Origin of the sequence: Streptomyces sp. NPDC002701, from assembly GCF_042889045.1 — a bacterium.
Lineage (GTDB): Bacteria > Actinomycetota > Actinomycetes > Streptomycetales > Streptomycetaceae > Streptomyces.
In genome coordinates this window covers 1-56,193 of record NZ_JBIAQL010000020.1, presented here as the reverse complement: position 1 = coordinate 56,193, position 56,193 = coordinate 1, and the positions used below count along the sequence as shown (strand labels likewise).

Genomic DNA, 56,193 nt, shown 5'->3' with positions numbered 1-56,193 from the left:
GTGCTCATCGCCTCCGACGAACTCGACGACCTGCGCATGTGCGACCGGATCCTGGTGATGTTCCAGGGCCAGGTCACGACAGAGATGGCCCGCGGCTGGCACGACCACGACCTCGTGGCCGCGATGGAAGGAGTGGACCTCAATGCCTGAAACCGTCCTCGCGGACACAGCCGCCGAGGCCGCGGAACCGAAGCAGAGGCGTACCGCGCTGCTCGGCGGCCGGATCCCCCTGGCCCGGCTGCGCGACCTCGCCCTCGTCCCCGCAATCGTCGTCATCGCGATCGTCGGCCAGATCGTCAACCCGGTCTTCCTGCAGACGGACAACCTCATCAACGTCCTGCAGACGATGTCCGAGATGGCCCTGCTGGTCCTCGCCCAGACGATGATCCTGATCGTCAAGAAGATGGACCTGTCGCTGGAGTCCACCATGGGCCTCGCGCCCGGTGTCGCGGCCTGGCTGGTCGTGCCGGCCGGCGCCGGACACGGACTCGGCCTGCTCTCCGGCGCCTGGGCGATCCCCGTCACCCTGGCCGTGGGCGTGCTGGTCGGCCTGATCAACTCACTGCTGATCATTCGTTTCGGCCTCAACGGCTTCATCGTCACCCTCGGCATGCTGATCGTGCTGCGCGGCATCCTCACCGGTATCTCCGGCGGCCAGACGTTCTTCCAGCTGCCGCAGTCGATGCTCTACCCCGGCACCACGCAGTGGCTCGGAATGCCCGCCTCCATCTGGATCTGCCTGGCCTTGTTCGCCGTCGCCATCGTGGTCCTCGGCTGGACCAGCTTCGGCCGCTCGCTGTACGCCATCGGCGGCAACGTCGACGCGGCGAAGGCGGCCGGCATCCGCACCGACCGGGTGCTGTGGATCGTCATCGTCACCGGCAGCGTGCTCGCCGCACTCGCCGGACTGCTGCTCTCCGGACGGCTGGCCTCCGTCGCCTCCGCGCAGGGCAACGGATACATCTTCACCGTGTTCGCCGCCGCCGTCATCGGCGGGATCAGCCTCAACGGCGGCAAGGGCACCATGTTCGGCGCGTTCTGCGGCATCCTGCTGCTCTTCATGATCCAGAACGTGCTCACGCTCGGCGGCGTCCCCGCCCAGTGGATCGGCGCCCTCAACGGCCTGATCATCCTGGTCGCCCTCGCCATCTCCCGGATCACCGGCGGCAAGGTCCAGGACTGACACGGGCGGCAGTCGCCGGCCGCCCGTCCCACGCCGCGTTCACCGCTCGTCGCAAGGGTCCCGATTCCCCCTTGTCCCCACAGGAGTTGCCGCCATGTCCTCCACCCTGCCCGCATCCGCCCGCATCACCGCCCTGGACGTCCTGGACGTGCGGTTCCCCACCTCCGAACACCTCGACGGCTCGGACGCCATGAACCCCGAGCCCGACTACTCCGCCGCCTACGTCGTCCTGCGCACCGACGCCGGCGACGCGCTGGAGGGCCATGCCCTCGCCTTCACCACCGGCCGCGGCAACGATGTCCAGGCCGCCGCCATCGCGGCCCTCGCCCCGCACGTGGTCGGGCTCTCGGTCGAGGAGGTGTGCGCCGACCTCGGGGCCTTCTCCCGCTCCCTCGTGCACGATCCCCAACTGCGCTGGCTGGGTCCGGAGAAGGGCGTCATCCACATGGCCACCGGCGCGGTCGTCAACGCCGCCTGGGACCTCGCCGCCAAGCGCGCGGGCAAGCCCGTGTGGCGCTTCCTCGGTGAGATGTCGCCCGAGGACCTGGTCGCGCAGGTCGACTTCCGCTGGCTGTCCGACGCCCTCACCCCCGAGGAGGCGCTTCGGATCCTGCGCCGTGCCGAGCCCGGCCGCCAGGAGCGCGTCGCCCGTCTGCTGGAGCGCGGCTACCCCGCGTACACCACCACCCCCGGCTGGCTCGGCTACTCCGACGAGAAGCTGGCCCGCCTCGCCCGCGAGGCCGTCGCCGACGGCTTCACCCAGATCAAGCTGAAGGTCGGCGCGGACCTGGAGGACGACGTACGGCGCATGCGCACCGCCCGTGAGACGGTCGGGCCGGACATCCGCATCGCCGTCGACGCCAACCAGAGATGGGACGTCGCCCCCGCCATCGGCTGGATGCGCGCCCTCGCCCCCTACGACCCGTACTGGATCGAGGAGCCCACCTCCCCGGACGACATCCTCGGCCACGCCGCCGTCCGCAAGGCGCTCACTCCGATCAAAGTCGCCACCGGTGAGCACATCGCCAACCGGGTCGTCTTCAAGCAGCTCCTGCAGGCCGACGCGGTGGACATCGTGCAGATCGACTCGGCCCGGGTCGGCGGCGTCAACGAGAACATCGCGATCCTGCTGCTCGCCGCGAAGTTCGGCGTGCCGGTCTGCCCGCACGCCGGGGGAGTGGGCCTGTGCGAGATGGTGCAGCACCTGTCGATGTTCGACTACGTCGCCGTCTCCGGCACCACCGAGGACCGCGTCATCGAGTACGTCGACCACCTGCACGAGCACTTCGTCGACCCGGTCCGCATCGCCGACGGCCACTACCTGGCGCCGACGCTCCCCGGGCTGAGCGCGCAGATGCACCCCGAGTCCCTCAAGGAGTACACCTACCCCGACGGCCCCGTCTGGACGGCCCGTGTCTGACGCCCAGGGCGTCGTCGACGCCCACCACCACGTGTGGGACCTGGACATCCGGCCGCAGTCCTGGCTCGACGAACCCGGCCACGAGCCCCTGCGCCGCAGCTTCGGCACCGACGACCTCCGCACGGCCGCGACCAGGCCGATCGCGGGTCGGCGGCTGGAGTGCACGGTGCTCGTCCAGTGCGTGGCGTCCGTCGGGGAGACCCGCGAGTTCCTCGCTCTTGCCGACAGCGACCCGCTGATCGGCGCGGTCGTCGGCTGGGCGGACCTCACCTCCCCCGCGATCGGCGACGTACTCGACGCAATGCGCGCCGGGCCCGGCGGTACGTACCTGCGGGCCGTACGTCACCTCGTCCAGGGCGAATCCGACCCCGCCTGGCTGCAACGGCCTTCGGTGGAGCGGGGACTGCGAGCCCTGGGCGAACGGGGCCTCGGGTACGACCTGCTCATCCGCGACCACCAGTTCCCCCAGGCGATCCGCCTGGCCGAACGCCTCCCCAGCCTTCCCCTGGTCCTCAACCATGCCGGCAAACCGCCCATCGCCCGACGTGACCTGGGCGACTGGGAGCGGGGCGTGCGACGGCTCGCCGCGCATCCCCAGGTGCGGTGCAAGGTGTCGGGACTGATCACCGAGGCCGACCACGAGAAGTGGACCGTCGACGACATCCGACCGGTGTGGGAGGTCCTGCTGACCTCGTTCGGCCCGGACCGGCTGATGTTCGGCTCGGACTGGCCGGTTTCCGTCCTGGCCGGCGGCTGGAACCGCTGGGCCGCCACCGTCGGGGAACTCCTGGACGGCTGCTCCGCCGCCGAGACCGAGGCGGTCCTCGCCGGAACCGCCACCACGTTCTACGGCCTCGACCCCGATCGAAGGAAGGGGCGCACCGCATGCTGATGACCGAACTCCTGCATCCGGGCATCCTCGAAGCCCTGGCGGGCGCCGGGCACGGCGCCCGGGTCCTGCTCGCCGACGGCCACTATCCGGCGAGCACCGCCACCGACCCGCGCGCCAGGACCGTCCATCTCAACCTGGCGCCGGGTCTGTTGGACGTCACCACCGTGCTCGACGTCCTGCTGCGGGCCCTGCCCCTCGAGTCGGCGCACGTGATGGTGCCGCCCGAGGGCGAGCCGGAGCCGCCCGTAATCGTCGAGTACCGCTCGATGCTGGCGCCCGTCCCCGTCGAGACGCTCGGCCGCTTCGCGTTCTACGACGCCGCCCGCTCGCCCGACCTGGCCCTCGTCGTGGTCACCGCCGACATCCGCACCTACGCCAACCTGCTGCTCACGATCGGCGTCCGCGCCGAAGGGACCCTGAGGACACCATGACACGCGCAGTGCGCTACCTCGCCGCCCGCACACTGGACACCGCGCCCGCCGAGAACCCGCCCCCCGGCCCCGGCCAGGTGGAGATCGCCCCCGCCTACGTCGGTATCTGCGGCACCGATCTGCACATCTTCCACGGCGACATGGATGCCCGGGTCGCCGCGCCCGCCGTCCTCGGCCACGAGATGTCCGGCCGTGTCATACGTGTGGGTCAGGGTGTGGAGGACTGGTCGCCCGGTGACGCGGTCACCGTGATGCCGCTGCGCTGGGACGACACCTGCCCGGCCTGCCGTGCCGGCCACCAGCACATCTGCCAGCACCTCGACTTCATCGGCATCGACTCCCCCGGTGCGATGCAACAGCGCTGGACCGTGCCCGCCACGACCCTCGTACGGCTGCCCGGCTCCCTTCCGCTCAACCACGCGGCCCTCATGGAGCCCACCGCGGTCGCGGTGCACGACGTCGGCCGGGCCCAGGTCCGCGCGGGCGAGAAGGCCGTCGTGGTCGGCGGCGGTCCCGTCGGCATCCTCATCGCCCTGGTCGCCCGTGCCGCCGGAGCCGAGGTCCGGGTCGTGGAGCTGAGCCCTCACCGGCGGCGGCTCGCCGAGAAGTTGGGGCTGACGACCTGGGACCCGGCCGCCGACGACCTGCCCGAGCTGGTGGGCGAGTGGACCGGTGACGCCGGTGCGGACGTGGCCTTCGAGGTCTCCGGCGCGCAAGGCGGGGTGGACACGGCGGTCGACGTGCTGGGTGTGCGCGGGCGGCTGTGCCTCGTGGCCATCCACCCCCGGCCCCGCGAGGTGAACCTGCACCGCTTCTTCTGGCGCGAACTCACGCTCGTGGGCGCCCGGTTGTACGACCGCACCGACTTCGAGCGGGCGGTGACCCTGGTGGCCGACGGCACCGTTCCGGCCGAGCAGCTGATCAGCAAGGTCGTCCCCATGGCGCAGGCGCCCGACGCGTTCGAGGCCCTGGAGGGCGGCGGCGACGTGATGAAGATCCTCGTGGACTGCACCGACGACTCCCAGGGAGCCGACCGGTGAACGCCTTCGACCTGACCGGCAGGCTCGCCGTCGTCACCGGGGCCCGGCGCGGCATCGGCCGCGCCATGGCCCGCGCCCTCGCCGAGGCAGGCGCGGACGTCATCGGCGTCAGCGCCCAGCTGGAGGAGACCGGCAGCGACGTGGAGAAGGACGTCCTGGCCGCGGGCCGCACCTTCGAGGCGATCCGCGCCGACTTCGCCGACCCCGAAGCCGTCCGCGCCCTGGGCGCCGACCTGGCGGGACGGGCGCGCCCGGTGGACATCCTGGTCAACAACGCGGGCACCATCCGTCGCGCCCCGGCCGCCGAACACACCGACGAGGACTGGGAGTCGGTGCTCCAGGTCAACCTCAACGCGCAGTTCGCCCTGTCCCGCGCGGTGGGCGCGTCGATGGTGGCCCGCGGCCACGGAAAGATCGTCTTCACGGCGTCGCTGCTCAGCTTCCAGGGCGGTATCACCGTCCCTGGTTACACCGCCGCCAAGCACGGCATCGCCGGACTGACCAAGGCCCTGGCCAACGAGTGGGCCCCGCACGGCGTCAACGTCAACGCCATCGCCCCCGGCTACATCGCCACCGACAACACCCAGGCACTCCAGGACGACCCGGTACGCAGCAAGGCCATCCTGGACCGCATCCCGGCCGCACGCTGGGGCAGCGCCGACGACCTCGCGGGCGCCACCGTGTTCCTCGCCTCGGACGCCGCCGCCTACGTCCACGGCACGATCCTGCCCGTCGACGGCGGATGGCTCGGCCGATGACCGGCACCGACCTGGCCGCCGTGCTGGACGGCGCCCGCGTGCTGCCGGTGCTGACCGTGCCCGACGCCGCGACGGCCGGACCGCTGGCCGACGCGCTCGCGGCGGGCGGCGCCCGGTGCGCCGAGGTCACCTTCCGCACCCCCGACGCCGAGCAGGTGCTCAAGACGATGGCCGCCCACGGAGGGCTGACCGTCGGCGCCGGCACGGTCCTCACGCCCGAACAGGTGGACCGTGCCATGGCGGCGGGAGCCCGTTTCGTGGTCTCGCCCGGCTTCGACGAGGACGTCGTCGCCAAGTGTCGTCAGCTGGGCGTGCCCGTGGTGCCCGGCATCGCCTCCGCGACCGAGCTGATGCGCGCCCTGCAGTCCGGCCTCGACACCGTCAAGCTCTTCCCCGCCCAACCCCTCGGCGGCATCCCGATGCTGCGCGCCCTCGCAGCCCCCTTCCCCCATGCACGGTTCGTGCCCACGGGCGGCGTCGACGCTCCGCGCCTGCCCGCCTACCTCGCCGTCCCGGCGGTCCTCGCCGTCGGCGGCAGCTGGATGGCCACCCCCGCCCATCTGGAGCGCGGCGAATACGACGAGATCCGCCGACTGACCGCCGGGGCCGTGCACGGGAGCGCGACGTGAGCGACGTGGTGGCCCTCGGCGAGGTGATGCTCCGCTTCGACCCGGGCGAGGGCAGGATCCGCACCGCCCGCACCTTCCAGATCTGGGAAGGCGGCGGTGAGTACAACGTCGCCCGCGGACTGCGGCGCTGCTTCGGCCTGCGCACGGCCGTCGTGACCGCCCTCGCAGACAACCAGGTGGGGCGACTCGTCGAGGACCTGATCCTCCAGGGTGGCGTCGACACCTCCCTCATCCGCTGGGTGCCCGACGACGGCATCGGCCGCACCGCCCGCAACGGCCTCAACTTCGTCGAGCGCGGCTACGGCATCCGGGGCGCGGTGGGCGTCAGCGACCGCGCAAACACCGCCGTCTCGCAGCTGCGCAAGGGGGACGTCGACTGGGACGCAGTCTTCTCCCCGGGTCCGCGCTGGTTCCACACCGGCGGCGTCTTCGCCGGTCTGTCGGACACCACCGTGGACGTCGCGGACGAGGCCATGGCGGCCGCTCGACGGCACGGTGTCACGGTCTCCTACGACCCCAACTACCGCCCCAGTCTCTGGGCCGGCAGGGGCGGCGCCGACGCCGCCCGCGAGGTCGACCTGCGGCTCGCCCGCCACGCCGACGTCGTGGTGGGCGCCCTGGGGCTGGCAGGGCCGTACCCGGGCGCGGTACGCGTCGCGGCGGACGAGGTGCCCGACGCCCTCGTCGAAGTGGCCGCGGTGCTGCCCCAGGCCGAGGTGCTCGCGACCACCCTGCGGGACGTGCCCTCGGCCGGCGTCAACGACTGGTCCTCGGCCGCCTGGTCGCCCCGTACCGGCTTCGTCCGCGGCCTGCAACTGCCCGGCCTGCACGTCCTGGACCGCATCGGCTCGGGCGACGGCTTCGCGGCCGGTCTGATCTACGCACTGCTGACCCTCGGCGGTGACGAGGCCGGACCGGCCCGCCGTGCCGCGCCCGTGGCGGACCTCGACACCGCCGGACTGAGCCGTGCCCTGGCCTACGGCACCGCGCACGGCGCCCTCACCATGACCACCCCGGGCGACGTGTCCATGGCCTCGCTCGCCGAGGTCGAGGCACTCATGGCAGGCGGCTCGGCCGCCGTCAGAAGGTGACAGACCCATGGGCGCTCACGCCGTCGCCGCTTCCCAAGGAGCACAGTTGACACCGCACAACATCAGGCGCCGGAAGGTCGCGAGCACCCCTGTCGAGCTCACCGGACTCGGCTTCGGGGCCTCCGTCATCGGCAACCTCTACAGAGTCACCCCGGCCCACGACGCGCAGGCCGCACTCGAGGCGGCCTGGGAAGAGGGCATCCGGTACTTCGACACCGCACCGCACTACGGGCTCGGTCTCTCCGAGCGCCGCCTGGGGGCGGCGCTGGCGCGCAGGCCACGTGACACGTACGTCGTCTCCTCCAAGGTCGGCCGCCTGCTCGTGCCCAACGAGCACCCGCGCGGCACCGACACCGAGGGCTTCGTGGTGCGCGACGACCTGCGCCGGCAGTGGGACTTCAGCCGGGACGGGGTGCTCCGCTCCATCGAGGACACGCTGGAGCGCACCGGCCTGGACCGCCTGGACGTCGTCTACCTGCACGATCCCGACGACCACTGGAGGCAGGCGGCAAAGGAGGCAATGCCGGCCCTGGCCGAGCTCCGGGACCAGGGAGTGATCGGCGCGATCGGCGCCGGAATGAACCAGTCGGCCATGCTCGCCCGCTTCCTGCGCGAGACCGCGGCCGACGTGGTGATGCTGGCCGGCCGGTACACCCTCCTCGACCAGTCGGCACTGGACGACGTCCTGCCCGCCGCCGAGGAACTCGGCAAGAGCGTGGTGGCCGTCGGCGTGTTCAACTCAGGGCTGCTCTCCCGCGACCACCCCACCGAGGGCATGAAGTACGACTACCAGGAGGCCCCGCCGGAGCTGCTCGACCGCGCTCGGGCGATCGCCGACGTCTGCGCGGCGCACGGCACCACCCTGCCCGCCGCCGCCATCGCCTTCCCCTACACTCACTGCAGTATCATCAACGTCACCCTCGGTATGCGAAATCCGCAGCAGGTCGTACGGAACGTAGAACTCCACCGCCGGTACGTCCCTGACGGGCTCTGGGACGATCTCCGCGCCCGGGAACTCATCAGGTCGGACGTGCCCGCGGCGCACGGGCCCGGAAGGAGCGCGCGGTGTCTCTGACGGACAAGGCCATAGTGCAGATCCGGGAGCTGATCCGCAGCGGAGCGCTGCCGCCGGGCTCGAAGCTCCCGCCGGAACCGGAGCTGGCCGCTCAGCTGGGCCTCTCCCGCAACCTCGCCCGGGAGGCCGTGAAGGCGTTGGCCGTCGCCCGGATCCTGGAGGTCCGGCGGGGCGACGGCACCTACGTGACCAGCCTGCAGCCGAGCCTGCTCCTGGAGGGGCTCGGCGGTGCGGTGGAACTGCTGCAGGGCGATTCCGCCGCGCTGCAGGACCTCATCGAGGTACGACGGCTCCTGGAACCGGTCGCCACCGCACTGGCCGCCACCCGGATCTCCGACGAGCAGCTGGCCGAGGTCGAGCAGCACCTGAACGCCATGCGCGAAGCCCAGGACGACGTGGAACGGCTCAACGCTCACGACGCCGCGTTCCACCGCGCCGTCATCTCGGCCACCGGCAACGAAACGCTCCTCACGCTCCTGGAGGGCATCTCCGGGCGCACCCTGCGCGCCCGCATCTGGCGCGGCCTGGTCGACACCCAGGCATCCGGCCGGACCCTCGCCGAACACGAGGCGATCTTCCGGGCCCTGTCCGTCCGCGACGCCTCCCTCAGCCAGGCCGCCGCACTGCTGCACGTCAGCAACACCGAGCGGTGGCTCAAGGACCACCTGCGTTCGGGAGAGGCCCTTCCGTGGGGCGTGACCACAGGGTTCTGACCCGCCCTTCCCTAGACGCTCTTCCGTCTGGCAGAGCCGCCTTGCGGAGCCACTGACGGCGTCAGGAACCTGTTCCCCCATCACGGCACGCGGAGCGACGACGCCCCGCCGACAGGGACGGGAACCCCATGCCTCACACCACCGCCTTGTCGCCGATGTTCAGCAACGTGCGGGCTACTGCAGCTGACGTACGAGTCGAGCCGGGCGGGGAGTTCTGGGGTTGGGCCGGGTACACCCTGGGTGCACCCGGCCCGCACCGCCATCGGGCAACAGGCGTGGCTGCGGCTCGTGTCCTCACCGGAGACAAGGCATCGGGGAAGTTGTGGGACGGAGCCCTCGACGCGCAGCACGCCTTCGGGAACCTCGACGGGCGCCGGCCCCCTCCCGGCTGTCCACGACGCCGTCGACGACGGCACCGCCTACCGGGCGGACCTGTCGGCCAGAGTCGACCAGCCGGTCCTGTCCGACGACCCGGACCTCCAGCTACCGGACTCCTGGTGGCAGGACCTCGCCGGGACGCTGGAGAAGGTGGCGGCCGTTGACACCGACCGCGTCGCCGTACGGCAGCAGTACATGGACCGGGCGATAGCCGAGTTCGTGGGCATCCCGGCCCCGGCCGTGACCTGTTGGACCGTCGCTCACTCCGACCTGCACTGGGCCACCGTCACCGCGCCGCTGAGGCTTCTCGACTGGGAGGGCGCCCAGGTCGGCGCCCGCGCCGAGCGGGCCCGCGAGCGCGGCGCCGGCTACTTGGACGGCGGAACGACGGCTGTCCCTCCGATGATCGGCGTCCCGGAAGCCGACGGCTACGTCTTCTACAGCGGCTCGCGGGAGCTGTTCGAACGACACCAGGAGACACTGGGCGTCCCGGTTGGCACCACCTACGTCGGCGAAGACGCGGGCTTCGCGGCCCTGCACGACGTGGTCCTACTCAGCGCCATGTACGGGATGTTCGCCGGTGCCGCGCACGCAGCTGGCGCTCTCGCCACCGTGTGGTGACCGTCCGCCCACCACACGGTGGCGTGATCCCGTCAGACAGTGCCGTCCGTGGCATCATCGGCCGCGACCCGAACAAGAACCTTCCCGCGGTTGTCGCCCCGGAAGATGCGCGCGAGCGCCTCCGGCGCGTGCTCCAGTCCCTCCAGAACCACGCGCTCATGCCGCAGTCGGCCGTCCTCGAGCCGCACTGCCAGTTCCCCGGCGATCTCGTCGAAACGGTTGGCGTGGTCTGCGACCAAGAAGCCGTATGCCGTGGCACGCTGCTCGACCAGTTCGACCAGGTTGCGGATGCCGTGGCGTTGGGCGGGGTCGGCGCTGTAGTCGGCGATCATCCCGCACATCGCGATACGCGCTCCGGTGGTGATCCTGCTCAGCACATGGTCCAGTATCTCCCCGCCGACGTTCTCGATGTCCGCGTCGATGCCGTCGGGGGTGGCCTCGTCAAGCCGGTCGCGCCAGTGCGGGTCTCGTCGGTCGACGCAGGCGTCGAATCCCAACTCCTCGACGACGTACTGGCACTTGTCCGGCCCTCCGGCCACTCCGATCACCCGCGCACCACGCTCCTTCGCAAGCTGGCCGGCGATCGACCCCACTGCTCCGGCGGCCGCGGAGACTACGACCGTCCGGCCCGGCTGCGGGTCGGCGATCTCCACCGCGAGCCACGCGGTGATGCCGGTGAGGCCCAGCACACCCAGCAGGTCCTCCAGCGGTGCGGGCAGAGGTTCGGGCAGTACGGTGAACGGCGTCTCCAGCTCGGTGTCATCGGCCACCTGGTAGTCCTGCCAGCCGGTCGACCCCAGTACACGCGCACCGACCGGAAGGTCCGCCCGCCGGGAGGCAACCACTCGGCCGATGCCCACTCCCCGCATGACCGAGCCCTCCTGCACCGGAGGCAGGTCGCTGCGGATGTCACTCATGAAGATCCGGCTCGACGGGTCCACGGAGAGCACCAACGTCCTGACCAGGGCCTGCCCGTCCTCCAGAACGGGTATCTCTGTCGTGACCAGCTCCAGGCCGGGTTCCTCAGCGAGTCCTCTGGGGCGCTTGCTCAGCCGGAACGCTCGGTTCTCCTTGACGGTCGACATCCGCATCTCCTTGTTTGCTGTCGGGTCCGGCAGCGGCGAAGCAGCCCGGACCGGCATCCGCGGCTCACACAGTCGGCCGCGGCGTCCCCAACTAGAGGTTGTCCCGTAACCGGTGGGGTGGTTGGTGCGTTGGTCGGGTATGGGTGGGGTGATCTCAGCAGATGATCCGAAGTGGATCGAGCCGTTTACGGGTCTGACCGAGGTGCAGTTCGCGAGGCTGGTGGCACTGGTGCGGCGTCGTGGTGGCGATGTTCAGCGGGGCCGGCCATGGCGGCTGCCCCTGGAGGATCGGGTGTTGCTGGTGGCGACGTACTGGCGCACGAATCTCACGTTGCGGCAGGTGGCGCCCTTGTTCGGGGTGTCGAAGTCCGCGGCCGACCGAATCCTGGATCACCTGGCACCGCTGCTGGCGATCTCGCCCGCGCGCCGACCGCGCAAGGACACCGTCTATATTGTCGACGGCACCCTGGTGCCCACCCGCGACCGCAGCGTCGCCGCTTCCAGCAAGAACTATCGGTACTCGATCAACTTGCAGGTCGTCATCGATGCCAACAGCCGCCTGGTGGTGGCGATTGGGCTCCCGCTGCCCGGTAGCCGCAACGACTGCCGGGCCTTCACGGAGTCCGGCATCGACCGGGCCTGCCGGGGCGTCCCGACCATCGCCGACGGCGGCTACCAAGGCACTGGTCTCCTCATCCCGCACCGCAAACGACCAGGCCAGAGCCACCTCAGCCCACAGCAGGAGGCAGAGAACGCCGTCCACCGCCGGGCACGGGCGCGGGTGGAGCATGCCCTGTCGCGGTTGAAGAACTGGAAGATTCTGCGGGACTGCCGGCTCAAGGGCGACGGAGTTCACCAGGCCATGCTCGGCATCGCCCGTCTGCACAACCTGGCCCTCACTGGATAACTCTCACCCCATACGGGACAACCTCTAGGGGGCGTCGTCGCCAACTTATGCAGGCCCTGCCGACAGCACCGTGTACGTGGAAGCCGCGAGGCAGTACGAGGCGGCCGTCCCACTTGCCTGAGCCATTCATCTGTCCGTCGTGTCCGTGGGTTGCTCGACCGGCGGTGTCGCACGAGTGCGCGCGGCACGGCGCCGGTATTCCTGCGGGGACACCCCGTACACGGCACGGAACCGCCGGTTCAGATGACTGCTGTCGACAAAGCCCCACCGCTGCGCCAGCGACACGACCGTGGCATCTCCGACCCGCAGTTCCTCGCGCACCCGGGCGATCCGTTTGGCGCGCAGCACCCCCGTGAACGTGTCTCCGGCCGCGCTGAACAGTCGCGTGAGAGTGCGCACCGAAATGCTGTGCGCCGCCGCCACCTCTTCGGGGGACAGGTCCCTGCTACCCAGATGGCTCTCCACATAGCGCTCGACGGCTGCCCGTCGCGCAGACAGCACAGCCAACGGATCCCGCGGCGACGCCGACTGGAGCGCACCCCAGCCCAGCTCCAGCAGCGCGTTGCGAGCCGCGACGGCGGCCGCGTCCGATAGCCGTGGAAGCGATGTGCTGAGGGCGTCGACATAGCTTCGCAGTAGTTGCACCTCAGGCAGCGGACCGCGCGCGGGACCGTCCATGCGCAGCTGGCACCCCATGTCCTCCTGGACACGCCGTCGCACCACGAAACTACGCGTGGCCACGGGCTCGCGCGCCACCATCTGCGCCGGACTACGGCTCTCCCACAGGAAGATGTCACCTTGACCCAGCTGCCAGTCGTGACCGTTCTGGCCAAAGACCGCGCTGCCGGCACCCATCACGGAAAGGATCAGGTAGTCGTCGTCCGTTCCTGCGATCTGACGGGCACCGCGTACCGCGCTGAACGGACCGGATTCCCAGTCCAGCACGGCGATGTCGTCGGCCCAACTCCGCCGGACCACGGCATGGTCCGCGTCCAGGCTCGGCGGCGACGAGAACCGCAGCAACCACGGCAGGCCGGTCTCCGCAGCCAAGAAACGCTCCCAATCGGCCCTATCGAATGGCCCGGCGACACCGGCGGCGTCTCCCGTTCGGACTTCCATGTTCTTAAGCACCTCCGCAGTTTAGGGCTCGCAGAGAATGAAGGTGTTGCTTCCTGTGATGTAGCTCGTTGCTGCGGTATGAGCGTCTCCGACGTGGTTTGCGGCCAACTCGCTGTAAGGTTCCAGGTGTTATTCCCACACCTCGATGAAAGGCAGCGGCGGCTGATGATTCGACCACGCGGCGGCCATCAATCCATTGAAGTGCTCCGGAGGGCGAGCTCTCGAACGACCCACCAGAGAAACTCGACTGCACATAGTTGCGATAGCCTATTTTTCGGTTGCCAATTTTTCCATCTTGCCAGCGTAGTTCAACATGGCTGTCACGGTTCCGGTGGCCAAGGGGATATTTGCGTTTGATTCTGGAAATGAGTACGCCTCGACATATGCATGACCGCGCGCCCCACGAACTGGACCGACGCCGGCAACGCGCCCGGCTCTGGGGGATGTGGGGTGTCATCGCGGCAGGCGCGGTCCTCTTATTGGTCGGGATGCCCTGGCTCCCGCCGCTCGGCTTCCGTGACCTTGTCCACGACCTGCTTCACAAGCTGCCGAACTCTTCCGGACCAGGTGTGCTCCGTTGTCAGACTGTGGTGGTCTTGGTGTCAGTGGTGCCGTCTAGGTTGTGTGCATGGCCACGTTTAAGGACTTCAACTTCAAGCTCGTCGTCGTCGAGCAGCTGATGTACATCGATGAGACGCTCACGCCTCAGTTCCGCCTCGCTGACCTCCTGAAGGAGAAGGGGCTCAGCGACGCGCCCTGGGAGTACGCGCAGCAGCGCGGCCTGGCGTACCAGGTTGTGCCCGAGGCGCGCAGCTTCTTCGCATCACTGGAGATCAGCGAGGAACTCCTGGCCGACGTCGAGGAGCTGTGCATGGACGGTGGTAACCAGGTGTACCAAGAGTGCGCCCCGGTCTGGGACGGCGAGGACGACTTGTTCGACGTCGCTTCCCTCGACGACCTCGTGCTGCTTCCCAACCTCCGGCGCGTCCTTGGCTCCGAGTTCCTGGGCCCGGAGTTGCGGAACGTCCTCAGCGCCCGCGGCATAGTCGCCGACTAGCGTCGGCGAACGAGCGGCCTCGACCACAGGCGTGAGACCGAGCAGCAGCCAAGAAGGTGACGGGAGAGAGTGCGGCATGGACATACCCGAGGACATTGCACGGGCCGTCGAGGAGGGCCTCAAAGCCAGTCAGAGAGGGGAGTCGTATCTGACGTGCCAGTACCCGCGGCCGTCCGCGCTGCGCACCGCGTGGATCAGCGGCTATTACGGCACTGCCCCAGGTGCTGCGCGCCAGTCGTCCGGCAGGGGCGAGGAACCCAGGGATCCACAGTAGGTGGCAGAGCGAGCCGCATGAGCGCACGCCACGACTGGTCCACTTCCATCTGATCTTACCCAGAGCAGGAATGACGCAAGACTGACCGCTGCCTCGTAGGGGGTGGCGGTCTTGTCGTATCTGGTGGCGATACCGCGGAAGCCCTTGAGTCGGTTGAAGCCGGGCTCGATGGCGTTGCGCAGGTCGATGAAGCAGCGCAGCCGGGCTCGCCGGGTTTCCTCGTGGTCCGGTCGGCGGGGGCGATGGCGTGGTGCGTGGCGAGGAGGTTTTGGACGGCGGAGGCGGTGGCGTCGTCGGCGGCCGCGACGTCCACCACGGCCAGGCCGGGCAGGGCGACGTGTGTGTCATGGATGGGTCTCATGCCTGGCACGACGTGCCGGCGGCCCCGGAGGTTCGGGTGCCGGGACGGTTTCACCCGGGCCGGGTTCGGCTGCCGGAGCCCGCAACCTTTCGGTGCCCGCCACCTGGAACAGGCGACGGGCACCATTTGGTCGTCCTGGTCGTCATGGAAGTGCACGCGGACGGCACCAAGGAGCTGATCGCGCTAGGCGTGATCTGGCGGTTCAAGACCGGCGGGCAATGGCGGGAGATGCCCCCAGGAGTTCGGCGCCTGGTCAACCGTCCACAACCGCTTCCGGCAGTGGCGTGACGCCAGCGTCTTCGAGGCCCTGCGGGCGAGATGGACCTGTCCCTGGTCAGCATCGACTCCACCACCGCGCCCATCGCGAATCGGCCGGTCCTGCGGGTGATGCATCCGAAGCCCTTACCAGGGGCGGCACGGAAGGCGGATGCGCGCCGTTTCGCGGCGCGGCGCGCTCAAAGGTCCTGGTCCCGCACCGGCAGACCGAGCAGGAACGCCCCCGCTGCCTTGTACATGCCCGGCTTCAGCTGGACGTGGGCCGTCATCGTGTGCGCGTCCCGGAACCGGCGCTGCAGGGGCGAGGTCTCGTAGACGGCCGCTCCTCCGCCGAGTTCGTACATTGCGTCGGTCACCTCCGTTGCGACGCGTGCCGCGTGCGTTCCCGCCAGGCGCAGTCCCGCCCGCAGTTCCTGCGGCACAGGCCCGCCGGACTTCACGACTCGCCAGGCATCCTCGACTGCCTGGTAGTACAGCAGGCGTGCGGCCCGCAGGGATGCCTCCGCCTGTGCAACGGCGATCTGTGTCAGCGACCGTTCAGCCAGGGTACGGCTTGAGCCGAGGGGCTTCTTGGCGCTCGCCAGCGCCAGTAGGTCGTCGACGGCTCCGCGGGCGTTGCCCAGCGCGGCGGCGGCGACTGACAGAGCGAAGAAGGCGATGGCGGGGAACCGGTGGAGTGGTTCGGCGCCGGCCGGCGGCCCATCCACGAGGGAGAGCACGCGGTGGTCGGGCACGAAGACCTGGTCGGCGACGGCGTCGTGGCTGCCAGTTCCGCGCAGGCCACCGGTGTGCCATGTGTCGGGGATCTCCAGTTGCTCCTTGGGAAGGGCTACTACCCGTGGCAAGGTCGGCTGCGATTGCTCGTGCCCAGAGCTCAGCAGGCATCCGGCGAACAGCCAGTCAGCGTGAGAGATGCCGCTACAGAACGACCAATGGCCCGACACGATGACGCCACCGTCCACGGTTCGGGCCGTGGCCGTGGGGGCCCAAACGCCAGAGGCCGTGGACCGCGGGAGGCCGAATACCTCTTCGGCGCCCTTCGGGGGCAGGTAGGCGCCCAGGAGGCTCGATGTCATCGCGATGGAGACGCACCAGCCAGCAGAGGCATCACCCCGTGCGATCGCCTCGGCGGAGCGAAACATCACCGAAGGCGGTGCCATCGGCCCGTCCACCGAGCGTGGCACTCCGGTACGCAGCAGCCCGTCGTTGACAAGCTTGTCGACCAGTTCGCCGGCCAGGGACCTCTGCCCTTCGGTCACCGGGGCCAGGGAGCGGGCCATTTCGGCGCTCTCCAGCGCGGCCCGGCGTAACTCCTCATGGCCGCACCACTCTTCGCCTTCGACGAAGCTGAAGTCATCGGTGTCTGTGGTCACATGCCGTCCTCAATTGTCGTGTGAACGTCGGTAAGCCGCAAATCGATCGTACACTTGGCCCGTATGGCGTCTGATCAACGCCGTCGGCACGGGCAGCTTCCTGAACCTCTGTACCCCGGTATGACAACTACTGCCAGTAATCCAGCCGCCCAGCCAAACCCACAGGTCAGACAGCGAAATCCTGCTGGAGTACTAGCCTGGCCCGGCTCTTGACCGACGGACATGCAATCCAGATCCTTGCCGATGCCGGCTGCCAGGGCGCCCAGACCGGCGGCCGGGTAGTGACCACCGCACCGGAAGTACAAGAAGAGCGCCCTGAACTGGTACGAGGAGATGTACGAGCGCCAGCGCAAGGCATACTCAGCACGCCGGATCTGGGTCGAGCACGGGCATTGCGCATATGAAACCGGCGCGCCCTGCCCCGACATCACGGCCGCAGAAAGCACACGAGCGGCATCGCCCAAGCCGTCGCGGCCTGCTCTCCCACCAGCAGACCGCTGACTTGAGCGCGACACGACGGGCGTGAATACAGAGCACACCGAAGTTCTCGACGTCTCACCGTCTGTCGTGCACGAACTCGTCAGGACACCGGGGGCTGAAAAAGCTGGTATTCGGCAACTTGCTTGAACCCCATGCGCGCGTAAACGGATGCACCTATCTCGCTGGCCTGGAGAGTGCCGATGCGCAGCCCTCGCTGGCGGCCCGCCTCCAAGGCGGCCGCGGTGAGCATCGCGCCGATGCCCTGTCGGCGGTAGCTCTGGGCCGTCGTGACCGTGTAGATCCCGGCCACGTCATGAGCATCAAACATGAACGCGGTACCCACAGCCTTCTGACCGATACGGGCGGTGAGGCGCACGATGCGAGAGGCATTCCCACGCGCCGCTTCGATGCGCGCGACACCCGCTACAAGCTCCGGCCCCGCTCCGAAGGAAGGACTACAAACCCGGGCCCATTCGGTGAGGGACTCGGCGCCTTCCACGGTTTCGATAGTCAGCTCCGGCGGTCCTGTCACATCAGCGACCCGATCGAGGGCGACGGCCATAACCGGCATCGTACCGACGCGTTCCGCGCCCTGCTTAAGAAGCTCGTCAGCGACCCCAGACGTGCTGTCCGGCCCCACCCACCACAACCAGGGCACGCCAGCCAAACGGCTCTTGGCCATGGCAAGAGCCTGGCCAATTTCACTACTGTTCTGCAACCGGAGTACTCCGTTGAGTTGACCGTGCATAAGTCCGCTGCGGTAATAGGTGAGGCCGCCATCGGCGTGGTCTGCCTCTCCCCATCCCAGCCAAAAATCGCGGCAGTTGGCCAACTGCGGCTCAAGGTCGGTGATCATGTCCACTGTCATGACCGGAGAACGTCCAGAGTTTCTGGCAAGTTCCGTGCCAGAAGACTGAGCTGACTCCGGTTTCGTGGAGTCCCCGGACTGTCCCGAGTTGGGCCCTGTCTCGCATTCGGGACTCTGTCGGGGATCTTGGAGTCGTCGAGGTCAGGTGCCCAGGGTCCGCCAGGACTTCGGCCGGGGCAGCTCGCGCTGGTCGAGGTAGCTCTGGAAGGCAGTCGGTCGGCGGGGCCTGGGTGTGTCCTCGTCCGGTGACAGTCCGCTGAGACGCTCGATGGTGACGGCGATGGCCGTCAGGACGTGCTGGATGTGGGTTTCCTCTGTCCGCGGTAGCGGCAGCGCCGCATGCCGTGTCCGTGGGCGAACTCGTTGACCGTGCCCTCCACTCCTGAGCGGACCGCATAGCGGGTCTTCCACTCGGGCGTCTGTTGCTCCGCGCGGACGCGAAGTTGCAGGTCACGGAGTTCTCGCGGGGGAAAGCCCACGGTTCGGGCACTGTCGGCGGTGGAGGTGCACTGGGTGCGGGCCGGGCAGGGACGGCACTGACTCTTGGTGAACCTGGCCACGATCAGCGGGGCCGCGGTGGGTGACGAGGTTGGGTAAGGGCCGTGCCAGCCCGCACTGACCTGCCCCTGAGGACACGTGACCTGCTGACGGTCGTAGTCGATGTGGAAGTCGTCCCGGGCGAAGCCCTCGTTCTGCCGGTGTTGGCGGGTGGGGTTGCTCCGCAGCGGCCCGAAGACCGTGATCTGGTGTTCACGGGTGGCTTGTTCGAGGTGGGGCAGGGACGTGTAGCCGGCGTCGACCAGATGCTCGGCGGGCAGCAGCCCGCGCCGCGCCAGACGGGTGTGGATGCCGGGCAGGACCTGACTGTCGTGGGTGGTGGCCGCGGTGGTGGCCACGTCCGTGATCACGTTGGGGCCATCGGGAGCACAGGTCTCCGTCAGATGAGCGGCGAACCCCTTCCAGCTGACGATGTGCCCGTGCCTCGCATAGCGGGCCGAGGCGTCGTAGGGCGAGACGACTGCCCGGGACGAGGGCGGCAGCCCGGGTCCGCCTTCCTTCTCGGCGGTGCGCCAGTGCAGCCGGCCTGCCTGGTCACGGTGGTAGTTCTGCACCATGATCTGGCGCAGGGCCTGGATGCGAGGGCCGGACGTGCGGCCTGCTCCGTGCCGGTAGAGGTGTTCCAGGAGCCGGGCGGCATCGTTCCCGGTGGCCAGGATCCTGGTCGTGGGCCTGGTGGGGTTCTTGCCCAGGCGGACCGGCCGACCGTAGCGGCGGCCCCACTCCTCATCGACCAGCTCGTCCAGCAGGTGAGGGGACATACCGGCGACTTCTTCGAGTGCGCCGCGGACCGCCTCGGTGACCAGCTCCAGGCGGGTCAGGTCGCGCACCGCGGCCAGGACGTGGGTGGAGTCGGTGCGCTGCGTGGTGCGCTCGCGCACCAGTCCGGCCTCCGTGAGGCGGGCCAGCACGAGGTCGAGGAGGCGGTCAGCGCGATCGCCTTCGGCGAGACGGTCGCGGAAGTCGGCCAGCACGCTGTGGTGGAACCCGGGATCGTCCAGTTCCATCGGCATGGCGTACTTGAGTCGATGCGACAGCGGACCGCCTCGGCGGCCTGCCGGTCCGACAAGCCGAGCAGGAACTGCAGCACACAGACGGTGGCCAGTTGAGCAGGCGAGAGCCCCGGGCGCCCATCCCGCGGGTACCAGTCGGCGAAGTCCTCGTCGCACCACAGCCCATCGAGGCGATCGCGTACCCATATCGCCGTCGTACCGCCCGGGTTGCTCGCCCGCGCGATCTGCGCGGTCAGAGAAGGGACTTGCTCACCGGAACGGGGGCGAAGGGACAACGGGCACCTCGACAACTACATCGGTCGGCGGAACCACCCGAGCATGCCGGTTGATCAGGCTGCCGCACCGAGGAACTCCAAGATCCCCGACAGAGTCAAGTTAGCCGAGGTCGATGTCCGCCGCGAAGGAGACGGTGATCTCGAGCTGCGGTAACCACCTGTAGCGTGAAACCCAGCAACGCGACTCTACGCAAGTCGGGACACATCAACTCATCGTAAGTGCCGCCAGGTTGACTGACTTCCTGGGCATCGATGCAGAGTTCATGTCCGGCCGCAAATCTCCGCATGTGCGGGGCTGGAGTGTCTTGGGAGCCAGCTAGCCCTTGTATGCGCCTCTGTGGGCAAAGACGGCAATGGAGGCGTACATGGGGACGAACGATCGGCGGGTCAGGCTGCGGCCGACAAGTCAACGTCCGAGGCCAGGCCGGGTGAGCGGCGTCGGGCCAGGTCGGCATTGGTGGCAGCAAACCGACTGGACCAGGTGGGGTGCGGTAGTTGGAATCTTCGCAGGGATCGGAACCCTGCTGTTCACCGCCGTCGCTACCTACTACGGAGCCATGGTGTCGAAGGATCAGCTTGATCAGTCACAGGAGGATTCCCAAAGGGACAGGCGCGCCCAGGCCAGCCGCGTGAACTACTGGATCACCAACTCGGAAAAGAAGGGCGATAAGAGTCTTCACGTTTTGAATAGGTCACTCGACCCAATTCGAATGACTATTTATTTCGAGGTGCTTGTTGTCCCTCCAACGGAATTTATCCACGCCCAAGTAATTGCGGGGTCGATCGATATGGCGCCCTGCACTGAGTGGATCTACGATGTAGATGCACTCAGATATTCGGAGGTATCTGGCGGGGCGCCCAACCAGCGTCCTAAGCAGGGTGTCACGCTGAACGTGCGGGCAGCTGTCTTCTTGGATCGTGATGGCATTCGCTGGGTGCGTCGAGATAACGAACTGCAGCAACTAAAGGATCGCGTGCCGACGGCCTTTGGGGTGTTAAGAATGCGCGACCAGGATTTTACGAGGGAGATCCTGTGGTCAAAACGTTGAAGCAGTGCGGAACGGAATAGCGTGACTCATCGAGGCCATCGTATGCTAGCTGACGGAGCTCGCTCAAAGAAGCCGGGCAGGCGACAGCGGCAGCTGGCCTAGGCCACACTGGGAGCACTGCTCGGCATGCGAAGGAGGTGGAGCTGGTGAGCGTTGCCATGGATCACACCGGCCCCTGGACGGTTGAGGACGTCCTGGCCCTGCCGGAGGACCGTACGACCCGTTACGAACTGCTCGGAGAGTCCCTGGTGATGTCGCCCGCGCCCGGAGTCCGCCACCAGCGCGCGTCCTTCAGGCTCCACGTCATCCTCGACGCCGCGGCCGGCGCACCGGTAGAGGTCCTCGAAGCCATCAACGTCAGCCTCCCCTCCGGCCTGGTCGTCTCCGACCTCGTCGTCACCGACGCCGGCGCCACAGCCCAGGACACCGTCAGCGTGGACGCCGACGCCGTCCAGCTCGTCGTCGAACTCGTCTCACCCGGCAACAAGACCATGGACCGCAAATTCAAGCCCCTCCTGTATGCCGAGGCGGCCATCCCCCACTTCTGGCGCCTCGAGTTCGACCCCGCGCCCCGGCTCATCGTCAGCGAACTACGCGCAGGACGCTACGTCGAAACGACTACCGCCCTCGCCGGGACCACCACCCGGATCAACACCCCGTTCGCCGTCGACATCGACCCCGCCGGCCTCGCCCGCCAGTAGCCCCCGATGATCAAGCCAAGGGACCGCCCGGGCTCGCGAGCGCCGGAGCGGTGGCGGCCATGAGCGGCGCCCCTGACGACCAGGCTGGCCGCCACCGAAAATGAGCCGGCGGTTACCTCGGGCCGGGGGAGCACTGTTGCAGTGCGGTACGGGGCCACAGGCTCGGGCGGGTGCCAGCGTCGGTGATGAGTCGGCGCCCCTGGGGAGGTCTTCGTAAAAGGCTGTCTCGTGCGATTACGTCGGGCGGCGAAAATCCGGGAGCCACAGCCAGGACCTGGATCTGGTGCGGGGCGGGGTCGTGTGGGGGCAAGACCGCTGACCGGTCTGCGGGGCGGCAGCGTTGGTGCGTAAGCGGACGGAGTCGGTGTACTGCTCGCCGAAGTACCGCACGCGGGCCTGGCGGCTGCGCCGTGAAGAAAGCGTTGGCAGCCCGTGAAGGGTCTGGGGGATGGTTGCGGCAGGCGTCACTGTAGGACCCTTGTCCGTCACGCACACGTGATCAGCCGGTGGTCTGTCGGCGTTGACGGATCGGGGCGGTCGGGCGCGGGTGCCGGCTGTCGACCGGCGGCGGGGCTGCGGCTCTCTGCTGGTGGTCAGGCGGTGAGGGCGTCGTCGAGGGTGGGGTGGCAGTCGATGACGGTGTCGAGTCCGACGATGTTGAGGACGCGGTGAACGGGAGTGGTGGGTGCGGCGATGCGCAGCCATCCGCCGGCGTTCGTCAGTGTCCTGTAGGCGACGGTGAAGAGGGTGATGCCACTGGAGTCCATGAAAGGCACGCCGCTGAGGTCGACGACGACGTGCGGCGGCTGGGGGCCGTCTTCGGGACGCAGGGCGGCTTCGAGCAGCGGGCAGGTGTCGGCGTCGAGTTCGCCCTTCACCTTCACGACGCGGATGCCGCCGTCGTGGGTGTGGTGCTCGATGGAGAGCCGGTCCTGCGGGCTGGGCTTGTGGATGGTGGTCACCGTCTCGTTCACTGGTGCACGGCCTTTGAGGTGCGGGGGGATGCAGGGCGATTCTGCCCCACCGCGCAGCCGTGGCAACCATGCGATGCCGTTTCGCCGCCCGTACAGGACATGGGCTGTCCGATACCGGGTACCCAGTGCTGTTCACCACGTGATTTCAGAGGTGGAACGAGTTTGGAGTCTGAGGGCACTACTGCCAGCCGTGCAGCGTCCGGGAACCGTCTGATAGAGGCGGGCTACGCGCTGGACGGCGAGGACGGCTGCATCGCCCAGGCCCGCCACCACGCCATGGCCTTCCTCGAGCACGCGACCACTGAGCACCTGCTGATGGTGCCGGCGCGGGCGAGGGATCTCACGCAGCTGGTCGTCAGTGAACTGGTCACCAACGCCCTCAAACACGCCCCGGGCCCGGTGCTCATGGAACTGGGCATCACCGCAGCGCGGGTGGAGATCACCGTGCGGGACAGCGCGCCCGTCGCGCCGGTCGTGCGCGCTCCTGATCCGGGTCGGATCGGGCAGCACGGCCTGGAGATCGTCAAATCGGTGAGTGAGCATTTCGCTGTCTTGTGCGAGTCGGCGGGAAAACGGGTCGTGGCCTGGATCGCCCTGGCCTGAGCACGCTCATGCCCGGGGTGAGGGGGCAGGGGAGCGGCGCATGCCGTGCCCGTGGGCGAACTCGTTGACCGTGCCCTCCACTCCGCGGCGCTGCCCGGGGACCTGGTGGCCATGCTGAAGGCGCCGGAGGGCAGGCGGTATTGGGCGGGGCCGAGCACCAGAGGGCCTTGAGCCGGAGACCGGGTAGTCAGGCTGCCGATACAAATACTTCTTAAATGGGCTGTTTGCTCTGCTCTGGTATCTGTACACAGGTCATGTCGTTGCTCAGGTGTGCCGATCAACACGAGTGCTCACGTCCAGGACGGTCCGCGCCTGACCCCTCACGCCGGTGAACTGGCCGGGATCCTCTTCCGCGACGGGGTTACGGGGCCCGACCTCCATGCCGCCTGGCGTAAGGCGATTTCGACCGATCTGTTCCGCCACCGCACCGACCTGCATGTCGAGGAGCGGTGGCAGCAGTCGTACGACCGGCTGCGGGCCCTGAACGAGGAAGTGGAGTGCGTGCAGGACCTGGTCGGGAACCCGCGTGCACTGGCCGCCCTGCACGAGTGGACATCGGTGGTGGACGGGGCGACTGCCACCGTGGCCGGCATCCACTACAACCTCTTCCTCGGCAGCCTCCTCGACGACGACGTTTCGCCCGCACGCGACCTGGACGAGTTCACGGCACTTTCCATCACCGGGACCTTCCTGTGCACCGAGCACGCCCACGGCAATGACGCGGCCGCCCTGGAGACCACCGCGCGCTACGACCACGACCGGGACGAGTTCGTGCTGCACACCCCGCACAGGGGCGCGCAGAAGTACATGCCCAACACCAGCCCCGCGGGCGGGCCGAAGAGCGCGGTGGTCGCGGCCCGGCTGCTGGTCGGTGACCGGGACGAGGGCGTCTTCCTGTTCCTCACCCCGCTGAGTGACGGCCAGGGAACCCTGCCGGGTATCACCGTGACGATGCTGCCGGACCGGATCGGCAGCCCGGTGGACCACTGTGTCACCAGTTTCGACCACGTACGCCTGCCTCGCACCGCACTGCTCCAGGGCCCACACGGACAACTGGCCGCACAGGGCACCCTCGCCAGTGCCGTCGGCAGCCCGCGCAAACGGTTCCTGCACGCCATCCGCCGGGTGACGGTCGGCAAGCTGTGCATGAGTGCGAGCACCCTGGGAGGCAGCCGCGCGGCGCTGGCGATCGCGGTGCGTTACGCATACCTGCGGCACATCTCAGGGCCGGTCACCGGAGAGCGCATCCCGCTGGCCGCGCACCGCAGTCATCACGGACGGCTGCTCTCCTGCACCGCCACGGCGTACGCCATGACCTTCCTGCACCGCACGGTCACCGAACGCTGGATCACCCACCGTCCCGAGGACCGGGAGGAAACGGAACGGCTGGTGGCGATGGCCAAGGGCTGGATCACCTGGCAGGCCCGCGACATCACGATCGAGAGCCGAGAACGCTGCGGCGCCCGCGCCCTGTTCCCGGTGAACGGCCTCGCGGAGTTCACCGCCAACGCTGACGGAGCCATCACCGCCGAGGGCGACAACCTTGCCGTCTGGTGCAAGGCCGGAGCCGAGATGATCTTCGGCCACGTAGCCGCACCGGAGCCGGAGGAAGCGGCGACCGGTCAGGAATCCCTGACCGACCCCGCCTTCCTGCACCGCGCACTGGCCGCCGCCGAGCGCCACTGGCACCTCACCGCCCGCCGGGACATCCGCAGCGGCACAGGTGATGCACTCGGGCGCTGGAACCATGCCTCCGCCGCGGCACTCGCCTTGGTCGAAACCTACACGGTGGGTCAGGCAGCCGACGCCTTCACCACAGCCTGTGCCCAGGTCACCGACCCAGGCACCCGCGCCACCCTGGAGGACTTGCGCACCCTGTTCCTGCTCGATCGGCTGGCCCCGCACAGTGGGACCCTGCTGGCCGAACGCATCTTCACCGTCGAACAGGTCCGCTCCCTCCCCGGCACTGTGCGCGACCTGACCACGAGGCTTGCACCGCACCTGGCCGCGTTGACGGAGGCGTTCGCCGTACCGGAGGAACACCTGGCCTCCCTGCCGATACTGACACCGCAGACCTCGTCCCCGCGCGACTCATGATCGGTGCACACCGCCTGCCCGGCATTGTCGACCGCCTGTGGGGGGGATGGCATCAGTGAAAGAAGCGGCGGGCATCGTGGCGTCGGTCCGTGCCACCGCCCCCCAAGCCCCTCCTGGGCGCGGCTGCACAGTAGGCTGCCCACTGCCTTTCTCGCCACCAGCCCGATACCGGCACCCCTGTGACGCTGAAACTCCGTGCGTTGAAGGCCGGGTGCGCGTGATTGCGCGCTTCACCTGGCGAACGAGTGTTTGAGTTGGCGGATCTGAGCGTCATCGTGGGCCTCCATGCACAGTCACCAGCGACGATGCGTGGCCGGCGTAGCTCTTGGGCAAGGTTCGGAACGCGACCTGGCATCCACATGCCACGATCCGTTTGGCGGCGCTGGGTCGCCACACGACCTTTGGAGTGGACATGTCCGACCGGCAGACCGGCACGGTGAAGTGGTTCAACGATGAGAAGGGGTTCGGGTTCATTACCCCTACTGGGGGCGGTGACGACCTCTTCGTGCACTTCAAGGCCATCGAGTCCGACGGCTTCAAGTCCCTGAAGGAAGGCCAGATGGTCTCGTTTGTCGCCGAGCGTGGGCAGAAGGGCATGCAGGCGGCGCAGGTCCGCCCGGAGTAGATGGCTTATGGACTGAGTGCCGCAGCTGGCGAACTCGCCACCTGCGACACTCAGTCACACCGGCCGAGCGGTCGGACGCGGACGACGTCGAACAGCACGCCGGCCCGGAAGAAGAAGGGAAAGGGACGGGCAAGCGGGTGCGTGGGCGGGCCTCGGAAGTCAGGGCGTCGTCCCGCCGGTCACGCGTCGGCTCCCGCCTCCGCGCCCCACACGTCGGACCAGGCCCGGCGTGGAAGGGGAGTCAGGGGGACTGAGCGGGGGCCGGTGTGGAGTTCCGGGAGCGCAGGTTCACGCCTGTGTGCGGTGAGGGCAGGCCGCACCGGTGTGACGCTTGGCGAATAGTCCAGCAGTTCCAGGACCGGGACAGGAGTTCAAGCTTTGTCTGCTTGCTGAGGTGGGTGGGCGCGGACGGGGTCAGCCGGTTCGGAGGCGATCTGCGCGAGGGCGTCCTGAAGTCGGCGGGCGGCGTCTTCTGCCTGTGTGTAGTCCTCAGGGCTGGGCAGGACGGTGCCGAAGGTGCCGCCGCCGTCAGATGGCAGGGCGCGCCAGCGCAGGACCGGTTCGAGCGCGTTGAGGGCGCCGGAGAGGAACCAGGCCAGGCGGCCGTGTGTGCGTGCCAGGGAGATGGCCAGGACGGCAAGAGTTTCCCGCAGGTGTTCGAGGCGCTTGATCTGCGGCAGTGCCTCCTGGAGGTCCTGCGGGCCGACTGTGTCGCGCAGGCGGGCCTCGGTCTGCAGAACGAGCGCGCGGTCGCCTGGCTCCAGTTTCCACACCTGGTCTTGGAGCTGGCGTTCAGCTTCCTCGGCCAGCACCGCGACGATTCTCCGCATGTCCATGCGATCACTTTAAATGGACGGATCACGCCGCTCGATGCGACCTCTGTTCGATCTTGCCCTGACCTGGACTAACGATCGTTTCAAGGACCCCTAGCAGGTACTCGGTCCACCCCTCGTGCACCACCCTCGTGGCGGCCGTCCGCTCTTGCGGATGATCTCTCGAGGGCCTCGCACCGACTGGTCGAAGAAACCTGTCACGGAGGAGGACTTCCGGCTCTGCGTCGGAAGTCCTCTGGAGCACGCGACGCCAATATGGAACGCTGAACAGTGAGTCGAGACTGTGGGCTGGCCGCAATAGCCGTGCACCTAGACGGACCCCGGACCCTGGGACGGCGGTCTCGCAAGACTCGGCCGTCTTGCCGGCGAGGACGGTCGCACAAATCACAAGGCCCGGCTGGGGACGCCCAGCCGGGCTTCTAGCGTTCCCTCCAGAACCGCCTCATGGGTGGTGACGGTCTCGTTCCAGGTTCTGCTGGGCTGCACCTGATGGATGGCCTGCCGCTGCTGCGCCGTGGCCCCGGCCGGCGTGCGGGCATGTCGTGGACCGACCAAGGAGTGGCAGAACCGGCATAACGTTCTGCTGCTTGAGTGCGGTGACGCGTCTTTGGTGCGGTTGGAAGCGCCCGGGTTCGTCGATTCCCGAGTGTCGACCGCGAACGCGCCGCCCTCACCACACTCGCCGCCGGCTGCGGACAGGAGAGTGACCATTGGCTGTCTGCGGCGTTCTTGGTGGGAGACGGGGTTGATCACAGGGGGCGTTGATGAAGGTGGCAGGTATCCATCACGCCTACGGCAGCCGGGCGGTGTTGCGTGGGGTGGACGTCGAGCTGCCGCGGGGCGCGCTGGTCGGCATCGTGGGGGAGAACGGTGCGGGGAAGTCCACGCTGTTGAAGATTCTCGCCGGTGAGCTGCGGCCCGACCGTGGGGTGGTGCGGCACGAGGGACGGTTCGGGTACTGCCCGCAGCAGGTGGTGCTCAACGATGCGTTCACCGTTTACCAGCATCTTGAGCTGTTCAAGGCCGCTTACTCGCTGCCCGACCTGCGCCGGGCAGAGGAAATCATGGAGGCGCTGCGCTTTCGCGAGTTCGCTAAGGAGCGGATCGGGGTGCTCAGCGGAGGAACTCGGCAAAAGCTCAATCTGGCCCTGGCGCTGATGCACGATCCGGATGTATTGCTGCTGGACGAGCCCTACCAGGGCTTCGACTGGGAAACTTATCTGCATTTTTGGGAGTTGGCCGCCCAGTTGCGTGGTGCCGGTCAGTCCGTGCTGGTGGTCTCGCATCTCGCTTACGATGTCGATCGGTTGGACGTCCTGTGGCGTCTGGAGGAAGGCGTGCTGCGCGCCGGGGCGGTGGTGGCCTCGTGAGCCCTTCCCTGGCGCGGTTCGTCCTTGCCACTCGGTTCGCGGTGATCGAGCAGGTGCGCAACCAGGTGGCCATGGCGCTGGTGATCCTGTTCGTGCCCCTGTGGATCTCGCTGGGGCAGTTCATGATCGTGGATGTGCGGGTGTCGTTCAGGCTCTGGGCCACCGGTCAGAGCCTCATCGCGGCCGGCAATGAGCTCACGCAGATCAGCGGCGCGTTGAACGCGGTGACGCTGATCGTCGGCTTCGCGATGTTCTCGGCCACCTTCAGCTCGGGCACCTTCGACCGGCGGCTGGCCATGGCCGGCTACCCCCGCCCCCAGCTCCTGCTGGCGAAGGTCGCCTCCCTGATTTTGGCCTCGGCTGTGGTCAGCGGCTACGCCACGGCCGTCATGTGCGTGTACTGGTCGCCCCGTCAGCCCGGCGTGCTGGCCCTTTCGCTGTTCAGCGCCGCGATGACCTACGGGGCCGTCGGCGTGGTCCTGGGCACGGTGGTGCGCCGGGAGCTGGAGGGCGTCTTCCTCATTGTGATGATCAGCGTCATCGACCTCGCCCTGCAGAACCCCATCGCCAGCAAGGGGGCCGACAACGCCACGGTGCGCCTGCTGCCCTCCTACGGCGCCATGCAGTCCGCCTCGGCCGCCGGCTTCTCCCACTCCGTGGTCCTCAGCTGCCTGGGCGTTCAGGTGGCGTGGTTCACCGGCACCGCTGCCTTGGGTCTCCTCGTCTTTCGCTGGCGCACCCGGTCCGCGGTGACCGGCCAGTCCCCGCCCTCTATCCAAGGAGCACCGTGTTCGCTGCCGACTGCGCGCGGGCCGGAATCGACGATCCGGAACTGAAGGCCGCCTACGCGGTCTGCCGTGACTATGTGCGGTCCACCAGGGCCGATGACTTCCTGGCCTCGCTGTTGATGCCCTCGATGCTGCGCCCGGCGTGCTGGGCCGTGCTGGCCGCCATCAGCATCACCGATGACCTGGCGGATATCAGCGAGGGCAACGGTTCCGAGCGCCTGCAAGCGTGGCAGGACGCCCTGGCGATCGATCTGCTGCGCGGCACCAGCAAGGACCCGGCCCGCCAGGCGCTGGTCCACGCCGCCCGCCAATGGAACCTCGACATGCGCAAGCTGGACGCCACCTTCGCGGCCTACCACCTGGACGCCCTGCGGTCCGCCCCGATCGCGGCGCCGTGGCAGGAGTGGCGGACCAGGAGCCGGAACAGCTACCTGCCCTTCCTCGAGCAGTGCCTGACGATGATGCGGCACGCCGGCCTCGACATCCCTCTCCACCTCACCCGCCTGGATGCCTACCAGCGCCTGTCCGACGGCCTGTTCCTCACCGACTCCCTGACCGACCTCGCCGAGGACCTCGACCAGAACGACATCAGGTTTCCCGCAGAGGAACTGCAGCGCTTCGGCGTAACCGAGGAAGACCTCCTGCAGCGCCGATGGACCCCGCAAGTCCAGGCGCTGATCACCAGCCACCTCCGCCAGGCCCGAAGCTGGCTGGACCAGCCTCAGATCTGGGGCAGCCTGCCCCCCGGCCCCGCCGTCATGCTGCGTACGGGCTGCAGCCTCTACCACGCCCGCCTGCGCGCCGCCGAAAAAGCCGGACCCGCGCTCCTGCACCACACCGTGGTGCGCCCGTCCCAGCTCGCACGTTGGCGCACCGCCAGCCAGGCGCGTCTCCTGGCGGCCGCGGCCTGGCGCCTCTTCCCTCTCCCCGCATTCCCCACCACGGCCCCACCAGCCCCCGCGATCCTCCCGGCACACCGAGCGGCATCCTCCGAACTTCTGCCACCTCGACCCCATCACAGTGGGGCCCGCCCTCCGCAGCTCCGTGCCGAGCGGATGCCCCGGCACGTCGCGATCATCATGGACGGCAACGGCCGCTGGGCCACCGCACGCGGCCTCACGCGCAGCGACGGACACAAGACCGGCGGGGACACGCTGGTCGATGTCGTGCACGGCGCGCTGGAGATCGGACTGCCTCACCTGACCGTGTACCTGCTGTCCACCGAGAACCTGGAGAAGCGCCCGCGGGAGGAAGTCGACCACGTGCTGACGTGTGCACGGGAACAACTACTGTCCGGGGAACTCCTCCGCCACGACGTGCGGGTGCGTTGGGCCGGGGCCCCTGACGGCCTGCCAGGCGAATTCGTCGACCTGATGCGCAGCAATGAGCAGGCCACCAAGGACCGCACCGGTCTCAACCTGACGGTCTGCCTCAACTACGGCGGCCGCAACGAACTCACCCAAGGCGCCGACTCCCTGGTCAGCGACGCACGCGCCGGCCACCTCGACGCAACCAGGGTCTCGGAACATCTGCTGCGCTCCCACCTGCTCCTAAGTGACCTGCCCGACGTCGACCTGCTGTGGCGTACCGGCGGCGAGCACCGCATCTCCAACTTCCTGCCCTGGCACACCGCCTACGCCGAGATCCTCTTCTCGGACAAACTCTGGCCGGACGTCGACCGCCGCGACCTGTGGCAGGCCATGACCCAGTACACCCACCGCGCCCGCCGCTACGGCGCGGTCCCTGCGTCGCAGCCCGCGGAACACAACCACGACGCCCACGTTGCAAGCCACCCCTAGAAGCACGCCTCCCTGGCCCACATGGGTGCTGATCAGCACTGCCGCGGAGAACGTCACCAGCGGCAGTACTCCGGAGCGCCCCAGAAGGCACCCGCAGTGACCGGGCCTTCCTCTTCCGGGTGATCTTCCGTGTCCTGTGAAGAGCGGCGGCCGTTCTCCGACAGAGCAGTGGTCTGTATTGGGCCGGCGCTCGCTCTGTCCTTCCCACAAAGGAGCCTGCTGACCGCTATGAACCCCACCCGTATCCTCAAGCGCCCCGCCGTTGCCGCAACGGTCCTCTCCGCGGCTCTCCTGGGCGCATGCTCCCTCGCCATGACCTCCACGGGGGCCAGCGCCCAGTCCGGCCATGTTCTGGACACCTCTCAGTTCCTGACCAAGGACGCGCGCCTGCAGGCGGCCCCGCTGCCGCCCGCCTGCCAGGAGGCGATCTTCAAAACCGGAGACAAGTTCCCCACCACCCACTACGCCATTCCCGACGAGCCGTGGAACGCCGCTCTGGCCGCCCTGGGCAACCTGAGCGAGGAAGAGCAGGCCCTGCTCACCGAGCCCGCGTGCGCGGCCTGGAACAAGTGGGCCGTCGCCAACGGCCCCGCTGTGACCACCGAACTCGACAACCGCTACCGCAACGCCGCCGCTCCCGCCTGCAACAAGTGGGCCGTATCCACCCTCGCGACGATCAAGAAGCACGCCCCGGAGTTCCCCGCCGCGTACGCGGCACAGCAGACCCTGGCCAAGAAGGTCTGGAAGGACGTCATGACCAAGCTCTCCACCACGGCCGCCGAGCCCGCCTGCCGCACGTCCTACAACACCGCCAAGGCAGGCTGGTAAACGCCCAGGGAAGCGAGACCTGGCGAAGGGCTGGCCACCGGCGCGGAAAACACCTGCGCAATGCATGGCGGTCTATTCGGTGATGCCGAACATGCGCGTCAGCCGCAGCAGGTCGGCGCTCGCACCCGCTCATCCCGGCCGGGAGTCCGGCAGGGATGAGCGGGTGCGGACCGCCGGCGGCACCGCTCACCGGCCCTCGCCTTCCGGTGGCTGCCGGTCGGTGAGGGCCAAGAGCTCTGCCGTGAGGTCCGGCGCGGCCAGGATCGTACGGGCAGGGGAATGACCTGGTCGTTGCGTCGAGTCATGGCCGGCTGCGCTGTTCCAGGGTCATCGGCAGGGGGCCGGGGGAGAGGAAGATGCGGGGCGTCGGCCGGCGGATTCGTCGACCGGGCCGGGGGCGCAGCCGCCATTGGGCGCTGATGGTGGCCAGGGCGGCCAGCATGTGTGTCATGGCGAGGTTGTCGCCGATGCATTTGCGCGGCCCCGTTCCCAGAGCGAGGTAGGAAGAGGGGGCGAGGGTTCTGGCGCGCTCGGGCAGCCAGCGGTCGGGGTCGAAGACCTCCGGGTCGGCGTACACCTGGGGGTTGCGCTGCAGTTGGTAGGCGCTTAAGGCGATTTCGGCGCCGGCCGGGAGGTGGGCGTCGCCGAGCTGGACGGGGACGAGGGTGCGGCGCGCGAGGATCCACACCGGCGGGTACAGGCGCAGCACTTCCTGCAGGACACGCCGCGCGTAGTCCAGGCGGGGCAGGTCCTGGGGTTGGACGGGGCGCCCGTCAAGGACGGTGTCGAGCTCGTCATGGAGGCGCTGCTCGACATCCGGGTTGAGGGCCAGTTCGTGGAAGGCGTGGGGCAGGGCGTCACTGATGCCGTGGACTGCGGCGAAGAGATAGAAGGTGACCTCGCGGACGACTTGGACGTCTTCCAGGGGCTCGTCGGTGTCGGCGTAGCGGGCGGCCAGGAGCTGGGACAGGACGTCGGGGGTGTTCTGGTCACCGGAGGCGCGGCGGGCCTCGATCGCAGCGGTGATCGCCTTCTGCAGGCGGGCTCTTGCCCTGTTAAAGGCCCCGGTGCCCGGCACATGGGGGAGGGTGGCCACGCGGGGCAGGGCCAGGCGCCAGTACAGCCCGCGGGTGATCTGTGGGAGGAGGTCGGCCAGGGCGTCGGCCACCGCCTGGGCGGTCGGTCCCTCGCCGCAGAGGGTGCGGGCGTTGACCGTGCAGGCCAGCCGTCCCAGTTCCTGGCCCACTCGCACGCTCTGCCCGGGCTGCCAGCGTGCGGTCTGCTCTTCGGTTGCTTCGCGGACGGTGGGGATCTGAGCTGCGATGCGGTGCCGGTGGAATCCGGACTGGACGGTGCGGCGGTGGCGGCGGTGGGACTCGAAGAGCGTCAGTCCCTCGAACTGCATGTCCATCCCCACGCTGAGACCGAACTGTGACCCGATCCCTTGCGTCATGCGGCCCTTGGCGTAGTCGCGCGTTTCGGTCACCAGGACGCGGTGGATCAGTTCGGGCGAGGTGACCATGTAGGTATCAGGCCCGGGGCTCAGCATGCGTACGACGGGGCCGTGTTTGTAGAGCGAGGCGGTGAAGGTCAGCGGTCTGAACAGCATGTGGTGTCCGTGGCCGATCAACGGCAGCGCGCCCGGAGCTGTGGGAACGGGGTGGGTGGCGACTGGGCTGGTCATGGGTCCTCGTCGTTGACGCCAAATGGACCTTCACAGAAGGTTACGCATAGTGTGCCCTGCGTGATGAACCCTCCTTGTCCTGCCCCGTCAACCTTGTCGCCCGCTGCGCTGCGGCGTTACTCCGTCGCGGGCCTGCAAGGACAGTGATGAGCGGGAGCGAACTGATCCTGCGCGTAGGGAAGGTGCACAAGAGCTACCGCCGCCGGAAGGTACTCCAAGGAGTGAACTTCGACCTGCCCCCGGGACAGTTGGCAGGCATCGTCGGCGAGAACGGCGCGAGTAGAAGCACCGACTTCGACTGGGAGACCTACCTGCGCTTCTGCCTGTCCCAGAACCTGCGGAACTGCATCTGCTCAGCGCTGGTCGTGTCCCACCTCGCCTACGATGCCTCCCGCCTGGACCGCATGTATTGCCTGCATGACGGCAGCGTGGGCGGTTCCGGCCTAGCTGTCCTTGCTACCGGATCCCGGCCCGGCACCGGCCCATGCAGCGTCCCTTGCGACGAGCGGCCGGCAGAGCGGTGCAGCCGTCACGATTCCCCTACCGGATAGGGCTTCAGCATGCCCAAGCCCTCGACCACCGCAGTTGCCGCACTGGACGTTCTGGTGGTCGGCTCGGGTTTCGGCGGCAGCGTTGCAGCGCTGCGCCTGGCCGAGAAGGGTTACGGCGTCACTGTCATCGAGGCCGGATGCCGCTTCGCCGATGAGGACTTGGCCACCTCACCCTGGCAAATTCGGCGTCTGCTGTGGGCTCCCCGGTTGGGGCTGCGCGGCATCATACGGGTTCATCTGCGGCGCCGGCTCCTGGCGCTGACCGGAGTGGGAGTCGGCGGAGGATCACTGGCCTACGCCGCAGTCCACTACCGCCCCGCCCCTCAGGCATTCGGTGCGGAGGGCTGGGATCCGGCGGTCGACTGGGCCGCCGAACTGGCCCCGCACTACGACGAGGCCGAGCGCATGCTCGGAACAACGACCGTCCCCGGGACGTCAGCAGGGGACCTGCTGCTGCGACAGACCGCCGTCGAGCTCGGCATGGGAGCGACCTTCCACCCCACCCGGGTCGGCATCCACTTCGGGACCCCTGGTCAGTCGGCCGGTGACCCGTACTTCGCCGGACAGGGGCCCGCCAGGAAGGGCTGCACCCAGTGCGGGCAGTGCACCAGCGGCTGCCCCACCGGTGCGAAGAACACCCTGACCAAGAACTATCTCCACCTGGCCGAACGCGCGGGCGTCAAAATCCGTCCGCTGACCACCGCCGTCGCCCTGCACCCGCAGCCGGACGGAACCTGGCAGGTCCAGACCCTGCGTACCGTGCTCGACCACGGAATCCCGCGCCGCAGACGCGAGGTCCTGACAGCCGGCCAGGTGGTACTGGCCGCCGGCGCCTGGGGCACCACCGAACTCCTCCACCGCTCCCGGCCCCACCTGCCCCTACTCTCGCCCGCCCTGGGCACCAGGACCTGCACCAACCGCGAAGTGATCACCGCCGCCACCGCACCCGGCCTCGACACCGGCCCCGGCCCCGCCATCACCTCCGCCATGCGCCCCACCCCCATCACCCTCCTGCAGCTGTGCCGCGTCGGCCCCGGCACACACCCCCTCGCCGCAGCGATCCGGCCCTTCCCCCTGCCGTTGCGCAGCTTCGGCCGACGCACCGCACTGCTGTTCACCATGGAACTGCGGAACTCCGCCCTCACCAGCCACTACCGGCCCAGGCCCTTCGGCAGACGGCTCATTTTCCGCCCCGGCACCGCCCGCCCGGAACCCGTCCGCAGCCCCGCCGCGGAAACTGTCACGCAGACATATGCGGCGGCTATCGGTGGTCGCGCCCGCCGCCTGTGGACAACACTGCTCCGGGTGCCGATCACCGCACATCTGATGGGTGGCTGTCCCCTCGGCACAGATCCCGCGCGCAGCGTTGTCGACCCCTACCACCGCGTGCACGGCTACCCGACCCTGTACGTCACCGACGCCTCCGCGATCCCGGGAAACCTGGGACACAACCCGTCGCTGACCATCACCGCCATGGCCGAACGAGCCCTCGCCGCCTGGCCCCCGGCCGGCACCCGCGACCTCCGACCGCACCAGGACGACCCCTGCCGCCCCCTGCCCCCACTGAAAGCACCGACCCTCCCTTGCCAAACCACCCGCTCATCGTTCGTCTCGGCCGCACCCGCCTCTTCACCCGCATCGCCCCCCACCTCCTGCCGGCCTGCGACCTCGCCGTCCACCGCCTCACCCGCGGCCGTCTGCTCCCCAGCCGCCTGTTCATCACCACCGTCATCCTCCACACCACCGGTCACCGCACCGGCACAACCCGCACCACCCCCCTGTGCGCCCACCACAGCCCCGACGGCAGCTGGCTCGTCATCGCCAGCAACTTCGGCAAACCCCGCCACCCCGCCTGGAGCACCAACCTCCTCCACACCCCCACCGCCAGGATTACCACCGGCAGGCACTCCCACGACGTAACCGCCCGGCTGCTGAGCCCAGAGGAAAAGGCGACCCACCGTCACCGCATCCTCGCCGCCCTCCCCGTCTACGACGTCTACGCCGCCCGCGCCACCCGCGACATCCGCATCTTCCACCTCACACCCCGGCCTTAGAGGTCGTTTTCGCCTATGGCGTCCGCTTATCAGGCGATTCTGTAAGCAGTAGGTGGTGGCACAGGCGAGGTAGCGGGGGTCGTTGTTATCGGTGGGTCGTGAGAGGTTGCGGATGGGACAGAAGACACCGTACTCCTGTCTTATCCCAAGATGCCCGGTCTTCGAGGTTGTGTGCTTCGACCGCCGGTGGCGTGCGACTGGGCGCATTCGGTTCGTGGCGGTACGCCGGAAGCATGTCGAAGCGGCGCCCGTATCCGAGTGACCTGTCCGATGCCCGCTGGGAGTTGGTTGAGCCGGTCCTGGCGGCCTGGCGTTTTGAGCGCCGCGGCCGAGCTCTGGACTTCGGCCGGCCGCCGGAACACGACCTGCGCGACATCATGGACGCGATCTTGTACGTGGACCGGACCGGGGTGCAGTGGCGCTACCTCCCGCACGACTTCCCACACTGGAACACGGTCTACGGCTACTTCGCCAGATGGCAGCAGGAAGGCGTGTTCGCCCAGCTCAACGGCCTGCTCAGGCAACTCTTACGGCAAAAGGAAGGCCGGGAGGCCCAGCCGTCGGGCTGCGTGATCGACGCGCAGAGCGTGAAGACCTCCACCAGCGTGCCCGCCTCCGGCCAGGGCATCGACGCCGGGAAGAAGATCGTCGGACGAAAGCGGAGCATCGTCACCGACACGATCGGCCTCCTGCTGGCCGTGCTGGTCACCGCGGCAAGCGTGCAGGACTCCATCGCCGGCACCCAGCTCCTGGACCAGGTCGCCGTCGAGCATCCCCGCATCCGCAAGGTGTGGGTTGATGGTGGCTACCGCCAGCACCTCGTCGAGCACGCCGCCGGCCTCGGCATCGACATGGAAATCACGCAACGCCAGCCCGGGACCAGGGGATTCTCCCCGATCCCCAAGCGGTGGGCGGTCGAACGGACCTACGGTTGGCTCATGCTCCACCGCCGTCTGGTCCGCGACTACGAAACCCTGCCCGTCCGCTCCGAGGCCATGATTCACATTGCCATGACGGACCTCATGGCCCGTCGCCTCACCGGCGAGAACACCGTCTCCTGGCGCGACCCGACACGGCAGACCAAACAGCAGATTCCGGGATGAAACAACAGGATAAAACGACCTCTTAGAGGGCATTTGATCTAGGCGTATTGCCCTGTATGCCCTAGTAGTTTCCTCGCCAGGTTGGCGTGGTCTCGTCCGTTAAGCGCTTGGCGAGGTTGTCGATCGAGGCGATGTGGATCATCGCCTCGGAGCTGGCCGTGAGCGTCTCGTAGTCGCGGGCGAGACGGCGGTGCATCATGATCCAACCGATACTCCGCTCCACTACCCAGCGTTTTTTCACGACGTGGAAGCCGCGCTTTTCTGGGTTTCTGTTGACGACTTCGACGTCGATGCCGAGGCGGGCTCCGTGCTCGACCACGGCGTTCTTGAAGCCGGTGTCGACCCAGCTTTTCGCGATGGTTGGGTAGGTCGCTTTCGCCTGGTCGAGGAGGCGTATTCCCATGGCGTTCTCGGAGAGGCCGGCGCTGGCAACGGTCACGGTGAGGATGAAGCCGATCGTGTCGGTCAGGATGCCGCGCTTGCGGCCCACGATCTTCTTCGCGGCGTCCGTTCCCTGGCTGTTCAGGGGTACGTTGATGGAGGTCTTGACGCTCTGGGTGTCGATGACGGAGCCAGTCGGCTCGGGCTTGCGCCCCTCCTTCACGCGGGCCAGGGCGGTGAGGTCGTAATTGAGCTGGGTGAAGATTCCCTCGTCGCGCCAGGCGGCGTAGTAGAAGTAGACGGTACCGTGGCCGGGGAAGTCGTGCGGGAGGTATTTCCAGGGGATTCCGGTTGTCGGCGTACGGAGTTAGATCCCCAGTTGCGTACCTTTCTTCGTCCCCACCTGTCAGGCCACGTCCGTCTCGCGCTCGATGGCCTGGAGGCGGTTCTTCAGCCGGTAGCTGGGGCCGTTGATCGCGACGACGTCGCAGTGGTGCAGGAGCCGGTCAAGGATCGCGGTGGCGAGGACTTCGTCGCCGAAGACTTGACCCCACTCGCTGAAGGTCTTGTTCGAGGTCAGGATGATCGAGCCCTTCTCGTAGCGCTTGGAGATCACCTGGAAGACCAGGTTCGCCTCGGCACGTTCGAGAGGTTGGTAGCCGACTTCGTCCACCACCAGGACGCTCGGCCGCAGATAGGAGCCGAGTTTGCTGGTCAGGCGCCCGGCTGTCTCGGCGGCTTTGAGATTGCGGACCATGTCGTCGAGGCTGGTGAAGTAGATCGAGTAGCCGGCCCGGCAGGCCGCGACCGCCAGCGCGATGGCGATGTGGGTCTTGCCGACTCCGGGCGGTCCCAGCAGAGCGGCATTGGCCTTGGCCTCGACGAAGGACAGGGTGGCCAGGTCCTTGACCTTGCGCGGATCGAGTTCGGGCTGGAAGGAAAAGTCGTATTCATCCAGCGTTTTGTGGTGCGGCAGTCGGGAGAGCCGTAGGCCCTGACGAAAGCGGCGGTCGTCACGGACGGCGAGTTCCTCGGAGAGAACCAGGTCGAGGAAGTCGAGGTAGCCCAGCTTCCCCTCGTCCGCCCGCCGGGTGAACTCGTTGATGGTTTCCGCCAGATGGGGCAGGCCGAGCTTCGCGGCCGTGGTGCGGATCCGGTTGCCGGTCAGCTCGCTCAAGACGATTCCTTCGTCGCTCGGTGGGTGGTGAAGGGGCGGGTCCCGGTCAGCTCGTCATAGACCGACAACGGCCTGCGGCCGACCTCGACGCGGGCAGCCTCGGCCCGGTTCAGCAGGGCCTGCAACGGTCCGGCCTCCTCACCCGAGGGACGGTGGTGACGCGGTTGGACAGGGACCTCGCCGGTGGTTGTCCGTCGGCCTTTGCCGGTGGGCAGCCCGTCCCAGTGCGCTTCCTCCACGACACGCACTCCACGGCCGACGGCCCGCTCATGCATGGCCAGCAGAGTTTCGCCGCGGTCGTCCGGAGCGGTGGAGTGCAGCGTGACCTGGGACTTCGTGGCCCGGATCTCGACGAGTTGGCGAGGGCGGACCTTGCGGGCGGGCACCGAGTAGAGGTTGCCCGCGAAGGCGACCAGACAGTCCTTGCCGACCGGCCGCAGGTGCCGTTCGGCGACCAGATACGGAGCCGGCGGCAGCGTTTTGAGAGCCGCGTGATCCCGGGCGGCGCGATGTCCGATCACCTCGCGGTGGGTTGTGTGGACCTGAGCCCGGCGCCTGGGCACCCAGGCCGTGAACGCGGCGTCCATCTCCTCGACGCAGGAGAAGGCCCGCCCGGCCAGGACGTGGTCGCGGACGATCAGGACCTGGCGCTCGACGCGGCCTTTGCCGGTGGGACGGTAGGCGGCCAGCACGTCGATGTCGAAGTCGTAGTGGCCGGCGAAGCCGACCGCTTCAGGATGCAGTGGCACCGCCTCGCCGGGGGCGACGTGACGGCGGACGACGGTCTTGGTGCGGTCGTAGACGATCGTCATCGGGACCCCGCCGAAGTGCGCGAATGCCCGCCGGTGACAGTCGAAGAAGGTCTCCAGATCCTGGCTCGTGGTGAAGCAGCAGAACGGATCACGGGAGTACGACAAGGTCATGTGGAACGAATAGACCTTCCCGACGCCCATGTGGTTCAGGATCTTGCCCTCGTCGCCCCAGTCCACCTGAGCCTGGGCGCCGGGGATCACCTCGAACCGGCGGTGCATGCCCGCCAGTTCCTTCGGCGTGATGCCCAGTTCCTCGGCGACCCTGGGCCGGGCTTCCTGAACGTAGAGCTTGACCCGCTGGTAGTTCCCGGTGAACCCGTACTCCGCCACCAGCCGTTCATGGATGACCGCTGCCTTCATCAGGACCTCGGCCCGCAGCATCGCGTCGACCAGCGGCGCGAACTCGTCGATCACCCTCGCCCGGGACCGCCCGTTCGGCGACCGCCGCGGAGGAGTCGCCGGCCCCGGTGCCGAAAGGTACTTGCGGACCGTCTTGCGGTCCAGCCCTGTCTCCCGGGCGATCTCCGACAGACTCAAGACCCCCGATTCCAACAGTCCACGAAATCGCCGCAGTTCCAACCAGCGATGCGGGTCCAAGACCATCGTCATCCACCCTCCGCCGCCACACCGACAAGCAGCAGAGTGCCGAGCACCACGCCTCACCGCATCAACAACTGTCCCTATTCATCCGTACGAAGCTGGGGACGTAAATGTGTACGCCGACACCGGTGCGGTTGAGGTAGAGAATCGCGTTGAACACGTCACGTAAGTCGACCTGGGCCGGCTTTCCGGTGGGCCGGCGTTCGAGCCGGGCGTTCCGCCAGGCCGTCAACGTCGGCTCGATCAGGGCCCATCGGGCGTCGGACAGGTCGCTGGGGTACGGCTTGCGCTCGCTCACGGCACAGCGTGATCACGACCGAGGCGGAAATCTCCGCTCTGCACAAAAGCGGGAGATTCTGCTGCGTCTCCACGTCAGACGGGTTTCCGGGCGCAGAAGCGGATGAGACGGGCACCCGGGCTCGCGTCCGCTCCTGGGGTATCCGACACTTACAAGGCGAACCATGTCAAAGTGGAACGCTCAAATAAGCCGCATAACAGCCTTGACCTGCATAAACGCCCTCTTAGTGGGCGGTTCGTAGGGCAAAGCCCTTTTCTGGCTGAGGTGGGAGCAAGGTGGCTGGTGGAGGTTGTGTCGGCTATCGCTTCCGGGCGAAGTTGCCGGTGTCGGCCTCGGTGAGGATCCCGAGTTTGACCAGGCGTTTCAGCTTGGCGCGGGTGCCTTCGACGTTCTTCGGCAGCAGTTCGTGGCCGAGGGCTTGGCAGACGTCCTTGGCCCGTAGCGGCCCGGTCGCGTGGTTGAAGGCGGCCAGGATGCGGGGGGTAGTCCGGATGCTCGGGCAGCTCCGGCGCGACGGCCGGGAGACCGGTCGGTGAAGGCCGGTGACGGTCTTGCGGGTGATCGTGAGGTGCTCCAGGTGCATCTCGGCCTCCCGCAGCCTGGTTTGCAGGTCGATGATCTGTGCGCGGAGGTCGTCGGCCAGGGTCCGGGCGGTGTCTTCCTGGAGGTCCAGGGCGTCGAGCAGGGGCCGGAGGTTCACGCTGCTGCTGCCTGCGGCTCGCGCCAAGCGGGTGCGTTCGCGCCGGTGAGGCGTCGGGTCATGGCATGGGTCATCGCCCAGTAGACACGGGAGGCGGAGGACGATGAGCGGTGCTCGTAGTCGCGGACCAGGCGCCGGTGCAGTATCAGGATCCCGTACGTCTGCTCGACCCTCCACCGCTTCGGCTGCGGCACGAACCCCTTGACCTGCGGGTTGCGTCGGACGATCTCGACATCGATCCCCAGGCCGGCGCCGTGCATGACGACCTGGTTCTTGAAGCCCTGGTCTACCAGGGCTTTGCGGACACTTCCGCCGGCGTGCTCGGCGACCTGGTCCAGCACGACGATGCTCGCAGCGTTGTCGTGGGTGTTCGCCACGAGGACGACGACCGCGATGACCAGGCCGAGGACGTCCACGGCAAGACCCCGCTTGCGGCCGGGCGCCCGCTTGGCCGGATCGTGGCCGCTCGTGGAGGCGGGGACCCCGGCGGCCACGTCGACACTCTGGGTGTCCAGGACCACCAGGGTCGGGTCCTCTCATCGCCGGACGCGCGCGGACCTGGCAGCGCAGGAGTTCATGGATGACCTGGTTGGTCCCGTCGTCCCGCCAGGCGGCGGAGTAGTAGGTCGCGCTCTTCTGCGGCAGGTCGTGCGGGAGATAGGCCCACTGGCAGCCGGTCCGCCCCTGGTAGAGGATCGCGTTCACGATCTCCCGCATGTCGTAGGCGCCCTGGTGGCCGCTGACCGAGCGGTGCCGGTCCTTCCACGCAGTGATCACCGGCTCGATCAACGACCACTGCTCGTCCGATAAGTCACTCGGGTACGGCTTGCGTTCACTCACCCGGTCACATCAGCAGATCACCAACCGCGGACCGGCAGGATTCCGCCCCGACGCCACACGATCAGGCGAGAGCAAATCTCATCAAAGACGCACGAACCGTCCACTAACGAACCGAGCTGGCCGCAACCCCAGGAGCCAGCACGCAGCACCTGCCGGTGAATGCCTCGGAGATCGCCTACGAGCCGGTCGGCAGGGCTGCGAGAACGCGGACCTGCCCAAAAGTACCGGGTCGGTCTGACCGTGCGCTACCAGCGGCGGACGCTGGTATCAGCAGTCGGCGTCGGTCGCGGTGGTGTCGGCCTGTGCGGTGCGGGCGACGCGGGCGAGCAGGGTGCGCAGCTGAAGGTTGTCGTGTTCGTCGAGGTCTACGAGCAGCTTCGCTTCGGCTGTGGCGATCTTCTGTCGTACCTCGTTCAGGCGGGTGCGTCCGGTGTCCGTGAGCAGGACCTGTCGGGCGCGGCGGTCGCGGGGGTCGGGTTTGCGAGTAACCAGGTCGTGGGTTTCGAGGTCGTCGAGAAGGTAGGTCATCACGGTCCGGTCGAGCCTCACGGCTTTGGCGAGGGCCAGCTGGGAGGGCGGTTCGCCGCCGGAGAGGGCGACTAGGACGAGGTAGGCGCGTGCGCCGCCGGGGAGGTCGGCGACGGATGCGGTGGCGACTCGGCGGAACGCCGAGGAGACCATGCGTATCGCCCAGCCCAGGTCCGTGTCCAGCGCCAGCTCGGCGGCCTCACCAGCGGGTTGGTTGGACGTTGATGCACTCATTTGCACAGCTTAGCATGATGTGCATTAGAGCAGATGTTCTTGCTAGCAGACTATCTTTCATGCATAGTTTGGATGGTCAGCGATCGCTGACCATCCGGAACACCTATCGCATGAGCAGCAGCGAGTTCTGCAGGGCCGCACGGCGCTGGTGACTGGAGCCATTTCGGGGATCGGCAAGGCCATGCCCGGAACTCAGCCCGCCAGGGCGCGACCGCCCACGAGAGAGCAATCCGCAGAACATCCCAGCGATGAAAGGAAATGTGCCGTGAGCACAGCTGACTGGCTTCCCGACGGCTTCACCATCAAGCGCATCGCCACCAACGACACGCACCTTTCGGTCGCGGTCGGAGGCAGCGGCCCCGTCCTGGTCCTCCTCCACGGCTGGCCCCAGACCTCCCGCGCTTGGGCCCGGGTCATGCCGGCGCTCGCCCGCACCCATACGGTCGTCGCCCCCGACCTGCGCGGCACCGGAGACAGCGACCGCCCCGCAGAGGGCTACGCCAAGACCAACCAGGCCGACGACATGCGGGGCATACTTGACGCCCTGAACCTGGCGGGTCCCGTCGCGGTGGCCGGCCACGACATCGGCTCGATGATCGCCCTGGCCTGGGCCGCCTCCCACCCCGAAGACATCTCCCATCTGGTCCTCATCGACGCCCCGCTGCCCGGCTTCGGCCTGGAAGAAGCGATGAATGTCGCGGAGGGCGGCATGTGGCATTTCGGCTTCTTCATGACCCCTCACATACCGGAGATGCTTTTCGACGGCCACGAACTGGAGTTCTTCACCGCCACGTTCACCGCCATGTCCAACCCCGGCACCTTCAGCGAAGCCGACCTGGCCACCTACGCCCAGGCATACACCGGCCGAGAGCGACTGCGCGGAGGCTTCGCCCACTACCGCACCCTCCTCGACGACGGACGCGACAACCGCGCCCTGCTCGCGCAGCGCAAGCTGGCCATGCCCGTCCTGGCCGTCGGCAGCACGCGCTCCGGCACCAACACTGCCGAGGCCCTCGCCCCCCACGCGGATGATGTGCGAGGCGCCGTCGCACCCACCGGACACTTCGTCGCCGAAGAAGACCCCGACTGGTTCATTACCACCCTGACCGGCTTCCTCGCCTGACGCCGGGTCTGTCAAAGGGACGGGTCTTCCAAGATTCTCGTAGGCGTTGATCGGTTGCGCGCTTTCGGCTTGGCCAGGCGGCTCGTTGGGGCAGGGTGGGGGCGTGTGATGTCGAGTTGACGGATCTACTGCCGCACCTGTCGTCGGTGTTGGCCGAGACGGTGGAAGCGGGCGAGAGCCTGGTCAGGATCACGGTGCGGACCCCGCGAGCTGAACTCACCGAACGACGGGCTCCTGGTGTTCTGACAGGCGAGTGAAGGATCGCCGGTAAGCAGTCGGGGTCAGCCCGACCCGCCGGACCAAGTGCTGGCGCAACGAGTCCGCGCTGCCCAGCCCGCTGCGCGCGGCGACGACGTCCATCGGTAGATCAGTGGATTCCAGCAGTTCCCTGGCTCGGATGATGCGCTGGTGCAGCAACCATTGCAGCGGGCTCAGTCCGGTCTCGTCCCGGAACCGGCGAGTCAGCGTCCGGACGCTGTTGTGGGCGTGCCGGGCCAGATCGGTGAGCGTGAGCTGCTGGTCGAGTCGCTGCAGGGCCCAGGCTCGGGTCTCGGCGAGTGAGACGCCGGTCTCGGCGGGCAGCGGAGTCTCGATGAACTGCGCCTGACCGCCGGGGCGCACGGGAGCCACGACGGCCAGCCGGGCCACCTCGTTGGCCGCCGCCGCGCCGTGGTCGGACCGGATCATGTGCAGGCACAGGTCGATACCGGCCGCCAGCCCAGCCGAGGTGAGAACCGGACCGTCCTCCACGAACAGGACGTCCGGTTCGAGCCGCACGGCGGGGTAACGGCGCCGGAACACGTCCGACTTGGCCCAGTACGTGGTCGCGCGCCTGCCCTCCAGCAGGCCCGCCTCAGCCAGCACGAAGGCACCGGTGCAGATCGACGCGATGCGCTTACCGGCGGCGGCCGCCTCGCGCAGTGCGGTAAGGACGGCCGGCGGGACGTCCTCGCGACCGGCTCCACCGGTCACCATCACCGTGTCGGCTTCCGCCACGGCCTCCAGCCCCCTGTGAACGGACACGTCGAACGCACCGCCGGACCGCAGAATTCCGGGTTCCGCCGTGCAGACCCGGATGTCGTACGCAGGCTGCCCGCTGGCCTCGACCGGGGTGAAGATCAGTTCTGGAATGGACAGGTCGAAAGCGGTGACCGGCGGTACCGCGACGACGACGATACGGTGCATGGCCCGAACCTCCGGATCTATGGCATTCCAGCCACTACCGTAACCCAGCACAGCTCGGCAGGGTGAATGCATGTCATTCGTTGTTGTCACCGGGGCCGGCGCGGCCGGTCTTCCCACTGCACGTCAGTTCGCGGAGAGCGGCGAGCAGGTCCGTCAGATCACCCGCAGCGGTCGCGGCACCGACCATCCGCTCGTCGAGCGCGTAGCCGCCGACATCACCGACACCGACCGGCTCACCGAACTCGTCGACGGGGCGCGCGTCGTGGTCAACTGCGCCATCCCCGCGTACGACCGCTGGGCCGTCGACGTGCCGCCAATGGCGCAGGCTCTGCTGACCGCCGTGGAACGGACCGGGGCCGGCTACGTGATGCTGGGCAACACCTACGGGTACGGCCCCGTCGACGGGCCGATGACCGAGGACCTGCCGATGGCCGCCATCACGGTCAAAGGCCGTGTCCGAGCGCGCATGTGGCTCGACGCGCTGGCCTCGCACGAAGCGGGCCGCGCGCGGGTCACCGAGGTGCGCGCCGGCGGGTTCCTCGGTCCGGGCCTGGCAGGCTCGTTCGCCGTGTTCGTGCTCGGTCCCGCACTGGCGGGTGAGGTCGCCTCCTATCCAGGCGACCTCGACGTACCGCACAGCTGGAGCTACACGGAGGACATCGCCCGCACACTCGTGGCCGCGAGCCTGGACGACCGCGCGTGGGGCCGGGCCTGGCACGTGCCGGTCACGTCGTCCCTGCCGGTGCGGGCGCTGGCCGAGCGGGTGGCCGAGCTGGCCGGGATGCCCGCGCCCGAGCTGCGCCGCATCGACCGCGACGAGCTGCTCACCCTGGCACCACAGCAGCCGCTGTTCGGAGAGCTCGTCGAGTTGTTGTACAGCAACGAGAACCCGCATGTCATCGACTCCACCCAGACCGAGGCCATCCTCGGCGTGCGGCCGACACCACTGGACGCGGTCCTGCGGGAGACTCTCGCCGGAGCCGCCACGCCGACCGGGAACTTCGCTGACCGGCTCGCCCGCCGCATCGCGAACTAGCCACCCACTCCCCGAGCTCCGCGATCGGTCGACTGGGTTGCACAACCCAGAGATGTCCGATAACGGGTTGAACAACCCAGAAAGCGGCGGAGTGTGATCATCACCTTGCCGCCCGCCGCGCACGCCGATGCCGCAGACCAGGCGCTGCTGCCCGTCTCCGGCGCGGAGAACAACCATCCCCGAACCAGATCGTTCAAAGGAACCGCAATGCCCGCCAACGCCTTCGAGCCGTATCAACTTGCCGGAAAGACCCTGAAGAACCGCATCGTCATGGCCCCCATGACCAGGAGCCGCGCCCCCGGCGGGACGCCGACCCGGTCGATGGCCACCTACTACGCGCAGCGCGCCGGAGCCGGCCTCATCATCACCGAGGGCACCCAGCCGTCCGTGCAGGGACAGGGCTACACCGACACCCCCGGCCTGCACTCGCCGGAGCAGGTGAACGCCTGGCGAACAGTCACCGACGCCGTGCACGCCGAGGGCGGCGTGATCTTCGCACAGCTCATGCACTCCGGCCGCATCGGACACCCGGACCTGCTGCCCGACGGTCTAGTTCCCGTCGCGCCGTCGCCCGTGCGGGCCGAGGGACAGCTGTTCACCCACACCGGAATGCAGGACTTCGTCGTACCGAAGGAGCTCACCGAGAACGACATCCTCGCCACCATCGAGGACTACGCCTCGGCCGCGCGCAATGCCGTTGCTGCCGGGTTCGACGGCATCGAGCTGCACGGCGCGAACGGCTACCTCATCAACCAGTTCCTCTCGACACACACGAACCGGCGTGACGACCGGTGGGGTGGCTCAGTGGAGGGCAGGATCCGGTTCGCCGTCGAGGTGGCCAGGGCGGCGAGCGAGGCCATCGGCGCCGACAGGGTTGGAATCCGCATCTCGCCCGGCGCCGTCGTGAATGACATCCACGACGACCCCGACCACGACGCCACGTTCATGCCGCTGCTCCGGGAACTGAGCGCTCTCGACCTCGCCTACCTGCACCTGGCCGAGCGCGCCGGCCGCGACCTGACCAAGCGCTTGCGCGCGGCGTGGCCGAACACACTCATCCTCAACCCCGACACGGGCTCCACTCCGACAGGCCCCGCCGAGCTGCAGCTCATCGAGGACGGCACCACCGATTTGCTCGCCCTCGGCGCCCACTTCATCGCCAACCCCGACCTGCCGCACCGGCTCGCCACCGGAGCCCCGCTCGCGCAAGGCGACCGCCGCACCTTCTTCAGCGGTGGCGACGACGGCTACATCGACTACCCACCGCTTCCGCTCAACGACGAAGCCGGCGTTCCGAGCTAGCGACGGCCACCGAACGGCGGGGCCTCAGTGAGGTCGTCCCACACCCGTAGGAAGCGGACTCGATGGCGGTAGACACCGTCATCGATGGAAGTGTCCCCGGCGAATTCAGCCACCAAGCACGGCTCGACCGGAGTGTGGCCGAGGACATTGCGTGCTCCCCACCCTGAACTGAAGCGGCGCCCCTGCCACGGGTTGCCCGGCGCGGGCGCCGACGACTCCGGGATCGTGGTGCGGCGCCGTCGGCCACGGATCACGCCCTCCAGACCGCGTTCGGCCATGAGCCGCTCGACGGTGCAGCGGGCCACCTCGACCCCCTTGCGTCGCAGCGCGCGGGTGATCCGGCGGGCCCCATACGTGCCGCCGGACTCGGCGTGGACCTGCTCGATCACCGGCATGAGCTGTTCGTCGCGGAGCCGGCGGGCCGACTTCGGCCGCTTCTTGTGGGCGAAGTATGTCGACGGCGACAGCTCCAGCACCTGGCAGACGGGATCGACCCCGAGACCGTTCGCACGCAGATGGTCGATCACCTGCTCGGCCTCGTCCGGGGACGGTCGATCTCCTGGGCAAAAAACACCGAGGCGGCTTTGAGGATCTCGTTGGCCCGCCTCAACTCCACTACTCTTGTCGGCGTACACACGATCGTGGCTCTGGCAAGATTTTCTTACTGAGGTTTTCGTTAGTTCTGTGGTGTTTGGGAATTTAGTGTCAGTCCGGTGTGGGTGAGGAAGGGCCACGGGAGTTGCTCGCTGGAGCAGACCCGGCGGATGCCGCGTTCGGCTGCGTCGGCGACATCGGCGAGGTGGTTGCCGGCGAGGTTGGCCAACTCGCGGGTCTTGATGGCCGACCACAGTCTTTTCACCGGGTTGAGTTCGGGTGCGTAGGCCGGCAGTCGCTCCAGGGTGAGCCAGTCCTGCTCGGCCGCCCAGGCCCGCATGCCCCGGCTCCAGTGGGCCGACAGCCCGTCCCATACCATCACCACCGGTTCCCCGGCGTAGAAGATCTTGATCTGTTCCAGCACCTCGATCAGGGAAGTGGTCTCGTAGCTGCCCGGCTTGAGGTGGAAGCACAGCCGTGGTCCGCGCCCGCCGCCGGCGGCGTGGTAGCCCAACGCCGCGGCCATCGAAGCTCGTTTCCAGTTCAGCCGGTGCCGCAAAAGGGGAGTGCGCCCGCGAGGCGCGTAGGTGCGGCGCACCTGAGGCAGCAGCGACACGCTCGATTCGTCGAAGAACACGATCCAGGCACGTTTGTTCACCGCCCCCTTTTGATGTGCGGCCACTCGTGGGCGACCCACCGGGCGATCTCACACTCGTCCCGTTCGACGGCCTGACGCCGGGGCCGCTGCAGACTCCACCCCAGCCGGCCGGTCAGCAGACGCCATACCGATGCCCGGGCCAACGTCATCCCGGTCACCCGCTCCACCACCACGCCGACCCGTTCCAAAGTCCACAGGTCCGCCTCGAACCCGTGCGCCTGGGCGCCCTGCTCCAAAGCCTGGCGGACCTCCGCGACCTGCGCGTCGTCCAGCTTGGGAGGCCAACCGCCAGGCGGGCGCCGCCGCAGAGCTGCAGTTCCCTCCTGCTCCCACACGCGTCTCCACCGTCGCACACTCTCCAGACAGACCCCCACCGCCCGCGCGACCTCGGGCTGCGTACACCCCCGCTCGAACATCTCGGCCGCACGCATACGATGCGCCTCGGCCAACTGCGGCCGCGTCAACGGCGAAACGGCTACTGCACAAGCGTCAGATCCAGACTGCAAAGACACAGCCAGATCCTCACACCACCAAAGCCCCTGCACCCACAGAACTAACGAAAACCTCAGTAAGGGCTGTCCCGTAAGAGGGTTCCCTGATTGCTGGGGTCTCAGAGGAATATCCGGGGGACGTCCTTCTTGATGCAGAGCCGCAGGACGCCAGCCAGCTGGTGGGCGTCCTTGATGTGCTGCTGGAGGAGTTGGTCGCTGTCCTCCGGTGCCCACTGGTCGGTGATCGTCTCTAGCCGGACCAGAATCGACGCGCACTCGGCAGGTGAGAGGTCGTCACCGCCGTCATCCGGATGATCGAGGAGTGGCTCCAGAGCGGTGGACACCTCGCTCCACGGGCGCTCGCCGCCGAAGCCCCGCATCTCGGCAAGGACGACCCCTTCGGTCTCGGCCAGACGTTGCCGGAACGCGGCAAAGCCGCTGTAGGACCAGGAGACATCCGGACTGCTGTTGTCTCCGTCGCCCGGGAAAAGAACCAGCCCCATGTGCCCTCCTCACTTGCCGAACACACAGGATCGAGGACATGAGGCAGCCTCGGCAACTGAGATGATCTTGTTGTGGCTGGTGTGATCACGGCGTCGGAACTGTCCTGGACAGCCCCGTTCAGCGGGCTGAGCCCGAGGCAGTTCGGGAAGTTGGTAACCCTTCTGCGGCGCCAGGGTGCGGACGCCGTTCGCAAGGGCCGGCCGTGGAGCCTTCCGCTGGAGGACCGCGCTCTGCTGGTCGCGGCCTATTGGCGCACGAACCTGACCATGCGGCAGCTCGTCCCGCTGTTCGGGGTCTCGAAGTCCACGGCGGACCGGATTATCGACCATCTGGGACCGATGATCGCCCTTCAGCCCCGCAGGCGGTTCGCCAAGGACACCGTGCTCATCGTGGACGGCACCCTGGTTCCTACCCGGGATCACACCATCGCCGAGCGGTCGAAGACATCTCATGTCGGTCAGCGGTCAAATGGACTCTCAGGCACCAAGATCGATAGATGGTGCGAATGCACGATCGGGGTCGAACAGCATGCGGCGCTGTAGGCAGTGGTAGAGGCAGCCGAGCAGTTTGTTAAATAGGTTTCTGAGAGCTGCGGTATGGCGTTCTCCACGAGTGCGCCGTCGGTCGTAGTGGGCGCGTGGGGCCTGTGTGCGCAGGGCTGCGAAGGCCCACATGTGTCCGGCTGAGGCCAGTCGCTGGTTCTTGACGGTCCGGGCCACAACCATGTGGCTGCGGCCGGAGGCTCGTGTGACAGGGGCAGCGCCGGCGTATGCCTTCATGGCTCTGGCGTTGGCGAAGCGTTCGCGGTCGTCTCCGATCTCGGCGAGGACGCGTGCTCCAGAGAGCACGGAAAGCCCTGGGAAGCTGGTGATGACCTCGGCATCCGGGTGCGCGAGAAAGGTTTTGTCCGTCGCCACCGCCAGCTGAGCCACGCTGGTGCAGGCGGCGTCAACCTGCCGGATGAGCGCCACTGCCTGGTGGCCCATGGCCTGTTCGACCTGCGGCAGCTGCCGCAGGGAGTCCGCGCGAAAAATTGCCCGAAGTCGCTCGATCTCGGCTTCGATCCCGCAGCGTGGACGCTCACCGCGCTTGAGTAACGCGTGCAGCTGGCGACGGGTGAGCTTGGCGGCCTCGGCCGGCGTGGGTGCGGCGGTCAGGATCACGCGGGCGCGCGGTGAGTCGAGTCCAGGTTTTCCAGGGCCGCAGAAGGCAGTCAGGGCGGCTGGATAGTACTCACGCAGGTGTGACCGGAGCCGGTTGATCATTTGTTGCCGGTACCAGATTGCGTCTTGGTGAGCGCGGGCCAGAACGGCGACGGCCTGCCCAGCTTCGCTGTCGTCAGGCAGGGGCCGGTGAGTGCCGATCGGTCCGCAGGATATTGGCCAGGACGCGCGCATCCGCTGCGTCGGACTTGGCTCGGGAGACGCTGGCGCGGTCGCGATAACGCGCGGCGGCCAGTGGGTTGATTGCGTAGATCTGTCGGCCAGTGGCCCGCAGGCAGGCGACAAGAAGACCGCGCGGTGTCTCGATGGCGACCGGGATCGGATGCTCCGAGGTGTCACCGTGCCGGTTCAGCAGTTCCATCAGCGCGTGGAAGCCGGCACTGTCGTCACTGATACGCAGCTTGGCCACCTGGATTCCGTCCTGGCCTACCAGGGCTAAGTCGCGATGGCCTTCTGCCCAGTCGATGCCGCAGAAAATTTCGTTCACGTCTGTGCCTCCGTATGTAACTGCAGGTCGATCCCGGGCGCAGCACGCGGCGCTCTAATAGAAGTGCTCGGGGCACGCCATCTCACGAGCCGTTCGTGTCTCCAGCGACCGGCAGGGACCTCGGTCTGATGGAGAGCTCAAGGGCTCGCGAACTGCTGAGAGATCGGCCCCTGCCGGCGGGCTGGTGACATGAAACAGGTGACTTTCCCGCTCCTGCCGGGCGGGACCGGTCTTGCACGAGAGATCCAGGTCCCGGAACTACCGAAGGTCTCCGCCCGGCAGAGCGAGACAAAGTGGAGCTGGTCTGACAAAGGAGATCAACATCCCGGAACAGGCCAGGCTTCCACTCTGTCAGCGAGCCCTTGCGCTCACGAACGCAGGCTCGCCGACGAGCTATTAGAACTACCGGTACTCGACCGGCCTGCAGGTCGTCATCGACGCCAACAGCCTCCTGGTGGTGGCGGCTGGGCTCCCGCTGCCCGGCAGTCGCAACGACTGCCGGGCCTTCACGGAGTCCGGCATCGACCAGGCATGCCGCGGGCCCCGACCATCGCCGACGGCGGCTACCAAGGCACTGGTCTCCTCATCCCGCATCACAAACGACCAGGCCAGAGCCACCTCAGCCCACAGCAGGAAGCAGACAACGCCGCCCATCGCCGGGGCCGAGCACGGGTGGAACACGCCCTGTCGCGGCTGAAGAACTGGAAGATCTTGCGGGACTGTCGGCTCAAGGGCGACAAAGTTCACCAGGCCATGCTCGGCATCGCCCGGCTCCACAACCTGGCCCTCACTGGATAACTCTCACCCCATACGGGACAACCTCCAGCCGAGCGCCTGCATAAAGTGCTCGCGGCCTGATCGACACGACCACGTGTTGCAGCTCCCCGCTGAAACCCTCGTGGGAGTCGCCCGTGGCGGGACGGCAGACGAGCTCAGAGCTGGCTTTCGCCGCCATCCACGGCCAGCTCGATGCCGGTGGTGTACGTGGCATCGAAGGCGAGGAATGCGGCCGCCTTGGCGAACTCTTCGACGGTGCCGTAGCGCTTCATAGGGTTGCTCGCGGTCCGCTCCGCCCTGAACTGGTCAGCGGCCTCTTTGGGCAAGTTCATCGTTTCCAGAATCCCCGAGTCGATGGGACCCGGGCTGATCGCATTGACACGGATTCCCCGCGGAAGCAGCTCCCGGGAGAAGGTGCGGGCCATCGAGCGCAGCGCCGCCTTGCCTGCCGCATACACGCTGGTGTCCACCATGCCGATGACGTTCGCGATCGAGGTGGTGAGGACGATGCCGGCGTTCGCGCTCAGCAGCGGAGCGAGCTTCTGCACAGTGAAGAAGGCGCCCTTGACGTTGATCGCGAACAACTCGTCGTACACGTCCTCGGTCGTCGACTCGAGGGGCGTGAGGGGTGAGATGCCGGCGTTGACGAACAAAGCCTCGATCGAGCCGAGCTCGCTCTTTACACGGCCGACGAGCATGTCCAGGTCGGACAGTGAGGCCACATCCGCCCGGGTAGCCACGGCATTCTCGCCGAGCCGCTCGCGTGCCGCGTCGAGCTTGGCCTGAGAACGGCCGGTGATCACCACGCGGGCTCCGCCGTGCACCAGCAGCTCCGCCAGCGCAAGCCCCATGCCGCTGCTGCCACCCGTGATCACCACATTCTTGTCGCTGTACTTACCCATACCGAGGTTGCTCCGTTCCATCATCAAAAACATGCTGATATATCTGGGTGTCGTCATTCATGGAACGAATCAGCCGAGGGTTTCGATCTTCATGTCGCCTGTGGTGACCGTGCGGATGTGATCGCTGGCGAGCAGGTCGTGCGGATTGCCGAGGTCGATGGAGCTGACCTCGTCGAGGCGGGCCAGCTGGGAGGGATTGAGGTCGACCTGCAGAGCACCCAGGTTGTCCTCCAGCTGCGCGATGGTGCGGGCGCCGATGATGGGTGCCGTCACGCCCGGGGCGTTCAGGGTCCAGGCCAGTGCGACCTGGGCGGGTGTGCGCCCTATCTCCGAGGCCACCTTCTTCACCACATCGGCAATGGCAAGGTTGCGGTCGGTGACCCATCCCAGGGCGACGTTGAGGCTCTTGCGGTTGCTGGCGGCTTCGCCGACCACGGAGCCCGCCTGGTTCTGGTCCTCCCGGCTGTACTTGCCGGTGAGCACCCCGCCGCCCAATGGGGAGAAGGGGACCACGCCGAGTCCCATCTCGCGTGCCATCGGGATCAGGTCACGCTCCGCGGTGCGCTCGATCAGGCTGTACTCGGTCTGCAGTGCGACCAGTGGTGACCAGCCGCGCAGGTCGGCGATCGCCTGCATGCGCGACACCTGCCAGGCCGGGGCGCTGGAGATCGCCACGTACAGCACCTTGCTCTGCCTCACCAGGTCGTCCAGGCCCCGCAGGATCTCCTCCACCGGCGTCCTGAAGTCCCATATGTTCACGTAGAGCAGATCGATGTAGTCGGTGTTCAGCTGCCGCAGACTGGCTTCCACCGACGCCAGCATGCTCTTGCGGTGGGTACCCCCGGAATTCGGGTCACCGGGCTGACGCAGCGTCGAATATTTCGTCGCCAGCACCATCTTGTCGCGGTTGGTGCGGGCGAATTCGCCGAGCAGTCGCTCGGAGCTGCCGTTGGTGTAGGTGCTGGCGGTGTCGAAGAAGTTGCCGCCGAGCTCGGTGTAGCGGTCGAAGAGCTTGCGCGCCTCGTCGCGCTCGGCGCCCCAGCCCCACTCGGTGCCGAAGGTCGCCGTGCCCAGCGCCAGCGGTGAGACCCGGAGTCCGGAACGGCCCAGCAGCCGATAGGTGTCGAGAGTGAGTGCCATCGTGTTCTCCTGTGCGGTTCGTGGCGTTCGAGAGGTGCGGATTGGTGGTCGACCCGCCCGGGTTTCAGGCGCCGAGCCCGTAGCCGCCGGCCACGGTGATGTCCTGGCCGGTGATGTAGCCGGCGGCGTCCGAGGCGAGGAAGGCGACTGCCTCCGCGATCTCCTGGCTGGTTCCGAAGCGCTTGAAGGGGATCTTCGAGCGCATGGCGTCCCGGCCGCTCTCGGGCACCCCCAGCTTGTTGAGCAGCGGGGTGTCGGTGGCCCCGGGGCTCACGGCGTTGACCCGAATCCTGCGCGGGGCCAGTTCGAGCGCGAGGGAGGGCAGCATGGCCAGCAGCGCGCCGCGTGTCGCCGCCCCCACCGTGGCGCCAGGGGTGCCGCGACGGGATCCGATGCCGACGGTCAGCACGATCGAGCCGCCGTCGTTCATGAGGGGAAGGGCCTTTTGGAGGGTGAAGTACTGACCCTTGAAGTTGAGGTCGGCGTGCTCGTCGAACGATTCCTCCGTCACCTCGGCAACCGGTGCCGGACGGAAGATCCCGGCGTTGAGGAAGAGCAGGTCCAACGATCCGAACCGCGCCGACACCTCCGACATCAGGGCGTCGGTGTCGGAGAGCACGCGCCCGTCGGATCGGACGACGAGCACGTCACCGGGGAGCTCGGACTGCGCCCGCGCAACGGATTCGGGATTCTGTCCGGTGACCGCGACCTGGTAGCCGCGGGTGTGCAGCAGCTCGGCCGTCGCTCTGCCGATCCCGGTCGTCCCCCCGGTGATGATCGCTGTAGGCATGGCAAACCTTTCGTCGCTGAAGCGATGGGTGAGACCACCCGTAATCGGGGAACTCCCCGGTTGCCTCACCGTACACTGAACCGGGGACATCCCCGAATCGTTCCCGAGCCTCATCCGACACTCACGATCGCGAAGGTCATGACACCTCCACGCAGCACCCTGCGCGCCGACGCGCAGCGCAACCGCGAGCAGCTGATCACCACGGCCGCCGAAGCCTTCGCCTCCGGACGCCCGATCTCGCTGGACGCGATCGCCAAACGCGCGGGAGTGGGGAACGCCACCCTGTACCGACACTTCCCCACCCGAGAGGATCTGGTCGAAGAGGTCTACCGGGACCAGATCCGCCCCTTGCGCGAAGACGCGCGCACCCTCCTGGCCACCAAGCCGCCCGCACAGGCCCTCCACGCGTGGATGCTCCGATTCGCTGACTGGGCCGGCGAACGACGCGGCATCTGCGAGGCTCTGGTCGCCATGAGCGCTTCCGGCCGCTTCGGCACCGGACCGGTCTGCGACGAGGTCCAGCAAGTCCTGGCGATGGTGCTCGAGGCCGGCGCCACAGCAGGAGAACTGCGCAGCGACATCGACCCGGTCGAGGTAGGCGGCATCCTCGCCGGTTTGCTCTCCGTGGCCGGCGCACCCGAGCAGCGCCCCCAACTCAACCGCATGCTGGACGTCGTCGTCGACGGACTCAGGCCCCGCTAGCCTCAATACCGGTAACTTAGGGACAATCCGGTCATTGTTGTTGGCGTGGCAAGAGCGGGTCAGTCGAAGTCATCTGGTGAGCGGTTGTCGGACCGGGTCGCGGTCGGGGTGCTGACACAGGCGTTTCCTCAGTCGCTTGTGGACGAGGTGTTGTCGGAGACGGGTCGGGTGCAGCAGCGGAACCGGCTGTTGCCGGCCCGGCTGGTGGTCTACTTCGTGTTGGCGATGTGCCTGTTCTCCGGGCAGAGCTATGAGGAGGTCGCCCGGCTGCTGACCGCAGGTTTGCAGGGTGCGCGGCGTTGGCGTACGCCGTGGGTGGTGCCGAGTACGGCGGCGATCTGGAAGGCCAGGTCGCGGCTGGGGGTGGCGCCGTTGCGGCAGTTGTTGGCGCGGGTGTGCCGTCCGGTTGCCACACCGGACACTCGGGGTGCCTTCTACCGTGACTGGCGGTTGACCGCGATCGACGGCACAACGTTCGACCTGCCCGACACGAAGGCGAACGTGGAGGCGTTCGGCCGTCCGCCCCGCTCCGGTCGTGGTGAACAGGACGTCGGCTACCCGCAGTTGCGCATGGTCGGCCTGGTGGAGTGCGGTACCCACGCCGTCTTCGATGCTGCGACCGGAGGATTGCGCACCGGAGAGCAAACTCTGGCCCGGGCGGTCATGGTGTCCCTGCGACCGGGGATGCTGCTGCTGGCCGACCGTGGTTTCTACGGCGTGGACCTGTGGCGCACAGCCGCGGCCACGGGGGCGGACCTGCTGTGGCGAGTCCG

General features: G+C 68.0%; 52 protein-coding genes and 9 pseudogenes (1 of these 61 only partly in view). 36 read left to right on the top strand and 25 right to left on the bottom strand.

What is annotated here, in order from left to right; translation table 11 throughout:
• From ACFYXC_RS33920 to ACFYXC_RS33865, 12 genes and pseudogenes are all read left to right on the top strand, one after another.
• Positions 1-150, top strand: the 3' end of a protein-coding gene (locus ACFYXC_RS33920) for a sugar ABC transporter ATP-binding protein (RefSeq protein WP_389556058.1). 1,416 nt of this gene lie to the left of the window's left edge; 150 of the gene's 1,566 nt are visible here — the last part of the coding sequence; its start codon lies beyond the left edge, outside the window; the stop codon is at positions 148-150.
• Positions 143-1,183 (top strand): ABC transporter permease, encoded by a 1,041-nt coding sequence (locus tag ACFYXC_RS33915; RefSeq protein ID WP_389556056.1) that lies wholly within the window; start codon positions 143-145, stop codon positions 1,181-1,183. Before ACFYXC_RS33920 ends, ACFYXC_RS33915 begins: the two co-directional genes overlap by 8 nt.
• Before the next feature lie 94 nt (positions 1,184-1,277).
• Positions 1,278-2,603 carry an L-fuconate dehydratase gene (locus ACFYXC_RS33910; protein ID WP_389556055.1) on the top strand — a complete coding sequence of 442 codons (1,326 nt, stop codon included), beginning with the start codon at positions 1,278-1,280 and terminating at the stop codon, positions 2,601-2,603.
• Positions 2,596-3,495, top strand: a complete 900-nt coding sequence (locus tag ACFYXC_RS33905; RefSeq protein ID WP_389556053.1) for an amidohydrolase family protein — start codon at positions 2,596-2,598, stop codon at positions 3,493-3,495. The genes ACFYXC_RS33910 and ACFYXC_RS33905 overlap by 8 nt, the downstream gene beginning before the upstream one ends.
• Positions 3,489-3,926 carry an RbsD/FucU domain-containing protein gene (locus tag ACFYXC_RS33900; protein WP_389556051.1) on the top strand — a complete coding sequence of 146 codons (438 nt, stop codon included), beginning with the start codon at positions 3,489-3,491 and terminating at the stop codon, positions 3,924-3,926. The genes ACFYXC_RS33905 and ACFYXC_RS33900 overlap by 7 nt, the downstream gene beginning before the upstream one ends.
• Complete coding sequence (locus tag ACFYXC_RS33895; protein ID WP_389556050.1) at positions 3,923-4,966, top strand: zinc-binding dehydrogenase; 1,044 nt, start codon at positions 3,923-3,925, stop codon at positions 4,964-4,966. Before ACFYXC_RS33900 ends, ACFYXC_RS33895 begins: the two co-directional genes overlap by 4 nt.
• The gene (locus tag ACFYXC_RS33890) at positions 4,963-5,724 is read left to right on the top strand and encodes an SDR family oxidoreductase (protein ID WP_389556049.1); all 762 of its coding nucleotides are present in this window, start codon (positions 4,963-4,965) and stop codon (positions 5,722-5,724) included. The genes ACFYXC_RS33895 and ACFYXC_RS33890 overlap by 4 nt, the downstream gene beginning before the upstream one ends.
• Positions 5,721-6,353 (top strand): bifunctional 4-hydroxy-2-oxoglutarate aldolase/2-dehydro-3-deoxy-phosphogluconate aldolase, encoded by a 633-nt coding sequence (locus tag ACFYXC_RS33885; protein ID WP_389556048.1) that lies wholly within the window; start codon positions 5,721-5,723, stop codon positions 6,351-6,353. Before ACFYXC_RS33890 ends, ACFYXC_RS33885 begins: the two co-directional genes overlap by 4 nt.
• On the top strand, positions 6,350-7,444 hold the full coding sequence (locus tag ACFYXC_RS33880; protein WP_389556047.1) for a PfkB family carbohydrate kinase: 1,095 nt from the start codon (positions 6,350-6,352) through the stop codon (positions 7,442-7,444). The genes ACFYXC_RS33885 and ACFYXC_RS33880 overlap by 4 nt, the downstream gene beginning before the upstream one ends.
• Positions 7,445-7,490: 46 nt before the next feature.
• Positions 7,491-8,519, top strand: coding sequence for an aldo/keto reductase (locus ACFYXC_RS33875; RefSeq protein WP_389556046.1), 1,029 nt, complete (start codon positions 7,491-7,493; stop codon positions 8,517-8,519).
• A complete protein-coding gene (locus ACFYXC_RS33870; protein ID WP_389556045.1) occupies positions 8,510-9,232 on the top strand; it encodes a FadR/GntR family transcriptional regulator in 723 nt (240 codons plus the stop codon). Before ACFYXC_RS33875 ends, ACFYXC_RS33870 begins: the two co-directional genes overlap by 10 nt.
• 699 nt (positions 9,233-9,931) lie before the next feature.
• A pseudogene (locus ACFYXC_RS33865) lies at positions 9,932-10,204 on the top strand (NAD(P)-dependent oxidoreductase); the annotation flags it as partial.
• Positions 10,205-10,263: 59 nt separating this feature from the next.
• On the opposite strand, the gene ACFYXC_RS33860 reads toward ACFYXC_RS33865, so the two are convergent.
• Entirely contained in the window at positions 10,264-11,316 is a 1,053-nt protein-coding gene (locus ACFYXC_RS33860; RefSeq protein WP_389556043.1) for an NADP-dependent oxidoreductase, read from the bottom strand.
• A 139-nt stretch (positions 11,317-11,455) separates the two neighbouring features.
• On the opposite strand from ACFYXC_RS33860, the gene ACFYXC_RS33855 reads away from it, so the two are divergent.
• The gene (locus ACFYXC_RS33855) at positions 11,456-12,223 is read left to right on the top strand and encodes a transposase (RefSeq protein WP_389556042.1); all 768 of its coding nucleotides are present in this window, start codon (positions 11,456-11,458) and stop codon (positions 12,221-12,223) included.
• A gap of 126 nt (positions 12,224-12,349) precedes the next feature.
• On the opposite strand, the gene ACFYXC_RS33850 is transcribed toward ACFYXC_RS33855, so the two are convergent.
• Positions 12,350-13,354: a helix-turn-helix domain-containing protein gene (locus ACFYXC_RS33850; protein WP_389556041.1), complete on the bottom strand. Its 1,005-nt coding sequence runs from the start codon at positions 13,352-13,354 to the stop codon at positions 12,350-12,352.
• Positions 13,355-13,970: 616 nt separating this feature from the next.
• Between ACFYXC_RS33850 and ACFYXC_RS33845 the strand changes: the two genes are divergently transcribed.
• Positions 13,971-14,399, top strand: coding sequence for a DUF6892 domain-containing protein (locus tag ACFYXC_RS33845; protein ID WP_389556040.1), 429 nt, complete (start codon positions 13,971-13,973; stop codon positions 14,397-14,399).
• A gap of 76 nt (positions 14,400-14,475) precedes the next feature.
• Complete coding sequence (locus ACFYXC_RS33840; protein WP_389556038.1) at positions 14,476-14,673, top strand: Rmf/CrpP fold protein; 198 nt, start codon at positions 14,476-14,478, stop codon at positions 14,671-14,673.
• Between the two features lie 55 nt (positions 14,674-14,728).
• On the opposite strand, the gene ACFYXC_RS33835 is transcribed toward ACFYXC_RS33840, so the two are convergent.
• Positions 14,729-15,034, bottom strand: coding sequence for a DUF6207 family protein (locus tag ACFYXC_RS33835; protein WP_389556037.1), 306 nt, complete (start codon positions 15,032-15,034; stop codon positions 14,729-14,731).
• A gap of 186 nt (positions 15,035-15,220) precedes the next feature.
• On the opposite strand from ACFYXC_RS33835, the pseudogene ACFYXC_RS33830 reads away from it, so the two are divergent.
• A pseudogene (locus ACFYXC_RS33830) lies at positions 15,221-15,388 on the top strand (transposase); the annotation flags it as partial.
• Between the two features lie 101 nt (positions 15,389-15,489).
• Here ACFYXC_RS33830 and ACFYXC_RS33825 read toward each other — a convergent pair.
• The 3 genes from ACFYXC_RS33825 to ACFYXC_RS33815 form a co-directional block, all read right to left on the bottom strand.
• The gene (locus ACFYXC_RS33825; RefSeq protein WP_389556035.1) at positions 15,490-16,683 is read right to left on the bottom strand and encodes an acyl-CoA dehydrogenase family protein; all 1,194 of its coding nucleotides are present in this window, start codon (positions 16,681-16,683) and stop codon (positions 15,490-15,492) included.
• A 580-nt stretch (positions 16,684-17,263) separates the two neighbouring features.
• On the bottom strand, positions 17,264-18,019 hold the full coding sequence (locus ACFYXC_RS33820) for a GNAT family N-acetyltransferase (protein ID WP_389556033.1): 756 nt from the start codon (positions 18,017-18,019) through the stop codon (positions 17,264-17,266).
• Between the two features lie 299 nt (positions 18,020-18,318).
• Positions 18,319-19,596: a transposase gene (locus ACFYXC_RS33815; protein ID WP_389556031.1), complete on the bottom strand. Its 1,278-nt coding sequence runs from the start codon at positions 19,594-19,596 to the stop codon at positions 18,319-18,321.
• Between the two features lie 838 nt (positions 19,597-20,434).
• Between ACFYXC_RS33815 and ACFYXC_RS33810 the strand changes: the two genes are divergently transcribed.
• Both ACFYXC_RS33810 and ACFYXC_RS33805 read left to right on the top strand, forming a co-directional pair.
• Entirely contained in the window at positions 20,435-20,926 is a 492-nt protein-coding gene (locus ACFYXC_RS33810) for a hypothetical protein (protein WP_389556029.1), read from the top strand.
• 158 nt (positions 20,927-21,084) lie between these two features.
• A complete protein-coding gene (locus ACFYXC_RS33805) occupies positions 21,085-21,627 on the top strand; it encodes a Uma2 family endonuclease (protein WP_389556130.1) in 543 nt (180 codons plus the stop codon).
• Between the two features lie 593 nt (positions 21,628-22,220).
• Here ACFYXC_RS33805 and ACFYXC_RS33800 read toward each other — a convergent pair.
• On the bottom strand, positions 22,221-22,601 hold the full coding sequence (locus ACFYXC_RS33800; protein ID WP_389556027.1) for an STAS domain-containing protein: 381 nt from the start codon (positions 22,599-22,601) through the stop codon (positions 22,221-22,223).
• Positions 22,602-22,763: 162 nt separating this feature from the next.
• On the opposite strand from ACFYXC_RS33800, the gene ACFYXC_RS33795 reads away from it, so the two are divergent.
• The 3 genes from ACFYXC_RS33795 (at position 22,764) to ACFYXC_RS33785 (ending at position 25,926) form a co-directional block, all read left to right on the top strand.
• Positions 22,764-23,204 (top strand): ATP-binding protein, encoded by a 441-nt coding sequence (locus ACFYXC_RS33795; protein WP_389556025.1) that lies wholly within the window; start codon positions 22,764-22,766, stop codon positions 23,202-23,204.
• Positions 23,205-23,474: 270 nt separating this feature from the next.
• A complete protein-coding gene (locus ACFYXC_RS33790) occupies positions 23,475-25,301 on the top strand; it encodes an acyl-CoA dehydrogenase (protein WP_389556024.1) in 1,827 nt (608 codons plus the stop codon).
• A gap of 412 nt (positions 25,302-25,713) precedes the next feature.
• The gene (locus ACFYXC_RS33785; protein WP_389556022.1) at positions 25,714-25,926 is read left to right on the top strand and encodes a cold-shock protein; all 213 of its coding nucleotides are present in this window, start codon (positions 25,714-25,716) and stop codon (positions 25,924-25,926) included.
• Between the two features lie 371 nt (positions 25,927-26,297).
• On the opposite strand, the gene ACFYXC_RS33780 is transcribed toward ACFYXC_RS33785, so the two are convergent.
• Positions 26,298-26,762, bottom strand: coding sequence for a hypothetical protein (locus ACFYXC_RS33780; protein ID WP_389556020.1), 465 nt, complete (start codon positions 26,760-26,762; stop codon positions 26,298-26,300).
• Between the two features lie 761 nt (positions 26,763-27,523).
• On the opposite strand from ACFYXC_RS33780, the gene ACFYXC_RS33775 reads away from it, so the two are divergent.
• The 4 genes from ACFYXC_RS33775 (at position 27,524) to ACFYXC_RS33760 (ending at position 31,544) form a co-directional block, all read left to right on the top strand.
• A complete protein-coding gene (locus ACFYXC_RS33775) occupies positions 27,524-28,129 on the top strand; it encodes an ABC transporter ATP-binding protein (RefSeq protein WP_389556019.1) in 606 nt (201 codons plus the stop codon).
• Complete coding sequence (locus ACFYXC_RS33770) at positions 28,126-28,965, top strand: ABC transporter permease (RefSeq protein ID WP_389556017.1); 840 nt, start codon at positions 28,126-28,128, stop codon at positions 28,963-28,965. Before ACFYXC_RS33775 ends, ACFYXC_RS33770 begins: the two co-directional genes overlap by 4 nt.
• Complete coding sequence (gene uppS, locus ACFYXC_RS33765; RefSeq protein ID WP_389556016.1) at positions 28,917-30,716, top strand: polyprenyl diphosphate synthase; 1,800 nt, start codon at positions 28,917-28,919, stop codon at positions 30,714-30,716. Before ACFYXC_RS33770 ends, uppS begins: the two co-directional genes overlap by 49 nt.
• Before the next feature lie 228 nt (positions 30,717-30,944).
• Positions 30,945-31,544: a hypothetical protein gene (locus ACFYXC_RS33760; protein ID WP_389556014.1), complete on the top strand. Its 600-nt coding sequence runs from the start codon at positions 30,945-30,947 to the stop codon at positions 31,542-31,544.
• 301 nt (positions 31,545-31,845) lie between these two features.
• Here ACFYXC_RS33760 and ACFYXC_RS33755 read toward each other — a convergent pair whose 3' ends face one another.
• Entirely contained in the window at positions 31,846-33,228 is a 1,383-nt protein-coding gene (locus ACFYXC_RS33755) for a cytochrome P450 (RefSeq protein ID WP_389556013.1), read from the bottom strand.
• A 221-nt stretch (positions 33,229-33,449) separates the two neighbouring features.
• Here ACFYXC_RS33755 and ACFYXC_RS33750 point away from each other — a divergent pair, with 221 nt between their 5' ends.
• From ACFYXC_RS33750 to ACFYXC_RS33735, 4 genes and pseudogenes are all read left to right on the top strand, one after another.
• Positions 33,450-33,779: a hypothetical protein gene (locus ACFYXC_RS33750; protein WP_389556011.1), complete on the top strand. Its 330-nt coding sequence runs from the start codon at positions 33,450-33,452 to the stop codon at positions 33,777-33,779.
• 9 nt (positions 33,780-33,788) lie between these two features.
• Positions 33,789-35,246, top strand: a pseudogene (locus ACFYXC_RS33745) (GMC oxidoreductase); the annotation flags it as partial.
• A 116-nt stretch (positions 35,247-35,362) separates the two neighbouring features.
• Positions 35,363-35,833, top strand: a complete 471-nt coding sequence (locus ACFYXC_RS33740; protein ID WP_389556010.1) for a nitroreductase/quinone reductase family protein — start codon at positions 35,363-35,365, stop codon at positions 35,831-35,833.
• A 233-nt stretch (positions 35,834-36,066) separates the two neighbouring features.
• Complete coding sequence (locus tag ACFYXC_RS33735; RefSeq protein ID WP_389556008.1) at positions 36,067-36,936, top strand: IS5 family transposase; 870 nt, start codon at positions 36,067-36,069, stop codon at positions 36,934-36,936.
• A 61-nt stretch (positions 36,937-36,997) separates the two neighbouring features.
• Here the strand turns inward: ACFYXC_RS33735 and ACFYXC_RS33730 are convergent.
• The 7 genes and pseudogenes from ACFYXC_RS33730 to ACFYXC_RS33700 form a co-directional block, all read right to left on the bottom strand.
• Positions 36,998-37,669: pseudogene (locus ACFYXC_RS33730) on the bottom strand (IS5 family transposase); the annotation flags it as partial.
• Positions 37,670-37,723: 54 nt separating this feature from the next.
• A complete protein-coding gene (gene istB, locus ACFYXC_RS33725; protein ID WP_389556006.1) occupies positions 37,724-38,494 on the bottom strand; it encodes an IS21-like element helper ATPase IstB in 771 nt (256 codons plus the stop codon).
• Entirely contained in the window at positions 38,491-39,909 is a 1,419-nt protein-coding gene (istA, locus tag ACFYXC_RS33720) for an IS21 family transposase (protein WP_389556128.1), read from the bottom strand. Before istA ends, istB begins: the two co-directional genes overlap by 4 nt.
• A 118-nt stretch (positions 39,910-40,027) precedes the next feature.
• Positions 40,028-40,204, bottom strand: a pseudogene (locus ACFYXC_RS33715) (transposase); the annotation flags it as partial.
• A gap of 298 nt (positions 40,205-40,502) precedes the next feature.
• Positions 40,503-40,904, bottom strand: a complete 402-nt coding sequence (locus ACFYXC_RS33710; protein WP_389556004.1) for a hypothetical protein — start codon at positions 40,902-40,904, stop codon at positions 40,503-40,505.
• Positions 40,901-41,744: pseudogene (locus ACFYXC_RS33705) on the bottom strand (IS5 family transposase). The gene ACFYXC_RS33710 and the pseudogene ACFYXC_RS33705 overlap by 4 nt, the downstream one beginning before the upstream one ends.
• Before the next feature lie 267 nt (positions 41,745-42,011).
• On the bottom strand, positions 42,012-42,506 hold the full coding sequence (locus ACFYXC_RS33700) for a MarR family winged helix-turn-helix transcriptional regulator (protein WP_389556002.1): 495 nt from the start codon (positions 42,504-42,506) through the stop codon (positions 42,012-42,014).
• A 265-nt stretch (positions 42,507-42,771) separates the two neighbouring features.
• On the opposite strand from ACFYXC_RS33700, the gene ACFYXC_RS33695 reads away from it, so the two are divergent.
• Complete coding sequence (locus ACFYXC_RS33695; protein WP_389556001.1) at positions 42,772-43,629, top strand: alpha/beta fold hydrolase; 858 nt, start codon at positions 42,772-42,774, stop codon at positions 43,627-43,629.
• Positions 43,630-43,845: 216 nt separating this feature from the next.
• On the opposite strand, the gene ACFYXC_RS33690 is transcribed toward ACFYXC_RS33695, so the two are convergent.
• Positions 43,846-44,814, bottom strand: a complete 969-nt coding sequence (locus ACFYXC_RS33690) for a GlxA family transcriptional regulator (protein ID WP_389555999.1) — start codon at positions 44,812-44,814, stop codon at positions 43,846-43,848.
• 70 nt (positions 44,815-44,884) lie between these two features.
• Here ACFYXC_RS33690 and ACFYXC_RS33685 point away from each other — a divergent pair, with 70 nt between their 5' ends.
• Together ACFYXC_RS33685 and ACFYXC_RS33680 are read left to right on the top strand one after the other, a co-directional pair.
• The gene (locus tag ACFYXC_RS33685; RefSeq protein WP_389555996.1) at positions 44,885-45,850 is read left to right on the top strand and encodes an NAD-dependent epimerase/dehydratase family protein; all 966 of its coding nucleotides are present in this window, start codon (positions 44,885-44,887) and stop codon (positions 45,848-45,850) included.
• 207 nt (positions 45,851-46,057) lie between these two features.
• Complete coding sequence (locus ACFYXC_RS33680; RefSeq protein WP_389555994.1) at positions 46,058-47,152, top strand: alkene reductase; 1,095 nt, start codon at positions 46,058-46,060, stop codon at positions 47,150-47,152.
• On the opposite strand, the gene ACFYXC_RS33675 is transcribed toward ACFYXC_RS33680, so the two are convergent.
• The 4 genes from ACFYXC_RS33675 to ACFYXC_RS33660 all read right to left on the bottom strand — a co-directional run bounded on the left by ACFYXC_RS33675 (position 47,149) and on the right by ACFYXC_RS33660 (position 49,398).
• Positions 47,149-47,679, bottom strand: coding sequence for an IS3 family transposase (locus ACFYXC_RS33675; RefSeq protein WP_389555992.1), 531 nt, complete (start codon positions 47,677-47,679; stop codon positions 47,149-47,151). The genes ACFYXC_RS33680 and ACFYXC_RS33675 overlap by 4 nt on opposite strands.
• A 149-nt stretch (positions 47,680-47,828) precedes the next feature.
• Complete coding sequence (locus ACFYXC_RS33670; RefSeq protein ID WP_389555990.1) at positions 47,829-48,404, bottom strand: transposase; 576 nt, start codon at positions 48,402-48,404, stop codon at positions 47,829-47,831.
• Complete coding sequence (locus tag ACFYXC_RS33665) at positions 48,401-48,835, bottom strand: winged helix-turn-helix domain-containing protein (protein ID WP_389555988.1); 435 nt, start codon at positions 48,833-48,835, stop codon at positions 48,401-48,403. Before ACFYXC_RS33665 ends, ACFYXC_RS33670 begins: the two co-directional genes overlap by 4 nt.
• Positions 48,836-49,014: 179 nt before the next feature.
• The gene (locus tag ACFYXC_RS33660; RefSeq protein WP_389555986.1) at positions 49,015-49,398 is read right to left on the bottom strand and encodes a hypothetical protein; all 384 of its coding nucleotides are present in this window, start codon (positions 49,396-49,398) and stop codon (positions 49,015-49,017) included.
• Positions 49,399-49,470: 72 nt separating this feature from the next.
• Between ACFYXC_RS33660 and ACFYXC_RS33655 the strand changes: the two are divergent.
• A pseudogene (locus ACFYXC_RS33655) lies at positions 49,471-49,842 on the top strand (transposase family protein); the annotation flags it as partial.
• Positions 49,843-49,875: 33 nt separating this feature from the next.
• Here the strand turns inward: ACFYXC_RS33655 and ACFYXC_RS33650 are convergent.
• Positions 49,876-51,109: pseudogene (locus ACFYXC_RS33650) on the bottom strand (IS110 family transposase).
• A gap of 400 nt (positions 51,110-51,509) precedes the next feature.
• Here ACFYXC_RS33650 and ACFYXC_RS33645 point away from each other — a divergent pair.
• Positions 51,510-51,907: pseudogene (locus ACFYXC_RS33645) on the top strand (transposase); the annotation flags it as partial.
• A 134-nt stretch (positions 51,908-52,041) separates the two neighbouring features.
• On the opposite strand, the gene ACFYXC_RS33640 reads toward ACFYXC_RS33645, so the two are convergent.
• The 3 genes from ACFYXC_RS33640 to ACFYXC_RS33630 form a co-directional block, all read right to left on the bottom strand.
• On the bottom strand, positions 52,042-52,788 hold the full coding sequence (locus ACFYXC_RS33640; RefSeq protein WP_389555984.1) for an SDR family oxidoreductase: 747 nt from the start codon (positions 52,786-52,788) through the stop codon (positions 52,042-52,044).
• A 69-nt stretch (positions 52,789-52,857) separates the two neighbouring features.
• Positions 52,858-53,928 carry an aldo/keto reductase gene (locus ACFYXC_RS33635; RefSeq protein WP_389555982.1) on the bottom strand — a complete coding sequence of 357 codons (1,071 nt, stop codon included), beginning with the start codon at positions 53,926-53,928 and terminating at the stop codon, positions 52,858-52,860.
• A gap of 64 nt (positions 53,929-53,992) precedes the next feature.
• Positions 53,993-54,718 carry an SDR family oxidoreductase gene (locus ACFYXC_RS33630; RefSeq protein ID WP_389555980.1) on the bottom strand — a complete coding sequence of 242 codons (726 nt, stop codon included), beginning with the start codon at positions 54,716-54,718 and terminating at the stop codon, positions 53,993-53,995.
• 138 nt (positions 54,719-54,856) lie between these two features.
• Between ACFYXC_RS33630 and ACFYXC_RS33625 the strand changes: the two genes are divergently transcribed.
• The gene (locus ACFYXC_RS33625; protein WP_389555979.1) at positions 54,857-55,420 is read left to right on the top strand and encodes a TetR/AcrR family transcriptional regulator; all 564 of its coding nucleotides are present in this window, start codon (positions 54,857-54,859) and stop codon (positions 55,418-55,420) included.
• Positions 55,421-55,558: 138 nt separating this feature from the next.
• Positions 55,559-56,193: IS4 family transposase (locus tag ACFYXC_RS33620; protein ID WP_389555977.1), on the top strand; the 635-nt coding region annotated here is incomplete at its 3' end.

What these genes read in the sequence shown, in the direction of transcription:
- ACFYXC_RS33915 (WP_389556056.1), top strand. Translation starts at nt 143, where the DNA reads ATGCCTGAAACCGTCCTCGCGGACACAGCCGCCGAGGCCGCGGAACCG.
- ACFYXC_RS33910 (WP_389556055.1), top strand. Translation starts at nt 1,278, where the DNA reads ATGTCCTCCACCCTGCCCGCATCCGCCCGCATCACCGCCCTGGACGTC.
- ACFYXC_RS33900 (WP_389556051.1), top strand. Translation starts at nt 3,489, where the DNA reads ATGCTGATGACCGAACTCCTGCATCCGGGCATCCTCGAAGCCCTGGCG.
- ACFYXC_RS33895 (WP_389556050.1), top strand. Translation starts at nt 3,923, where the DNA reads ATGACACGCGCAGTGCGCTACCTCGCCGCCCGCACACTGGACACCGCG.
- ACFYXC_RS33885 (WP_389556048.1), top strand. Translation starts at nt 5,721, where the DNA reads ATGACCGGCACCGACCTGGCCGCCGTGCTGGACGGCGCCCGCGTGCTG.
- ACFYXC_RS33860 (WP_389556043.1), bottom strand. Translation starts at nt 11,316, where the DNA reads ATGTCGACCGTCAAGGAGAACCGAGCGTTCCGGCTGAGCAAGCGCCCC.
- ACFYXC_RS33855 (WP_389556042.1), top strand. Translation starts at nt 11,456, where the DNA reads ATGGGTGGGGTGATCTCAGCAGATGATCCGAAGTGGATCGAGCCGTTT.
- ACFYXC_RS33845 (WP_389556040.1), top strand. Translation starts at nt 13,971, where the DNA reads ATGGCCACGTTTAAGGACTTCAACTTCAAGCTCGTCGTCGTCGAGCAG.
- ACFYXC_RS33840 (WP_389556038.1), top strand. Translation starts at nt 14,476, where the DNA reads ATGGACATACCCGAGGACATTGCACGGGCCGTCGAGGAGGGCCTCAAA.
- ACFYXC_RS33835 (WP_389556037.1), bottom strand. Translation starts at nt 15,034, where the DNA reads ATGAGACCCATCCATGACACACACGTCGCCCTGCCCGGCCTGGCCGTG.
- ACFYXC_RS33820 (WP_389556033.1), bottom strand. Translation starts at nt 18,019, where the DNA reads ATGATCACCGACCTTGAGCCGCAGTTGGCCAACTGCCGCGATTTTTGG.
- ACFYXC_RS33815 (WP_389556031.1), bottom strand. Translation starts at nt 19,596, where the DNA reads ATGGAACTGGACGATCCCGGGTTCCACCACAGCGTGCTGGCCGACTTC.
- ACFYXC_RS33810 (WP_389556029.1), top strand. Translation starts at nt 20,435, where the DNA reads ATGGTGTCGAAGGATCAGCTTGATCAGTCACAGGAGGATTCCCAAAGG.
- ACFYXC_RS33805 (WP_389556130.1), top strand. Translation starts at nt 21,085, where the DNA reads ATGGATCACACCGGCCCCTGGACGGTTGAGGACGTCCTGGCCCTGCCG.
- ACFYXC_RS33785 (WP_389556022.1), top strand. Translation starts at nt 25,714, where the DNA reads ATGTCCGACCGGCAGACCGGCACGGTGAAGTGGTTCAACGATGAGAAG.
- ACFYXC_RS33780 (WP_389556020.1), bottom strand. Translation starts at nt 26,762, where the DNA reads ATGGACATGCGGAGAATCGTCGCGGTGCTGGCCGAGGAAGCTGAACGC.
- ACFYXC_RS33775 (WP_389556019.1), top strand. Translation starts at nt 27,524, where the DNA reads ATGAAGGTGGCAGGTATCCATCACGCCTACGGCAGCCGGGCGGTGTTG.
- ACFYXC_RS33760 (WP_389556014.1), top strand. Translation starts at nt 30,945, where the DNA reads ATGAACCCCACCCGTATCCTCAAGCGCCCCGCCGTTGCCGCAACGGTC.
- ACFYXC_RS33755 (WP_389556013.1), bottom strand. Translation starts at nt 33,228, where the DNA reads ATGACCAGCCCAGTCGCCACCCACCCCGTTCCCACAGCTCCGGGCGCG.
- ACFYXC_RS33735 (WP_389556008.1), top strand. Translation starts at nt 36,067, where the DNA reads ATGTCGAAGCGGCGCCCGTATCCGAGTGACCTGTCCGATGCCCGCTGG.
- istA (WP_389556128.1), bottom strand. Translation starts at nt 39,909, where the DNA reads ATGGTCTTGGACCCGCATCGCTGGTTGGAACTGCGGCGATTTCGTGGA.
- ACFYXC_RS33700 (WP_389556002.1), bottom strand. Translation starts at nt 42,506, where the DNA reads ATGAGTGCATCAACGTCCAACCAACCCGCTGGTGAGGCCGCCGAGCTG.
- ACFYXC_RS33690 (WP_389555999.1), bottom strand. Translation starts at nt 44,814, where the DNA reads ATGCACCGTATCGTCGTCGTCGCGGTACCGCCGGTCACCGCTTTCGAC.
- ACFYXC_RS33685 (WP_389555996.1), top strand. Translation starts at nt 44,885, where the DNA reads ATGTCATTCGTTGTTGTCACCGGGGCCGGCGCGGCCGGTCTTCCCACT.
- ACFYXC_RS33680 (WP_389555994.1), top strand. Translation starts at nt 46,058, where the DNA reads ATGCCCGCCAACGCCTTCGAGCCGTATCAACTTGCCGGAAAGACCCTG.
- ACFYXC_RS33665 (WP_389555988.1), bottom strand. Translation starts at nt 48,835, where the DNA reads ATGCGTGCGGCCGAGATGTTCGAGCGGGGGTGTACGCAGCCCGAGGTC.
- ACFYXC_RS33660 (WP_389555986.1), bottom strand. Translation starts at nt 49,398, where the DNA reads ATGGGGCTGGTTCTTTTCCCGGGCGACGGAGACAACAGCAGTCCGGAT.
- ACFYXC_RS33640 (WP_389555984.1), bottom strand. Translation starts at nt 52,788, where the DNA reads ATGGGTAAGTACAGCGACAAGAATGTGGTGATCACGGGTGGCAGCAGC.
- ACFYXC_RS33635 (WP_389555982.1), bottom strand. Translation starts at nt 53,928, where the DNA reads ATGGCACTCACTCTCGACACCTATCGGCTGCTGGGCCGTTCCGGACTC.
- ACFYXC_RS33630 (WP_389555980.1), bottom strand. Translation starts at nt 54,718, where the DNA reads ATGCCTACAGCGATCATCACCGGGGGGACGACCGGGATCGGCAGAGCG.
- ACFYXC_RS33625 (WP_389555979.1), top strand. Translation starts at nt 54,857, where the DNA reads ATGACACCTCCACGCAGCACCCTGCGCGCCGACGCGCAGCGCAACCGC.